This window comes from Erysipelatoclostridium sp. An173, assembly GCF_002160495.1.
Lineage (GTDB): Bacteria > Bacillota_I > Bacilli_A > Erysipelotrichales > Coprobacillaceae > Thomasclavelia > Thomasclavelia merdavium.
Map to the genome: position 1 here is coordinate 1 of NZ_NFKR01000009.1, position 57,671 is coordinate 57,671.

Below are 57,671 nucleotides of genomic sequence, written 5' to 3' on the forward strand. Positions count from 1 at the left end.
ATTCTATTGTAAAAAGGAAAAACAAAAATAAAAGAAAAATCGTCATCACACTGGTGTGATGACGACATCAAACAAGTAACACTATTCGATTTTTAAAGTGAAATATTCAACATGAGCTTTAGAAATACCACGAACATCAACAATTTCTTGAGCATAATGATATTCAGGATTATTTGCTAAAAAAGCTAAGATATCAATTTCAATTTGAGATATTTGATACTCCTTTATCAAATCATCAAATAAACTATTATAATATTTCAATATGTATGAATAAATAGTTAGACTAAATGTTTTCATTCTTTCACCTCGAATAGTTTAATTTTAAACTATTATATAATAAACAGTTTATTTTATCAACAATTAAACAAAAAGAAAAACTATCCAATTATCTGGATAGTTTAACGTCGATCTTCTTCGTATTTTGTAATTTCACCAGTTGTGGCATCAACATCTATATCATATTCAGTGTTATCTTTAATTATTTCAATTTCATATTTTAAAACACCGTCATCATTATCTAATTCACATCTAACAAATTCACCACTACCACCAATCCGATCTGTAGCTATCTTCTTAGCCTCGTCTTCGGTAATAGTTGTTTGATTAGTTTGATTATTAGTTGTGTTTTGATTAGCTACATAATCATCATCTTTTTCTTTTTTAACAATATCACCACTTTCACCATCTATTTCTAAATCATATTTTTCACTATCAGTTACAATTTCAAACTCATAATATGTTCTTCCATCATCACGATCTTCGCTTGATTTAATAACTTCACCATCTACTTCTTCTAAAGCTATTTTTTGGGCTTCTTCCATCGTCATAACATCACCACTACCGCTATTACTACATCCTACTAATACTAATCCTAATAAAACTAAACTTGCTAATTTTTTCATATCATTCACTACTCCTTATAAATGTTATTGTAAATTCAGTATATTCATTTATCGTACTGGCAACTTCTAATGAATACCCATAACTGCTACAAACTCTTTTAGCAATTGCCAGTCCTAATCCAAAATTGTTATTATTTTGGGCTCTTGATTCATCTGCCCGATAAAAACGATCAAATATATATTCAATTTTATCAGCATCTATTCCAATGCCGTAATCTTTTACTTTTAATTTTAATGAATCATAAGATATTTCAATTTTTTTAGAATCATCTCGTGCATATTTAATCGCATTATCTATCAAAATGATTAATAATTGTTTCAAATGCTCTGGTTGCATCCAAACTTGATCAGTTGAATTTATTGTAATTACATACTCAAATTCTGGATGCATTTCTTTAAAATTATTTACAATTTCTTCAACAATTGGTCCTACTTCAATTGGATTATCACATTGAATCTTCATCTCTCTTGTTAAATGTAATAATTCATTACATAATTGCGCTAAACGTTCAACTTCACTATGAGCAACCTCTAAACCATTATTTAGAATTTCCGGGTCATCTTTACCCCAGCGCTGCAACATTTCAATGTTTCCTTTAATAATTGCAAGTGGTGTTTTTAATTCGTGTGATGCATCACTTACAAATTGATCTTGTTGTTTTAATGCTTGATGTGCTAAACTAATTGTCTCATTAAATTCTCGTCCTAACATTGCTAGTTCATCATTTCCTTCAATTTTTAGACGATGTTCAAAACCATCGCTTTTTATTTTTTGAATATTATTAGTAAATTGTTCTACCGTTTTTAAAAAACGCTTGCTAATTACAACTCCACAAATAATACTTGTGACTAATGCTACAACCAACAAAATTAGTAAAAGAACTATTACTACCCCTGCAATAGGAATTGCTAGATCTTCATCCATCGCATAGATACGGCCGACAATCAACAAATAATAAACCATATAAAGTACAAGAATTAAACTAAACAAAACAATTACACTCATAATAATTAATGATGTTGAACTAATTAATTGAAATCGAAATGACTTTTTTTTCATCCCAAACGATACCCTACTCCACGAACTGTTTCGATTGGAATACCTTTCATTTTATTACGCAAATACCGAATATATACTTCAACAACATTAGTCGAAACATCACCATCATAACCCCAAACCTGATCAAGAATATCATTACGACTGACCACTTTACCACCATTTTTTACTAATAGAGCTAACAAATCAAATTCAGTAGTCGTTAGAGTTACTTCACGTTCTTGATAAAAAGCCTGCCGCTTATCAATAATCATTTTTATTTGTCCATAAACATACTCATTAACTTTATTTTGCATATTTACTCGTCTTAATAAAGCATTAATTCTTGCCAACAATTCTTCCATTGCAAATGGTTTAGCTAAATAATCATCTGCTCCTACTTGCAAACCATTTACTTTATCCATTACTTCATCACGTGCTGTCAACATAATTACTGGTGTTTGTTTTTTTTCACGTAATTGGCGACATAGCTCTATTCCGTTTATCCTTGGCAACATCAAGTCTAAAAGTATTAATTCATAATCATTCTCTAATGATTTTTTTAATCCATCTTCACCATCAAAAGCCTGATCACATTGATAGCCGCTATGCGTTAATTCTAACTTTAATAAATTAGACATATTTTTTTCATCTTCTACTATTAGTATAGCCATTTTTATCACTCCTTATATTCATAACCGATAATTTCACTAGTTTTTGCACTAACTTTTACATCTATTACTTCTAAATTCTGGTCACGAATTGCAATTTCATATATTATTTCTAAGTTATCATATTCAATTTCAGAGGATATTATTGATCCAGGAAAATGATTTAAAGCGATCATGTGTGCTTCACTTTTAGAACAGTTAATATTGTTTAAAGTTGTATTCAAAATATATATTCCTGAAAAAACAATTAGAACTATTAACAAAACAGCTATAATAACTACTTGTTTTTTATACCTTAACAATTTTTCCATCTCATTTCCTCCTTTACATCTATATCATAACTTAATTTTAATTGTTTTTGCTTAAAAACACATAATAATTAAATGAGAATTTTCTCATAAACATACATCTTTTCCCTTTAATATCTTAATTTTATCACTTAATCACTAATACTATCAAACTAAACGATTTCTTCATTAAAAACTTGTCATATTTTGCAATATCTACTATAATTATTTCCATGAAAAAAATAAGATACTTTTTACCGATGATTATTTGGATGATTTTTATTTTTATAATGTCGAATACTAACGGTAACGACTCTTCATCACAAAGCAATTTTTTTGCTAATATAATTTTACAATTTATAAATATCGATAAAGAAACATTAACATTTCTAATCCGTAAACTAGCTCATATGAGTGAATATGCTATCCTAGCATTATTTACATATTACGCACTAATTAAAATTGCTTTTAATAAAAGAATTATATTCCAAATAACATTTTTAATTTCTTTTTTATATGCTTGTAGCGATGAATTTCACCAATTGTTTATTAGTGGCAGAAGTGGTCAATTCACTGATATTATAATTGATAGTACTGGCTGTTTAATTATGCTACTGTTTCTTTATTTATGGCAAAAAAGAAAAAATGAATCTAATGATTATTAGGTTCATTTTCTTTTTCCCACTTTTCAACTTTATCTTTTAACTTTTCTAAAGCCTCTTTAATTACAGTCAAACTATCTTCATCATCCTTTTCTTTATCTTCAAAACGCTCATTTAATACTGCCTGCCAGGCTGCATTTGATGATAAAATATCACCAATTACATTAAACCAGGCTCCTAATGCCGCTTGTTCATTTACTGAAAACTCATTAGTAAAAAAAAAACCAAGAATAACAGCTATCCCTGTAAAACTCAACGAATCAATACTTGGAAGATACATGTCTTACCTCCTTATATTATTATACGCTTTTATAAAAATGCTATTAGGCACCCATAAAAAAAACAAAAAAAAACATGAGCCCTAAAGAAACTCTCAAGCTCATGTCTTCATATTATTTAATTAGATATTTTTAAATTCCAAATAGTAAATCTACATATGTTGGAATTGGCCAATAGTCAGCATCTACTAATGTTTCAACTGTATCTACAGTTTCACGTAATTCATTCATTGCTTTAAATACATTATCACGCCATGCAACTGCTTGTTCAAATATTTCTACATCCATATTTTGAGCATCAGCAATATCTTTATCTAAAACATCGATTTGTTGTTTCATTGTTTTAATTAATCCTGCTAATTTATTTGCATCATCAACTAAGAAACCAACATCAATACCCGCTTCTTTTCCAGAAATAACTTCTGAAGATACTTTACTCAAATAATCACAAACTGCAGGATAGATTTGTGTTTTAGCCATCTTTAACGCTGTTAATCCTTCTACTTGGATTGTTTTAACATAGTTTTCAAGTAAAATTTCATAACGAGAACCTAATTCAACACGGCTATAAACACCTAAGCGATCAAGCATTTCTAAATTCTTTTCTTCTTTTAAACATTTTAAAGCATCTACAGTATTTTTATTATTTAATAAACCACGTCTAGCTGCTTCTTCTTCCCATTCAGCTGAATATCCATCACCATTAAAGATAATTCTTTTATGTTCAGAAATAAATTCTTTAACAACTTCATCAAATGTTTTTCCAGCTTCTAATTCATCTGCCATTTTTTCCATTTCATCAGCTAAAATAGCATTTAAAATAGTATTTGGCCCGGCAATTGATTGACTAGAACCAACTGCTCTAAATTCAAATTTATTTCCAGTAAATGCAAATGGTGAAGTACGGTTACGATCAGTATTATCTTTAGAGAATGTTGGAACAACTGAAACCCCAGTTGCAAAACGTCCAGTATCAATTTTACTAATCTTTTTACCATCACAAATTTCTTCAATTAATGCATTTAAATCTTCTCCTAAAAACATTGAAATAATTGCTGGTGGCGCTTCATTAGCACCTAAACGATGATCATTACCAGCACTTGCAATACTCATTCTTAATAAATCAGCATATTCATCAACCGCTTTAATAGTACATGCAAGTGATGCAATAAATGGTTTATTTTCAACTGGATTACTACCTGGATCAAATAAATTAATACCAGTATTTGTCATAACAGACCAGTTATTATGTTTACCAGAACCATTTACACCAGCAAAAGGTTTTTCATGTAATAAACAACGTAAACCATGAGCCTTAGCAACATCCTGCATGATCTGCATTAACAAATGGTTGTTGTCACTAGTAATATTTACTTTTGTATATACACAAGCAACTTCGTGTTGAGCAGGAGCAACTTCATTGTGTTTAGTCTTTGATGGAATACCATATTTCCACAATTCACGATCCAAATCTTTCATGAAAGCAGAAACTTTACGTTTAAGACTTCCAAAATAGTGATCTTCTAATTCTTGACCTTTAGGTGCCATTGCACCAAATAAAGTTCTACCTGTTAATTTTAAGTCCATTCTTTCTTGATAATATTTATCTTCTACCAAGAAATATTCTTGTTCAGCACCAACAGAAGCTGACACTTTTGTTACTCCATCTACACCAATTAATGGTAATAAACGGCATGCCGCTTTAGATAAAGCATCACATGATCTAAGTAATGGTGTCTTTTTATCTAGTGCTTCACCTGTATATGAACAAAACAAAGTAGGAATATATAGTGTTCCATCTTTAACAAACGCAGGTGATGTACAATCCCATGCAGTATATCCACGAGCTTCAAATGTTGCTCTTAAGCCACCAGATGGGAATGATGAAGCATCAGGTTCACCTTTTCTTAAAGTTTTACCACTAAATTGTAAAACTGCTTTAGATCCTTCTGGTTCTAAAAATGCATCATGTTTTTCAGCTGTTAAACCTGTCATTGGCATAAACCAGTGTGAAAAATGAGTAGCTCCATGTTCCAATGCCCAAATCTTCATTGCGTTCGCAATTACTGTAGCACATTCTTTAGATAATTCTTCACCTTTATCTAAAGATTCATGAAAAGCTTTGTAAATAGATTTAGGAATACGTTCTTTCATTGTATCATCAGTGAAAGCTAAAATTCCGTAATCTTCTAATAACTTATTCATATCTTCCATTCTAAGTTCCCCCTTGTAGTTTACCAATACAACCATATATATATAATATATGCCTTGTATGCCGTTATTATACAGTTAGTTGTTTCTAGTGTCAACATTAAAATAATATTTTTTTATTATTCTGATAATATTTATTCATCAACAAAAAAAGTAATCATAGCGATTACTTTTTTATTATATTAACTTTTTGTTTCCTGCTTTCTAGCAGCTTGTGCTTCTTCCTTCAATCTTCTTTTACGTTTCTTTTCATATGAATGATGAGTTGCCGCATATTCTTTATTTTGAACATGAATACGTTTATTAACTCTAACAACTTCTTCAATAAATTTCATACGATCTCTAGGTGTAACAACAATTCTTTTTTTATTTCCTGTATAAATTTCTAAAGCACGAGGGCTAGTAATGATTTTAGTCATCTTTGGAACCGGATCACAAATTGTTTCACAAGTAAGAAGATTAATTTCTTTATCTTTGCCAAGACGACGATTAATAATTAAGTTTTTACGTTCTATTGTATATTTATAAGGACGAAATAAATTGAAATAAACTACTATCGCTATACCAAAAATAGCTACAATAATTGCACTCATTAAATTACCAAAGATAAATTCTACAACCACATATATTATATAAAATATTTCAAAATATAAAATTGCCGGATTTAACGCCCGTTTAAATTCTATTTTTTTCATAATAACCTCTCTTCTAAAAAATATTTACTATAATATTATATCGTACCTAAAACATTATAGCAATTATAAATTATCCCAAACCCATAACTTATAGCTGCTATATTATTAAATAAAAGAAAGACGGAAACTCCGTCTTTCCTTTCAAACATATTATTTTTATTCTGCAGCTTGTTTGTTTTGGAATCTTTCGTATGCAATTAAGAATGGTGCATAGATTACGATAGATACAACCAAAGCAATTGCTTGAGAAACTGCACCCATTACATTGGCACCTGTAGTTAAGAAACCATGTAAGATAGGTGGAGTTGTCCAAGGAGTATTGATAACTGCTTTTGGACAGAAGCCAATAACTGTTAAAATATAACCAACAACGATAGTTGCAATTGGAGCCAATACGAATGGAATACCTAAGATTGGGTTTAATACCATTGGGATACCAAATGTAACAGTTTCGTTAATGTTGAATAATGCTGGAACTGAAGAGATACCTGCGATTGTACGGTTATCTTCACGTTTACCGAATACTAAGATTGAGATAACTAAACCGATTGTAACCCCAGAACCACCGAATTCACCGAACATTTGTAACCAAGCCATTGCGAAAATTCCTAATTCATCGCTATAAGCATCGTTAGTTTTTGAGAAAGTTTCAATATTTTTAAGCATAATTGGAGTAAATAAAGCTTCTTTTACAGCTGATAACATGTTGTTACCATGGATACCAACTAACCAGAATAACATGATTAATAAATAAATAACGATAACACCTGGAACTGTAGCACCAATTGAACCTAAAGGACCTTGAATATAAGTAGAGATCAAGTCATTCAAGTATTGACCAGTTGCCATTTCAGCTAAGCGTCCAATAACTGCAATAATGATTAAAGTAATACATGCAGGAATTAATACTTCGAATGCACGAGCAACACCAGGTGGAACTGATTCAGGCATTTTTAATTTCAATTTATCAACTTTACGTAATGCACAGAAGATTTCAACTGAAACAACACCAATAATCATACCTGTAAATAGACCAGTTGCACCTAAGGTATTTCCACTTAGACCAGCGAACACTGTCATTGCACCTGAATCATTTAATACTACTTTTGCTGCTTTATCAGCACCTTCTACTAATGCATAGTTACCAAAACTATTTTGAGTTACTGCTAACCAGCAAGCAAGTCCTAATAAACCTGCGAAGTATCCAGTTTCACCATTTGATTCACCAATTTCTTGAGCGATACCAAAAGTGATACCAACTGTGATACATGAAATTGTAGCAAATTGAATTGCTGAGAATGCTGGGTTAATAAAATCAAGAGCCATGATTGGTTCCCAGAACATACCTAACCCAGAATCTGCGTTAACTAATACGTTGCACCATAATACCCCTATCGCACCGGCAATAGTTAAAGGCATGAAAGTTTGGAACGCATTTTTAATTGCAGATAAATACTTGTTTTGTCCACACCACGCACCAACACGTCCAAGGACATCTGCCATTTTGTCCATATATTTTTTCCTCCCTTAAAATATCTATTGACAATATAAGTATAAAATTTAATTGCCAAAAAGTCAATGCTTTTTGCAATTAAAAGTACCATACTTTTAAAAATAAAACCGGTATCGACTAAAAAAACATTGGTATATTGAGGGTTTTTAACCGTATATTTTTTTGAAAAAAAATTAAAAACGCTTACATAAATGTAGCGTTTTACGTAGCAACTGTAACAGTTTGTAACTCAAAATCATTATAATGGAACCTTGAAAATGAATACTCGAAAATTACGCCAGTACTTAAGTACGCTATCTGTTCAACTTCAAAATACGGATCCGTTTCCTTTAGTCCTAAATATTGTTGTTCTAAAGGTGATGATAAATGCCCACGAACTTTTTTATGAGCGCTTTGGATTTTTAGTTTTAAATCTTTTTCAATATATCGATAAATTGATGATTTTAAATGTTCCAGTTTTAAATTAGGAATTACTGATATTGGCATATAAATAATTTCCAAAGCATAGGGTCGATTGTCTAGCTTTCTAAATCTTATAATATGATAAACAAACGAACCTTCTTCAATTTGTAATTTTTTCGATATATGCTCATCGCTTGGAATAACTTCAAAAACAATTACCTCTGTTTCAATTTTTTTAATTCCTTCATAACGTTGTGTCAATCCTTTAGTAAAAAGATTAGCTTTATTAGGCGAATCAGAAGACGGATCATAATCCTTAACAAAAGTTCCAGCCCCTCGTCTTCTAATTATCAATCCCTCTTTAACCAAAATATCCAGAGCTTTTTTCATTGTTTCTTTATTACAATGATATGTCACACATAATACATATTCATATGGGAGTTTTTGTCCATAGGTGTATTTGCCACCTTTTATCTTGGATCTAATATCATCTGCAATTTCGATGTATTTTACCATGATACCCCTCCTAGCTGCTCTCTAATTTAAAAATACCATACTTTTAATAAATTTGCACGGACTTTTTAATTATTTAACATCTAGATAAATCAATCAATAAAAAAACATTAAGAACTTGCATTTTTTAAACAAAACAAAAAAGCCCATTAGGGCTTTTTATAGATAACTATTATTTAGAATCAATAACTTTAATTGCTGCTTTTAATACATTTTCACCATTCATCATTCCATAATCGCGCATTTCGATTACTTCTACAGGTGTAGTTGTTTTTGTTTTTAATCCTTTTAATTCATGACGAACTTGTGGGCCTAACATTATAACATCCCATTCATCCAATTGAGTAGCTGCATCTGTAATTGGTAAAGCAATGATTTTAGCATCAATACCATCAGCTTCAGCAGCTTTTTCCATTCTTTGTACTAGCATGCTTGTAGACATTCCAGCATTACATACCAATAAAATTTTGTACATAAAAAAATTACTCCTTTCACATCTAATTATTTAGTTTTCTATGTACTTATATTATAACACTTTCATATATTATTTCTATCAATTTTATTAAATATTTTTGACGCGTGTTACTAATATTTCTTATATTTATTTAATTATAATTTCCTTTACAATTGTATTATCAAATTCTTTAATAATAAATTTATCATCTTCATAAATACCATAACTATTCCTTCCCTCTTTAGGCAAAGAAATTGATGATGGATTTATAATATAAATCCCATTTTCGCACTTAGCTACTGGTCTATGAATATGACCATAAACAAAAATATCACCTTCATTTAAATTAGGTAAATTTTCTTCATTAAATAAATGACCATGACTTAAAAAGAAATGATGTCCATCAACATCAATTGTTGCATAATCTGCCATCATCGGGAAATCAAGAACCATCTGATCAACTTCTGCGTCACAATTTCCTCTAACAGCAATAATTGTATTCTTTAAATCATTCAAAACAGGTATAACCTTCTTAGGTGCATATTCTTTCGGTAAATCATTACGAGGCCCGTGATATAATAAATCGCCTAATAAAATTAACTTATCAGGCTTTTCATTATAATAAGCTTCTAGTGCTTTATTTAAATAATAATATGATCCATGTATATCGGATATAAACATTAATTTCATTTTAATTCCCCTCCACCGGATAACGTACTATAGTTTTTAAATCTTCAGGTGCTACTTTTTTAGGATTATTTAAATATATTTCATGATGAAATCCACTTAATTTTAAATTAGCTACCGTAATATACTCCATTAACTTTTTAGTAGAATTTATTTCTGTGTTATAGGGACCAATATGTAACATCTGTAAACATTCCCCTTCTTCGAATTCCTTTAAATAAATATCCAAAGAAAAAAAACTCTCTGTTTTACTAAACAATTTTGCTTTAGCCTCCTCAAGCATCTCATTTGTTAATATATCAGGTTGAGGCATCAATAATGTATACTTAATCATTTTTTTACGTGTTACATCAAAATGACTGTTATCATACGTATCCCAAATTCCTTCAAGTTTAGCACCACTAAATCGAATATTTTCCATTAAATAATATTCTTTTAAAATTTTATTTAAGCTAAACATCAGTTCTGACTTAAGTTTAAATTCTGCAACGGTAGGATTTCCAACCCCATCAACAGCAATGTATTTCATTTTAGGCACCATTAATCGGCTTATTTTTTTAGTCGTAGCTCGATACAATTGTGAATATTTCTTTTTAATATCATATTTATCCATCGCATCATCCCCTATCTTTAAACTATTATATAACTTTTGCCTAAAATTACCACTTAAAAATCGTAAAGTTTCAATTCACAAAAATACTAGCTTCTATAAAAGAAGCTAGTATTCATATCATCCGGTTAGTTACTACCTCTACGTTATTAAAGCCTGCTATCCAAACTTATTTTCCATTTTAAGCACGTTTAATTGTTTTAATCACAATTGGCTCATTTGGGCAATCTTGAAAATTTCTTGACGCATTAGCAATTTTATCAACTACTTCCAATCCATCAGTAATTTTACCAAATGCTGCATATTCACCATCTAAATGTGGTGCTGCTTCGTGCATAATAAAAAATTGTGATGATGCCGAATCTGGTATCATTGTTCGTGCCATTGATAGTACTCCACGAGTATGTAACAAATCATTTTTCACGCCATTACTGCTAAACTCGCCTTTAATACTTGGTGCTTCATGATGGTTAAAACTTGCATCATATCCACCTCCTTGAATCATAAATCCAGGAATAACGCGGTGAAAAATTAATCCTGCATAAAAATCTTGATCAATTAAATCTAAAAAATTCTTTACAGTTATTGGTGCAACTTCAGGATATAATTCTCCTTTCATTACATCTCCATTTTCCATTTCAATTACAATATTTACAGTTTCCATTTTATTCTCCTTTATCAACAATTCTCGCTTCAATTAATTCACTTTGCATTTTCTTATCTTTTCTTTTCTTATTTAAAAATAATAAAACAAGAATAATAAGTGCCAATACTATTAATACCCAAATAATCGTATCAACCAATTTAAATTGATATGCTGTCGCTACGATCAAACACAAATTTATAACTTCAAACGTTCCTGATAACTTATGTTTTCCATTCACCAGAAAGTTTAACGCTAAAGCTGTACAAACAAACATGCTAATTACCAAAACAACTTCCACAGTCAACGCCTCCTTTTTTCATATCATATCATGCTTACACTTAATAAAACAACTTCTATTTAAAATATCTTAAACATATCCAATTATCACAAATATAATTTTTACTTATTAATTTTATCACAACTAATTAAATCATAATTTTTTTAATACTTATGTAATTTTTGATAAAAAGATAGAAATTTAAGAATAATATATTTGCTAATCTATCCTTCATTTATGAAATACATTTTTTACTGCAAAAAGGGGCACTTTGTTGCCCTTATCCATCATTTATTTTTACTTTTTAAATTATTTAATTATTTATGATACGGCTCATTTTTCATAATTTTAAATGCTCGATAAATTTGCTCTACCAAAACCAAACGCATTAATTGATGCGGAAAAGTCATTTTTGAAAAACTTAAGCGTAAATCAGCTCGATCTAATATTTCTTCACCATGGCCTAAAGAACCACCAATAACAAAATCAATCGTACTTTTTCCTGAAATCATTGCACTTTCCATATTGTTAGCTAACTCAACTGAATCTAACTGTTTTCCATCAACATCCAATAAAATAACATAATCATCTTGTTTGATTTTATCTAACATCCTTCGTCCTTCTTTAGCCTTTATAATTGCCTCCTCAGACAAAGAACAGTTATTAGGAATACTTTCATCGCTAACTTCATATACTTCAACTTTACAATATGCTTGCAATCTTTTTAAATATTCTTTTATTCCTGCTACTAAATACTTTTCTTTTAATTTTCCAACACAAATAATTTTAATCTTCACGTTTGCCTCCACTAACTACATCAACTTGACTAGCTACTTTAATATTTTCAAAATCAACACCATTTTCGATAAAAATCTGATGATAGGTAGCCAAAGCTTTTTCTTTTGTATTGGCTTCTTCACTTAAATGTGCTAAAACAATTTCCTTAGTTTTATCCCCAATCATCTCAACCATCAATCGAGCACTGTATTCATTGTTTAAATGCCCAGTGTCACTTTGTATTCTTTGTTTTAAAAAAAATGGTCGTTTAGTTGCCATTAACATCTCAATATCATGATTACTTTCAATAATATAATAATTTAGATTGTAAAGATACTGACGATTTTTTTGCGATACATAACCAGTATCAGTCATATATAAAATATTTTCTTTACTCCCTTCAATTACAAAAGCCAATGGGCTTGTTGCATCATGAGAAATACTTAAGGGCAATATTTTATATCCACTTAACTGTATTTCTTGATATGGCTTTAAAATATGGCTATCGTCAACATCTTTTATACACCCTTTTCCACAAAAACAGATTTTAGTGTCAAAAATACCAATATTTTTATTATGGTCATAATGATCATGAGTTAATAAAACAACATTAATATTGCTTTCATCAAAACCCAGACTTTTTAATTTGAATAACAATTGTTTCCTAGTGATACCACAATCTATCAAAATGCCAACCCCATGGTCAAAAATAAAAGTACTATTTCCCTTTGAACCGCTTGCTAATACATGAAATTCCATTTTTCCTCCTCTTTATTTACAATATTATACAAATAAACATAAATAAAAACAATTATTTTAATCTCATCAAAATGCAAATTTAATTTTAACGTAAATTATTTCTATAAATAAAAAAAGTATCATCATTACTATCATTTGTGATAAAATATTAAATAAAGGGGGATTTATTATGCCTAGAATAATTACAATTGCCAGAGAATACGGTTCTGGGGGTCGCTTAATTGCACAAAAAGTAGCCGAAAAAGTTGGTTTATTCTACTACGATAATGAAGTAATTGATTTAGCGGCAAAAGAAATGGGAATGGATGTTGATGCAATTCGTAAAGTTTCTGAACAAAAATCTTCAAGCTTTATGTATACAATGTCGTCAGCAGCGTTCAGCTTACCTTTAAATGACCAAGTTTTTGTTATGCAATCTAAAATCATACGCCATCTAGCTAATCATGATTCATGTATCATTGTTAACGGATGTGCCGACTATATTTTAGAAGATTATGATGATGTTTTAACCATCTTTATTCACGCCCCATTAGAGTCAAGAATCCATCGTGTTAAAGAAGTATATAAAGAACAACATGATGATTATAAAAAATATGTCATGAAGCGCGATAAAGGACGTAGTAATTATTATAACTACTATACCACTAAAAAATGGGGTCATTTAAAAAACTTTGATTTAACAATCAATAGTGATTTAGGTATCGAACGAGTTGCCCAAATTATCGCTGATATTTATCTTCAAGATAAAAAATAAACAACAAATATGCTTTTCTATGCTTATTTAAAACCAATTTAAATAAGCTGAAAATACTCTTGCTGCTGTTTCTCCTGCTTTCCCATTGCAGATCTAATGATTGCCTTTGCCCGAGAAGCAGCAGCTAGGGATTAATAGCTATAATTTTATTTACATAATATTTCAAGTCTTATTTTTAAATAAGATTTTTTATTTTACACAAAAAAAGAGGCCGAAGCCTCAATCGATTATTTTAAACCGTATTTCTTATTGAATTTTTCTACTCGTCCATCAGCACTAGCAAATCTTTGTTTACCAGTATAGAAAGGATGACAATTAGAGCAAGTATCAACACGTACTTCGTCTAATACTGATCCTGATTCAAATTCGTTTCCACAAGAAGTACAAACGACTTTTACTTTTTTGTAATTTGGATGAATTCCTTTTTTCATTTTCTCAATCTCCTTCCGCCTTATAGTCCTTTGACTACAAAGTAAGTTGCCATAGTATAATAACATTAAAATATTAAGATTTCAAGACATTTTTTCTAATTTATCAATTAATCTTCAACTTGTCGTCTTGTAATGACCGCACCAAGCGAAATTAATTTATGATCAATATTTTCATAGCCACGATCAATGTGATAAACATTACCAATTTCTGTAACACCATCTGCCAATAATGCAGCAACAATCAATGCCGCCCCACATCTTAAATCAGTTGCATAAACTCGATTACCATGCAATTTAGTTGGCCCATTGACATAACACATCGCTTCTTCTTGATCAATTTTCGCTCCCATTGAATTTAACTGATAACAATGTCCAAATCTTTCTGGATAAATAGTTTCTACCACCTGAGAAACTCCTTGACATTGCGTCAACAATGCTGTTAATGGCTGTTGTAAATCAGTTGCAAAACCTGGATACACTTGAGTACGAATATCCACTGGTTTTAAGTTTTCTATACCACCATGAACAATTATACTATCACCAATTATATCCATTTTTACGCCGACTTCTTTCAGTTTTGAAGTAACCGCCTCTAAATGTTGTGGGATAACATTTTGAACAATCACTTTTTCTCCAGCCGCAGCTGCTATAATTAAAAATGTTCCAGCTTCGATACGATCAGGAATAATTTCATGATAGCATCCGTCAAGTTTTTCTACCCCTTCAATAGTAATCGTATCAGTACCAGCACCACGAATTTTAGCTCCCATTTTAGTAAGCAAGTTGACTACATCGATAATTTCTGGTTCTTTAGCTGCATTTTCAATTGTTGTTTTTCCTTCAGCTTTAACCGCTGCTAATAAAATATTAATAGTTGCTCCTACTGAAGCAAAGTCTAAATAGATTTTATTTCCTACTAAACGTTCTGCCTCAATTGTATAAGTTCCATTTTCACAATAATTAACAGTCGCCCCTAAAGCTTCAAATCCTTTGATATGTAAATCAATTGGACGAGGCCCTAAAAAACACCCACCAGGCATTTTCATAGTAACTTTTTTACATTTCCCAAGTAATGCCCCCATTAAATAATAAGAAGCTCTAAGTTTATCAACAGCTTCGCTTACTAATGGTTTATTTATTAAATTTGATGGATCAACAACAAGCTCTCCATCACCCTTTATAACTTCACAATTCAATTCTTTCAATAATACTCCTAATGCATCTACATCAGAAATATTGGGTACACCATATATAGTCACAGGACTATCCGCTAAGACAATCGCAGGAATTAAAGCTACGGTAGCATTTTTCGCACCACTTATAACCACTGTTCCATTTAATTTATGTCCGCCTTCAATAGCAATTACCTCACTCATTTTAGTCCTCCTTTATTTTTTTCTACGTTACTACTATATATTAAATTATAGGCAAAAACAACCTAAATTTAAAATTTAATTTCACAAATGATTTTAGTCAAATCTAACTTATCACCAAAATAAAACAAATGAGTTTATACTATTTTAAAACCAAACTTTATAACCGTCAATATAAGTTTAAAACTATCCTAAATGAATTATAATATGATATTATATAATTAGAAAAAACTTCCCACCCCATCATTGTTTTATTTAAAAAATAGCCATCAAAGACGTAAAAAGGAGGTTTTCATTATGCCAGCAATTGACTGGAACTATCTTTCTTTTCTTAGCGCCCTAGTTTTATTTATAATCTATTTTAAAAACCGTAATAATTATGAATGGTTTTTTACTTGTGATTATTTATTTTCTCTCACTTTAGTCATTGTAACATTAGTTAATAGATATTCTAAAACAACAAATTTCTATATAACAATTCTTAGTCTGCTTATATTAACAGCTGCTTTAATCATTCAAATTCGTGGTCGACATCTATATCGAAAATATAATAATTTAATTGACTATGAAAAAAGAAATGCACGAAGAAAAAAAGCCTTTAAGATAATAAGCATTATCATAATCATCATGTTTATAATAACCATTTTTGATAAAATTCAAAAAGCTCTCTTTTAAATCTTGGCTCGGCCAAGATTTTTATTTACAAAAAAAGAATCCCACAATTAAGTGAGATTCCCAAATTTAAATATCTTCTATTATGCTTTACCAATGCATCCAAAGATTTCCATTTTTTCTTTAACACATTGTTGAATAGCTGCAGCACCTGGTGCTAATAATTTACGAGGGTCAAATCCTTTACCTTCTAAATCTTTTCCAGCTTCAATGTATTTTCTTGTTGCTTCTTGGAAATATAATTGACATTCAGTATTTACATTGATTTTAGAAACACCTAAGTTGATTGCTTTTTTAATCATATCTTCAGGAATTCCAGTTCCACCATGTAATACTAATGGCAATTTTCCAGTTTCTTGTTGGATAGCATCTAATGCATTAAAGTCTAAACCTTCCCAATTTTCTGGATATTTACCATGAATATTTCCAATACCAGCTGCTAAGAAATCTACTCCTAAATCAGCGATCATTTTACATTCTTTTGGATCGGCTACTTCACCTTTTCCGACAACACCGTCTTCTTCACCACCGATAGATCCTACTTCTGCTTCTACAGAAACACCTTTTGCATGGCATAATTCAACGATTTCTTTAGTTTTTTCAATGTTTTCTTCAATTCCATAATGAGAACCATCAAACATGATTGAAGAGAAACCAGCATCTAAAGCAGCTTTAGCTCCTTCATAGCTACCATGGTCTAAGTGTAAAGCTACAGGTACAGTAATTCCTAATGAATCAACCATTGCTGATACCATAGCTGCTACTGTTTTATAACCAGTCATATATTTAGCAGCACCTTCAGATACTCCTAAAATTACTGGCGCTTTTAATTCTTCTGCAGTTAAAAGAATAGATTTTGTCCATTCAAGATTATTAATGTTAAATTGACCAACTGCATAATGTCCTTCTTTTGCTTTATTTAACATTTCTGTTGCTGAAACTAATCCCATAATAAATTCTCCTTTTCTTTTTTCTGTTATAATAATACTATTATTTCCTCTAAATTTCCATAAAAACAATGAGTTTTTTTTAGTTAAAAAAAGAAAATGACACTTAATCAAGTCATTACCGATAGAAAACAGCCATACAAAACAGATACCAGTGGGAAATATATCGTTTTATGGTAAATACATCGTGTCATTTTCTTTAGATACAGGAGAGATAGTACTAAAACATATATTTGGAGAACAATTAGAATAGCAATCACTCCTAACAGCCTTTTAAAGCTGGTCAAAATATTTTGACAGTTTTATTATATTATATTTTATTATTATGTCAATAATATTTTATCATTAACATTTACATAAAAAGGTGCGCTCCCACATAACACACCTTCTAATCTCTTAAAACCGTTTTATCTATAAAATTATCTTTAGAAAAATAACACAGCGTTATTCCTAAAGCCATTGATAAATTTAATGAGTCTATTTTATCTGTATGTGGTATAAAGATTGATTGGCCATAATTCAAATATTCATCAGGTAAGCCACTGCTTTCATTACCAAATACTAATGAATATTTTTTTTCAGGTATTCTAAAACGATGGATATTTTCAGCTCCCTTTAACATCAAAGGATAAATATTTCGATCAGGATATTTAGCTAAATATTCATCAAAACTATCATAATAAGCAAAATTAATATTAAATACTGCCCCCATCGAAGAACGAATTACTCGAGGAGAAAACACATCAACCCCTGGACGGATAATCGCTAAATCATTGTAACCAAAACCAAGCATAGTTCTAATAATTGTTCCCATATTACCCATATCACCAGGATTTACCAATACCACATGATTTCCATCATTTAATACACTTGGATATTTTTTTATAATTGCTATTGCAAAACAATTATCTTTTTTAGACAACTTATTAATTGTTTTATCACTCTCAACTACTTCAATATGATGCTTTTGACAAAGTTCACTAATCAAAGCTACTCCTTGGTTTAAATGTGAATTACTCTTTAGATATACTCTGATTACTTGTTCAGGTTTGCTTTTTAATAATTCAATCGTCTCAAAAACTCCTAATGTATATGTATAATCAAAATCTTTTTGATATGTTTTAATTTTCATCTGATAAACCTTTCAATAAATTAATTTGTTTCTTTAGATCAGCTTGCAATGAAATAAAATGATCTTTATCATAATCCACTCCTTGATCTATCAATTCAAATAAATCATTATATTTATCATACGCTAATTCTAATAAAGAGATTTGAATTTCTAAATCTATTTCATTATTTGCATCCTGCACAGTTCGATTTATATCTTTATATTTATCTTTAAAAACTTGATCCAAATCCACTTTTTCCTTTTTCTTTTTAAACAATCCCATTATTTAAAACCTCCTTTTAATCTTTAGTTTCTAGTAACTTACAATATGATATTACTGGTTTAGGATAATCTGGATGTTTACCAACAAACTTTTCCATCCAAATCATATCATGCCATTTATTAAATTTATAACCACATTTACTAAAATAAGCAACCTGACGATAGCCATTTTTTTTATGAAAAGAAATACTATCTTGATTATCACTACTAATACAAGCATTCATATTAATGATATTTTGCTTTTTAGTGATTTTTTCTAATTCTCGATAAAGAGCACTACCAATTCCTTGACCACAATAGTTAACATCAACATAAATCGAAGTTTCTACTGCCCAATCATATGCAGCCCTTTGTTTAAAAGCTGACGTATATGCATATCCTACAATTTGATTACCATCTTTAGCTACCAAATATGGATACTTAGCCACTGTCGTTTTTATTCTTTGTTCAAACTCCAAAAGAGTTGGCACTTTATATTCAAAAGAAATTGCCGTTTTTTCTACGTAGGGCCGATATATTTCTAATAAACGCGCAGCATCTGTTAATTTAACAGTTTCAATAACAATCATATTTATCTCCTTATCTTTTGACATTATAACACGGTCAATAATATTTAAGCAAAAATATTTAGTTTAATTACTAATCAAGTTAACAACTAAAATTTCACTATGCCTAGAAGTACGCATTGCATAGCCCCAGGTTCCCATCCCAGATGTTACAATAGCATTAAAATTTCCATCAGTTTCCATTCCATAATTTAAATCATTAACATTAATTAAATTATAAAAATATTCTAGTGGAAAAATTTGACCCGCATGGCTGTGACCTGATAATTCTAAATCAATCCCTTGTTCCTTACTAATATCGTATTCATGAGGCTGATGATCTAATAAAACTAACGGCTTATCTTTATCTAAATTACTCGTTAAATTTTCAAGAGCTACACGACTTTTCACTGAATAATCTTGCCTGCCAATTAAATATATATCATCAAGTTGTACAACCTGATCAAGTAAGACCTGAACACCAATTTTTTCTAGATTATCAACAACATTAAACTCTTTTAACGAACTACCACCTTGAAAACCAATTTCATGATTCCCCTCAACATAATAAACCGAAAAATCAGCTGCTAATTTAGAAAAAACTTCCAGTGAATAATCAAATTCTTCTTGTGTTGTTCCTTCATCATAAATATCCCCAAGCAAAACAATTGCATCAGGATTAATTTCATTAGCTTCATCATTGATCTTATCCAAATCATCCTTACCAATAGCCGTACCTAAATGAACATCAGAAACTACCATCAATCTTTTATCTTCAAAATTTTTATTTATTTCAACATCATAAGTAGTAACAACTATGTTTTTAGCATTATAAATACCATAACCACTTAAAATAATACTAATAACCAAAGCAATTATCCCACGACGATAAATCAATTTAAAATAACGATTTAATTTAGTTTTAAATAATATTAAATTAATAATATCAAAAACAATAAAACAAAAACACGTATTTACTAGAAAGCCAAATACATTCATACTAATCTGACATAAAAAAATCAATACTACAATAATTAAAAAAGTAATTAATTTAGCTTCCTTAACAGGTCGAAAAACTAAATGGGTATGATATGTCAAATAAATAGTCATTATGGCAACTAAAGCCATTTCCATTAATGTAAACCAACTCATAAGCCATCTCCTTCGATAAAACATTATACCACAGATTAGAATTATGTTATAATACTTTGCGAGGTGAAACAAATGCACAAATTAGCTTGTCCAAAATGCCATCAGGCACTAATCCAAGAAGGAAACTCATATAAATGTATCAATAATCATTGTTACGATATCGCAAAATCTAAATATATCAATCTATTATTAAACCCTGATAAAGCTTCTAATAATCCCGGCGACAGTAAAGAAAGCTTACAAGCTAGAAAAGCTTATTTAACTAAAGGATATTATGATATTATATTAAATAATGTTATTAGTCTTATTAACAAATATCAAAACAATCAACAATTAGAAATATTAGATTTAGGTTGTGGTGAAGGTTATTATACTAATGGTTTAAAGAACGCTTTTAAAAATGATAATATTTATGGTTTAGATATTTCTAAAGAAGCTATTAATATGGCTACAAAATATACTAAAGATATCTATTGGATTGTCGGTAATAGCAAAAATATCCCAATCTTAGATCACTCACTTGATTTTATTACCGCTCTATTTACTGTAGTTAATCAAAAGGAACTAGAAAGAACTTTAAAACCTGGTGGTTATATTATTCATGTAACTGCTAACCCTAATCATTTAATTGAAATCAAGGAACTGATTTATGATGAAATCAAAGTCAAAAGTGATAAATATATTCGTTTAGATTTTAAAAACGTTGAATCTTTTGATTTAGTTAAAACTATTGAAATCCCAAATCGTGAAGATGCTTTAAATCTATTGAAAATGACACCACATTATTACCATATCAAAAAAGAACGCCGTAGCGTTCTAGATACTCTTGATAAATTAAATGTCACAATTGATGTTAAAGTAACAGTTTATCAAGTATAACTGTAAAACTTTGTTTTACTAATAATAAATATATTAATATTTGTATTAACAAAACGATTGGAATACCCCATTTAAAAAGGGGTGTTTTAGTTTTATGTCTAAAAACATACATTGCAATAAGCGCTCCTACTCCACCACCAGCTATCGTTACAGCAAAAAGTGTTTTTTCAGATATTCGCCAATAATGATGTTTTGCTTTATATTTATCAGCTCCATATAAAATAAATGCAATAACATTAACAATAAGTAAATATATATAAATATGTCTATCCATCATAATACCTCATTTAGACAAAAAGATTGAGAAAATCTCAATCTTTTACTTTGAATAAAAAAACCTAACCATCTTAACAACATTCATTCGACTTTTTTCAAAAATAATCCGGGCTGGAATTCTTTTTAACTCACCACAATCTAAAAAGATAATCACCAGACCCTTTTTAGTTTCTTCATATCCAACAATAGTGACCCAATGCCACAAATCATCACGAACCGCTCGACGCCGATGAGTTAAAATCAATAATCCTAATGGATGACCATCATCAATACTGGCACAAACAATTTTGCTTGCATCAACCACTCGAGGACGACGAATGATTTGATAACTACAATCATTTAATAATTTACTAAGGCGACGGGCATAAAGATAAACATAAGGAAAACCTCGTTTACCAGGTTCCATTACCTTAAACATTTCATTCATATAATCAAGATACTCTCGCTTATCAAATTCCGTTTCCTTTTTAGTATAATATATGAAAATATCTGTAGCACTAACACTGGCACAACCTGCTTTTCTAGCCCATGAATCAATAAACCAGTCTTGATTCCCACCATGACCTATTAATTGTTTATTTTCATATACTTTAGGATAATCTAAAATCATCCCGTCCACCTCCTTTGTGCTTATTTAGCTTCTATTACCGCTTTTCTTACAGCTGGTACAACTCTTTTATCAAAAGCATCAGGAATTATATAATCTTCTTTTAACTGATCTTCAGGAATAATATTAGCAATCGCTTTAGCACAAGCTATTTTCATTTCTTCAGTAATATTATCAACTCGTCCATCCAAAGCCCCTCTAAAAATACCTGGGAAAACTAAAACGTTATTGATTTGATTTGGATAATCACTACGTCCTGTTGCTACTACCCGAGCCCCTGCTTCTAACGCTAATGATGGTTCAATTTCTGGTTGTGGGTTAGCCATGGCAAAAATTATCGCATCATTGTTCATTGTTTTAACCATTTCAGGTGTTAATACATTAGCTGCTGATACTCCAATAAATACATCACTACCTTTAATAGCATCTACTAAAGTACCATGCATTTTATCTAAATTAGTTACTTTAGCAATTTCTTCTTGAGCGTTATTCATCCAGCTTTCACCAGTACATACAATCCCTAAACGATCTACCATAGTAATGTTTTTAACGTCTAGTTGTAATAATAATTTACAAATACTAATTCCTGCACTTCCAGCACCATTAATAACCACTTTAACTTCACTCATGTTTTTCTTAACTAATTTTAAAGCATTAATCAATCCAGCACTAACTGCTATTGCTGTACCATGCTGGTCATCATGGAATACTGGAATATCTAATTCTGCTTTTAAACGTTCTTCAATTTCAAAACAACGTGGTGCACTAATATCTTCTAAATTAATACCCCCAAAACCAGGTGCAATATATTTTACTGCTTTAATAATTTCTTCTGTGTCTTGAGTATCTAAACAAATTGGATATGCATCAATATTGGCAAATTCTTTAAATAATACCGCTTTACCTTCCATAACTGGCATCGCTGCTTTAGGTCCAATATTTCCAAGTCCTAATACTGCACTTCCATCAGTTACAACTGCAATACTATTGCCTTTACCTGTTAATTCATAAGCCTTATCTTCATCTTCTTTAATAAGAGTGCAAGGTCTTGCTACTCCTGGTGTATAAGCTAAAGCCATATCATCCATACTACTAACTTTTACTTTTGAAACTACTTCTAACTTACCTTTATTACTACGATGTAATTCTACTGCTTTATCATAAATATCCATCTTTACTAACCTTCCTTTTTATAATTTGTATACAAAGTCATTATAATACAAATAGTTGACTATTTGTTGTAAAAATAAAATTATTTTATCAACAAAAAAACTAATCTTGTAAAATGGTTAATTAACCATCTTATAAGACTAGCTTATTTTAATATGTTATATCACTAACAGCCCCACAACCACTACAACGATAACCGACAACAACAACTTCATCATAAGCTTCACTATCTTGAACCCATATTGGTCGAATATTAATTGTATATCCAGCATTTTGACTACAATTTTCACTATGACCATTTTCATATCCGCATTCATTACATATCGCCACTTCGACTTCTTCATAATGTCCAGTTGCTTCAACGTGACGTACTTCAGTTATTTCTTGCCAGCTATGATGGTGAGTATTGGAATTATTATTAGATTGCTGATCATTAGAATTAGATGGTCGTTGATTAGTAGAACGCTCATTTTCAGTTTCATCATCTTCTAAAGATTCTGGGCTTGTTGCATTTTCGATTGTTTCTTCACTAACATCTGTTACTGTTCCATCACTTTTACTCACTAACTGATTATTATCACTATAAACAAAATTACCAGCATCAGCTAAAGTAATAGCTTCTTCTAAAGTGATGACATTTATTTTTTTATTAACAACAATTTCTTCAACTTCATCTTCATTAGCAGTGCTGCTTTCTTTTAAATATTCTGCCAGTTTTTTAGTTTTAGCTCCTATAGTATATTTTATTTGATAACTACCCGGAGTTGCTAAATCAACCTTCGAACCATCAACATTTATATACTTAATAATTTCACTATTACATTGAATATTATAAAAATAATTAATACCTGTAGCATTTTGAACAATATAACGATCGCTAATCCCAGTAACCAGTCCTTTTAAATCACTTTCATCATGTGTTTTTTTAATATTATTATAAATTTTATCTTCCTGTTTTTGATATACTGGTTTATCAGTCTTAAAAGTATATAAACAACCACCAATTACCGCAATTGTAATGAAACCTAAAAATACCGATGTGACTATTTGTTGTTTTTTAGTTGACCACAAAAATTTTTTTAATTTCTTTTTTATTGCCATAACGATTACCCCTTAATTTAATCTTAGCCCATCAGTTAAAAACAGTCAATTTATTTTATATCAATAATCATAATTTTTATTAGTTTTTATAGTGATTTTAAAGATTTATGATATAACTAATAACATTATTTATATCACTAAAACATCACATATGATTATATAAACCAAAAAATCTAGTACCAATGTACTAGATTTTTTATAGTATTTGATTTTAAGTTAGGAAAAAAGCCCTTGGGACGGGGCTTTTTAAATATCTGTATTCTATACGGGAAAACGAATACTATTATAGATATTTGGGACAAAAATATAATAACATATAATTAATAAAAATATTTTCAAATATTGAAAATCTATTTTCATTGTATGAAAATTTTATTAGACTGCAACTAAATAACCACCAAATTCAAAATAATCAATTTCTTCATCTTCCGATTTAAAAACAATCTTGACATATTCATCATCAATATATCGATATATTTTAGCAATCACCCCCGGTGCCATTTCTTTTTTAAAAAAAACACTCACTTCACTAAAATACTTATTATCAAATACTTCCATTGCAATAGCATCTAAGGCCCATTCAATATAACGACTATTATTCATATGCTGGTTAACATCCACATCACTATATAAAACCTGACGTTTCATTACATATGTAAGTTCTAAGTCTTTTTTTATTTCATGATAACTTTCGATAGTATATTGATACGGTTTTAATTCCGGCATCACAATACCCACTTTTTCCGGCTTAATAATTCTCCGATTTTTTAAATCAATCAATGTCCATAAAGAATACATAGCAGCAATTTCATCACCACATTCATCATTTACCCAGTAATTACGAATGAATTGAATTCTTTTCCGATCAGCTGCTCGAGTATGCAATACAATTTTCTCATCTACTTTAATCGGTCTTTTTAAAACCATCGTTTCTTTTGACAGAACAAAACCATAATGATCTCCTAATTCAGGATTCCAAATTCCAACTTTAATCGCATTTTGAGTCGCTAAATCTGATAATTTAGAAAATAAAGCTGAGATACGATAATTTCCCTTATAATCTGCTTCCTGACATTCGACCGTTAAGTTTAAGCTTGAAACAACATTTTGCATACGACCACCCTTTTCAATTAATACTATATATAATTGTATCTATATTTATTAGAAAAACAAGTTATTATTTACTAATATTACATTAATGTTTTTTTACCATATCTATCACCAATGAAGTGTTTTTTATAAAAAATAGTAATTATAGAGTTATTTTTTTAATCATTTTTCCATTTTTATGTGTTTTTTTGCTATTTTTAATAAATTTTATATAGGCTTATTACTAATTTTCTAGTATAATAATATTATTGAAAGAAGGAGTATAATTAATGGATAATATTTTTGCTGTTTTACCTATTTTGGTATTCTTGGCACTACTATGGTTTACTTATACTAATATCTCATACGCAGTTACTTTGTATCGGGCCAAGAAAAATGATCATACATTATCTTTGTGTCTAAGTGATACTGGTAAATACTTTTATATAGCGTTATTGATCTTATATTTGATTTTATTTGTAACTTGCGTTTCTTTAATGGTGTTAGCTATTCTTAATGATATCAATGATCTTTATGCACCATTAAATATTTTAACAATCGGAACAATTATTTTCTGTTATTTGTTTCAACAAATTATCTTTGTTGGACAACGTCAAATGATGATTGGACGCGTAAAACTTGATTACCGTCGTATCAAAAGAGTTACTTATCCTAAAGAAACAAAATTACGTTTTATTTATGGACAAAAATCATATGAAACAAATATACGCTTTGTTGATGATTTTAAATTAAAAAAAGCATTACAAAAAACACGTTAAGGGATACATTAAGTATCCCTTTTATAATTCTTTTGGCGTTCATGCCATTTTCTTTTTTTAATAACATCTTTTTGTTCACCAGCTAAATAACAGCGGTATAACTCCGAACGTTTCTTTACTTCCTGATTGATCTTTTTAAAACCAAATCTTTCAATTAAAGTTTTTTTACCAGAGAATAAATTCACGCCTAAACCTAATTGATCACCATCAATTTTTGCTCCTAACGCTGCTAACATCGTTGGATATAAATCAATAACTGAAAATTTTCTATTTTTACAATATTCACTTGAAATCGGACTATTAATAATACAATTATAAGGTGTTCTAATATAGTCATGATCTAAATGTTTAAAAAACTTTTCAGACATACTATTATGATCACCAGTAATTACAATCGTTGTATTTTCATACCAGCTTTGTTTTTTACACCAATTAATAAATTCATTAACCTGCTTAGATTGACAAGCAATTACATTAGCATATTGATTATCATATTTATGCTCACAACAATCACAAACATATCCATCTGGTGTATGAGTATCAATAGTTTCAATTACAAAATTAAATGGTTTATCACCAGCTGCTAATTTAGTTATATCTTCTTTAGCAAATTTGAATAGTTTTTGATCTTCATAACCCCAAAAAACAAAATAATCACTGCTAATTCGTTTCTCTTTAATCGCAGTATTATAATCAGATATAATATAATTACCATGCTGCTTATAAAAATTCGATGTACAGGCAAAGTTACTATCAGAACCCATTATTACTTCATTAACATACCCATTCTTTTCTAGTACTTCTCCAATAGTATAAACACCACTTAAAAAACTAGAATCGTTATCATATGATTTAGCAGTAATCGGCAATAATAATGGTATTCCGGATTCTTGTGCTACCATTGATGCAATAGTCCATTGAGTACCCTCTAATGTATAACTTCCACCTAGTTTATCTTGATGTGAGAAATTAATGTTATTGTTTGCTAAAACCTCTAATTCTGGCATATAAGATTCTTTTTGAGCACCGCCAGATTCTTTAGACATATATGATGTTTCTACTGATTCTAAATATAAATGAATTAAATTTCTTTTTTTATCAGGAAATGTAATATTTACATATCTAGGATCAACATAGTATTTCTCATATAAATCACTCTTTTTGACCATATCAAACACATAGCTAATAATTTGATAATTATAAATCGCATAAAATAAAGCTAAAACAACAGCAAAAATCCCAATCGTAATTAGATTTTCATGAAGATATAAATTTAATCCTTCAATCGGCAAACGAAAAAGTGTCCAGCCAATAGCAAAAGTTATTACAAGGCTGCCAGGAACAGTATGAATAAACCAATCTGCATAAATTCCATCATCAGTACCATCCATCGGGACTTTAGCATGAAAAATCATTTGATTTAATGTTTTAACCGAAAAAGTAAGATTTCCCCATCTTATCGAAGCAATAATCAATACCGCTAAAAATAGCAATATTGCTCCTACTGTCTCTTCAACAGTAACTAATTCTAATAATCTTTTTAACATTTATACCAGTCCTCTGCATTATTTCTACCCATTGTAACATAGCAATATGACGAAAACAAAATATATGTGTAAGATAACACACTTTAACATAATTCATACTATTCGCGAAATATTAACTGAATATAAACAAAAAGGCACTTTCGTGCCAATAAACGTCTATAATATTATCTAAATCATCATCAATAATTTCATCCTCATCCATATTATTGACCAATTACTTTCTTTAATTTTTTTTCAAAATCACGACGTGATAACATTACTACCGCTCCACAACCTAAACATTTTATTTTAATATCAGCACCCATTCTAATAATTTGCCATTGCATTGATTTTTTGCAAGGATGCGGCTTTTTCATTTCTACTATATCATTTAATTTATATTCCATTTTTTCCACCATTCCTTAAATAAAATGCTTCAATCGTATTTTTCATTAACATTGTAATCGTCATTGGTCCAATTCCACCAGGAACCGGTGTTATACCTTGAACAATATCTTTAACATCTTCAAAATCAACATCGCCACATAACCTATTATTTTCATCACGATTAATACCAACATCTAAGACAACAGCGCCATCTTTAACATATTCATGATTAAAATATTTAGCTTTGCCCACAGCTGCTATTAACACATCTGCTCGTTTACATACTTCTTTTAAGTTTTTAGTTTTACTATGAGCTATTGTTACCGTAGCGTTGTGATGTAAACAAAGTAAACTCACAGGTTTGCCTACAATATTACTTCGTCCAACAACAACAACTTCTTTACCGTCTAGATTATAATTAATTTCTTCTAACAAAACCATCATTCCTTTTGGCGTACAAGGAACTAAACTATGCTTTCCTAAAAATAATTTAGATATGTTGATTGGATGAAAACCATCAACATCTTTATCAGGATCAATAGCTTCAATAACTCGTTGTTCATCAATATGATCCGGTAATGGTAATTGGATTAAAATTCCATCAACACTATCATCACAATTTAATTTTTCAATTTCCAACAACAATTCATCTTCACTAAAAGAACTATCATGTTTATACATTAACGAATCAATTCCGATATATTTACAAGCGCGTTCTTTATTTCTTACATAAGTTTGACTAGCTTGATTATCCCCTATTAAAATAACTGCTAATTTAGGAACCCGTGAATATGTTTCCTTGATCTTGACTACTTCATCTTTTAATTTTTCTTTAATATTTGCTGAAATTTCTTTCCCATCAATAATCATATGAATAACCCCCTTTGATTATTACTCACCATTATACCAAAATAACTACTAGTTGCAAGTATCGAGATATTCTTTATATTCTTTTAAAATATGTTCCAATTGTTCAAAAGTATCAATTTTTGATAATTCATTTTTTACACGTGCTGAAGATTTAAGACCTTTAATATACCATGGAGCATGTCCTCTCATTTGAAACATCGCAATTTTTTCTGGTTCAATTTCCATTAAACGACGCCCATGAGCCAAACACTGGGCAATCTTTTCTTGATAAGTTGGTTCTGGTAAAACTTCACCAGTTTTCAACGATTCTACTATTTGTTTAATCAGCCAAGGGTTCCCTAAAGCAGCTCTTCCTACCATGATTGCATCAACATTAGTTTGTGCAAACATTCTTTTTGCATCTTCAACACTGCGAATATCACCATTTCCAATTACAGGAATATTCACCGCTTCTTTTACTTGTCTAATAATATCCCAATCTGCTTTACCTTCATACATTTGTGACCGAGTTCTACCATGAATCGCAATCGCACTAGCTCCAGCTTTTTCGATTAATTTTGCTACTTCAACCGCATTAATATGATCATGATCAAATCCACTTCTTATTTTAACAGTAACTGGTTTAGAGACATTTTCAACGATTCCTTTTACAATTTCATATATTTTATCTGGATATAATAACAGTTTACTTCCAGCATCTGCCTTTAATACTTTATTAACTGGGCAACCCATATTAATATCAATAATATCACAATTAGAATGTTCATCAATAAATTTAGCAGCTTGAACCATTGTTGCTACCTCACCACCAAATAATTGAATACTTACAGGATGTTCATTTTCATCAATTTGTAACATCTCAATTGTTTTAGTATTCCCATAACATAATGCTTTATCACTGACCATTTCAGAATAAACTAATCCTGCACCAAACTCTTTAATAATACGTCGAAAAGCCATATTTGTAATTCCAGCCATTGGTGCCATAACGACAGGATTTTCGATTTCTATATTTCCTATTTTAAACATTTCTCCACCTCAACGGTTATCTTAACAATATTTGAAAGAAAAATAAATATAAATGTATAAAATATTTATCTTTAACCATAATATCAATAGGTAACTTACTTTCCCCGCTATTTTCCTCCCCAAAAATAGATGTAAGTTATCTAGTTAGTTATATTCCTAAATATGTTGGTTTTCAACAATTAAAAAGAAAGGCTTCCCCCGCCTTTCTTTTTATTATTGTTTTTTACATACAAGACCACTATTTTCCTGTTGTTTTATTGTTTCATCTAATGAAACATAAACAATCTTTTTACTTTCATCAGTTGATGTAAGAACACCCGCTGCAAGTAGTTCATCAAAATCTGCTTTATCATAATCAATTTCTACATTCATTGTAATTATAGTCCCATTAACATCCCAAGATGCACTAGCTCCTTGCAATGAATTATAATCGACATTAATTGATTTCAATTGAGATAGCCAATAATCAATTGAATATTGATCACTTACATAATTAGTTACATCATAAACAACTTCTGCTTTCATAACATTTACTTTATCATTAGTTGCCTCAATAGTTGTCGTATTAGTAGTTATTTCATCAAGATTCCCTTGGCAGATAACTAAACTTTCGTCTTCGTCATCTGATTTACTATCATCTTTGTCATTATCTTCTTCTTGATTAGATACAACTTCTTTATTATTAGCTTTATCTTCATCATTATTATTGTTCATTAAAAAAAAGCCAATTCCACCAGCACAAATTACAACAACAATAGCTGCAATTATTAATTTCATTTTATTATTAGGCTTTTTATTAGGTTCAATTTCGACTTTAGCGCCACAATTAGCGCAAAACAAGTCATTTTCAGATACCTCAAAACCACACTTTTTACATTTCATCATCAATACTCCTTTTACAAAAAGAGAAAGACCGTGCTTTCTCTTTTATATTATTATATTTTTTATTGTTCTTTACATGTAAGTCCTGCATTTTCTTGTTCTTTAATTGTTTGTTCAAGTGAAATATATGTTATCTCATCTTCCCCACCACTTGTAGTAATTACACCAGCATCTGCTAATTGATCAAAATCTGCTTTAGTATAATCAATTTCAACGTTTAAAGTAATGATAGTATCATCAACATCCCATTTAGCAGTTACACCATCTAACGAGTCATAATCAACGTTAATAGATTTTAGCTGTGATTCCCAATATTCAATAGGAAATGTATCTGTTACATAACCAGTAACATCATATACAACTTCTGCTCTCATAATTTCTACTTGATCGTCACTAGATTCAATCGTTGTTGTATTAGTAGTCAATTCATCGATATTCCCTTTACAAACAGTAGTAGTTTTTTCACTGCCACCACATCCAGTAATCATAGTAGCAAATAAAAATACAAAAAATAACTTTTTCATTCTTTTCCCTCATTTCTTATGTGTTATATTATACTTTAATAATAACATTTTTTTACATTAAATAATATACTTTTACCATTATTTAACGATTTTTTAACGCAAATAATCACAGATTTATTTGATTTATAATACAAAAAAGAAGGCACTTGCCTTCTTTTAAATCTTATTTAACAGTTCTTTTAATTCATTTTCACTAAAATCATATTTTGCATTACAAAATTGACAACATAACTGCGCCCCATGATCTTCATCAATCATTGCTTGTAATTCATCTTTACCAACTGCAATTAATGCTGATGCCATTTTTTCTTTAGAACAATCACATTCAAAGAATAAATCCTGATGTTCTGTTATTTCAACATCACTAAACAATAATTTTAATATTTCTTCCGGTGTTTTTCCCTCATTAATTAATTTAGAAACAGGTGGACAGTTTTTCACCGCTTCTTCAATATATGCTATATCTTCTTCAGTTGCTTCTGGTAATAACTGAATAATAAAACCACCTGATGATAAAATTTCATTAGTATCATTAACTAAAACACCAACTGATACTACAGAAGGAGTTTGTTCACTTACAGCAAAATAATAACTAAAGTCATCACCAATTTCACCAGTTTGTAAAGGGACTGAGCCAGTAAAAGGTTCCTTTAATCCCATATCTCTAATAACTTGTAACGTTCCTTGATTTCCGACTGCTACTCCTACTGCAAGTTTTCCAGTATCATTATAAGTATAATGAACTTCTGGATTAGCAACAAATCCTTTAATTTTGCCATCACCTTTAGTAACACACATCATTGTTCCAATTGGTCCACCACCGTTGATAACAACTGTCATTTTTTCTTCATTTTTATTCATTTTGGCCATCATTAAAGTTGCTGACATCATCCTTCCCATAGCAGCAGAAGCTGTTGGCCAAAAATTATGATGTTTTCTAGCTTCTTCAAGCAAATTTGTTGTTTGACAAGCAAACACACGACAATTTTTGCTATTAACAATTCCTCTAACTAAATAATCTTTCATATTGTCTCCTTATAAAAATATCGCAACCGATGATAAAATCATCGGTATTAACATACATAAAATAATAAAATATATAAATATTTTTTTACGTCTGTTCATTAATTATTACCTCTTTTTAATATGAAAAAAAGCGACTAGCGCTTTTATTTCATATCATCTAATAAATCATCTACGTCATCAAATGAAGTTTGATTTGGTGAAGATGGTGTAACATTATCATCCACTTCAATATCATCACTACCATTATGACGATCTAACATTTTTCCTGTATTGAACAATGCTTCAATTTGTTCACCAGCTAAAGTTTCGTGTTCTAATAAAGCTTCAGCAATAATAGATAATTTATCTTTATTGGCTAAAATGATTTCTTTAGCTTTATCATAACATTCATCAATAATCTTACGAACTTGAACATCAATTTCATAAGCAATTTGTCCAGAATGTGAATTGTTATGTTGTGTATAATCACGACCTAAGAATACATTTCCTTGACCAGAATCATATTTAATAGGTCCTAATTCTGACATACCTAATTCAGTAACCATTAATCTAGCAATTCTTGTTGCTTGTTCAATATCGTTATGCGCACCAGAACTTACATCACCAAAGAAAATTTCTTCAGCTACACGTCCACCCATAAAACCAGCAATATTAGCTTCTAATTGTGTTTTAGTTTGGAAATAAGTTTCTTCTTTAGGTGTCATCAAGTTATATCCACCCGCTTGACCACGAGGAATAATAGTTACTTTTTGTACTTTATTAGCATCTTCTAATGTTAAACCAATTACCGCATGACCTGCTTCATGGTAAGCTACCAAACGACGTTCTTTTTCTGTATACTTACGTGATTTTTTAGCTGGTCCACCCATAACACGGTCAACCGCCTCATCAATATCCGCCATTGAAATGACTTTATGATTTTCACGTACTGCTAATAAAGCTGCTTCATTTAAAACATTTTCTAATTCAGCTCCAGAGAACCCTGGTGTTCTTTGAGCAATATTTTTAAAATCAACATCAGGTGCAAATTTTTTGTTACGAGCATGAACTTTTAAAATTTCAGCACGAGCATTTTTATCAGGATTTGCAACTTGAATTTGACGGTCAAAACGACCTGGACGTAACAGAGCTGGATCTAAAACATCAGCACGGTTAGTTGCCGCTAAAATGATAATTCCTTCATTTCCGCTAAATCCGTCCATTTCAACTAATAACTGGTTAAGGGTTTGTTCTCTTTCGTCATGTCCTCCACCCATTCCAGTTCCTCTTTGACGTCCAACGGCATCAATTTCATCGATAAAGATAATACATGGTGCCGTTTGTTTAGCTTTTTTAAACATGTCACGAACACGTCCAGCCCCAACACCGACAAACATTTCTACGAATTCAGAACCAGAAATTGAATAGAATGGTACACTAGCTTCACCAGATACAGCTCTTGCTAATAATGTTTTACCTGTTCCTGGTGGCCCTACTAATAAAACACCCTTAGGAATTCTTGCTCCCATTTGAGCAAATTTTTTCGGATTTTTCAAGAATTCAACCAATTCTTGTAATTCTTCTTTTTCCTCATCAGCTCCAGCTACATCACTGAAACGAGTTTTAGAATTTTTTTCTAACTTAGCACGAGAATTTCCAAAGTCAAATGCTTTAGCATTTCCACCACCTTGTCCCATCATCTTGAAGATTAAATACATACCTCCAAGTAATAAAACATAAGGTAAGATACTTAAAATTACTCGTAAAAACATTCCTTGATCATTAGCATCAACAACTGTAGTTTCAATATCCTTTTCACTCAATAATGAAGTTAATGATTGGATTTCAGTTTCAGTATTTGGAATCGTTGTTGTAAATTCAACAGTTTCTTTTTTACCATCTTTTTTAGTTTCATAAGAACCAGAAACATCTACAACTAAAGATGATGGTACAATTTCGACTTCTTTAACGTCCTCATTTTGAATAACTTCCACGAATTCATTATATTTAATTTCTTGATTGTTACCTTGATTCATAAAAGTAACAAAACCGCCAATCAAACATAACACTACAATCCACGGAAGAATCGATTTTATTAATCCATTCTTTTTACTCATATACTCTCCTTACTTATAGCATTCCTCTTTTAATATTCCAACATATGGTAATTGACGATATTTTTCATTAAAATCTAAACCATATCCAACTACAAATGCGTTAGGGATCTTAAACCCTGCATAATCAGCCTTCATGTTAAAAACACGTCCCTCTTCTTTATCTAACATGGTAACAATCTTAACACTATTGGCCTCACGCTTCAAGAGCATTTCTTTAACGTTGAATAATGTTTTACCTGTATCTAAAATATCTTCTACAATCAAGATATTTTTACCTCTAACATCTTCTTTTAAATCTTGTTTAACTACCAATGTTTTTGACTCAACACCATCATAGCTGCTAACAGACATATAGTCAAAACGAACATCACAATCTAAATATTTTGATAGTTCAGCTAAAAAAGGAATTGACCCCTTTAATAATCCTACCAGGATAACTTCTTTACCTTGGTAATCTTCATTAATTTGTTTTGCCAGTTCCTGGCATTTAGCACTAATTTCTTCGCCACTTATTAATATTTCTTTTATATCCTTATGCATCTTTTCCACTCCTAGTCATGTTCATAATTTTACCACATATAAATTAGGTTTTAAATATAAATACCTAATATTTTTTGCAAGATGAGGAACCAAAATAATCTCACCTTGGTTATTTTCTACAACTGGCCAAATTTTTCTTTGCTGTTTAGGTATTTTGTTATCAATAAATAACCGAGCTACTTTTTTGGTTCCTCCTGCAGTAACAATAACATCACCAGGAAGTACTGTTCTAATTACAATCGGAAATTCATGATCATCTACATAAATACCTTCATTTAAATGACCTTCTCCACTTAAATAAAAATACTGTTGATAATCAAATTGCAAATGATCATATTGAAAACGATAACCTTGTTCGCTATCTATGTTGGCAACACGTATATTATTATACTCTTTTATGAACCTAATATTAACGGGTAATGACATATCAATATTTGGCTTAGAACTTTTAATCTGTTTAATTATTTCCTTAATTAAGGTTTCACTAATTAATGGCGGATATACTTTTTCTTTTACAACTTCATAAATAAATTTTTCTAATAACTCATCAGGAATAGTTGTATAATCAATTTTTTCTTGTTGATGATAAACCATTAGATATTTTTGAATATCTTGATATTGGTTTAAATAATCCTGATTATGCTTATCGGCCCATTTTAATAGTTTATCCACCTTTTTATCATCATAATCTTTTAAAACAACATTTCTAACATAATCACGGGTAAATTCTGTTTCAAAATTAGTATAATCATCACGGTATGCAACATTATGTTCATGACAATAATTACGTAAAAATTCCTTTTTTACATTTAAACATGGTCTAATAACCTTTAAATTAAAGACATTACTAATTTCTTTGATTCCTAAATAACCACGAGTATTATTACGGCGTACTTGCATCACGATTGTTTCAATTACATCATCAAGATGATGCGCTAAAATAACTTCATTAGTTTGATACTTACTAGCTATTTCATAGTAAAAACGATATCTTAAAATCCTGGCTTGTTCTTGAAAATTTTCTTTTCCATAATTAGCTGGATCTATTTCTTTAACAAATAAAGGAATCTGATTCTTTTTACAATATTCACAAACATTTTTTTGATCTAAATCACTATCATGACGTAAATGATAATTAACATGACAGACTACTAAACGATACTTAGCAACTCGTAACATATCCAGTAACGCCATTGAATCACAACCACCAGATACCCCAACTATATATTTTTTTTCTTTAGATAATAAGCGCTTAAAACTATTCATTATTATACCTATTAAAACCATTATTAGAACATAAATAAAAACTACATTTTCCTTTTAAAAGCATAACAATTCCAAACCTTATAATTCAACTACTGGTGTTTCTTTTATTAGTCACCATATAATTTTATTCCTAAAAACAATTAAATATATGTAGTTAAATCAACTTTAGCTCGTCAGTACTTTTGAAATTCATTTATCCTTTAACAGTTCCATTTCCCTTTCAACTATTATTATACGAAATTGCATCATTTCCAATCTACCATGAAAACAAGCCAACAGCAACTGAAAAAAATAAAAAACAACACATTAATATTAAAATTTTATATCACATAACATCAATTGAGTCTATTGCTAAAGATACTTCGTTTAATATTGTTTTGATAAGTACAATTTCATTTGGCGCCAAAGATAAACTATCCATTACCGCTATACCTACAATCCCATAAATTCTATTGTCTCTTCGAATCGCTAAATACAGTGCTTTTGCTTCAGGTAAAGTACTTGTTAATGGACCAGCATTTTTATTATTAATCAAGACCCATTGAGCAACAGCTTTTTCTTTTGGCGATAAAAGAATATCTTCAATATTAGGAATTCGCTGCGGGTTATAAATATATGGAGTTATCAGTTTATCCTGTTTTACAGCGTAAAAAACAATAACTGTTTTTAATAATTTATGTAATTGATAACAAGTTTCTTCCATGATTTCTTTATAAGAATTAGTTAACTGCAACCTTTGACTTGTCTGTAAAAGAACGTCCATACTATAAGCACGTAATGAAGCTAATCTTTTTTCTCTTTTTAATTTAATCTGCAATACATTAATCATAAACGATACAAATACTAATACAAGCAGCATAAGAAAACTTTCTTTTGACGCTACTAGAAGTGACCCTTTAGGTTCAATAAAAAAGAAATTAATTATACATACGCTAATAACCGAACTAATAATGCTATAAATCGCATATGTTGTAAACCATCCTATAATACAAGATGATAAAACATAAAACAAAACAATACTAGTAATATCAAATTGCAAAAACATCGCTATAAATGAAATAGCAGTTGTAGATAACATACAAATAAAAGAAACAGCGATATCCTTAAATGAAAATTTAAATATTTTATCTAGATTTAATGGTTGTTTTTGAGCACTTGAATTGCTATCTGGAATAATATAGATCTCAAGATTAGGCGAAAGTTTTGTCAACGCATCTACTATCGTTGTCTTATTAAAAAAAGATGGTTTTCGATAGGAACGACCTAATACAAGTTTCGATATTCCGCCTGTTTTAGCATATTGACTTATTTGGTATGCAACGTCATCTCCATAAGTTGAAACGATATTAGCTCTAAGATGGCGAGCTAACGTTAAATTTGATTGCAGCTGGTTATAAGCTTTTTTTGACATATTTTTACTTGTGGTAGTCTCTACATATAGAGCTGTAAACTCTCCATGAAAAGCCTGTGCCATTTTAGAAGCCGTTCGTATTACTTTTTGATTAGTTGGAGACGTTCCTAGACAAACTAAAATGTGTTCTTTTAAAAACGGCTTATTATCATTTGTTGCATATAAATTAATCCTGTCCGCACATCTTCTCAAAGCGATTTCTCTTAAAGAAATTAAATTATCTTTGATAAAAAAATTATTAAGAGCCCTTTTAGCTTGATTAGGCTGATATATTTTTCCTTCTTTTAATCGTTCAATTAAATCATCTACTTCAATATCGATTAGTTTTACATCATAAGCCTCATCAAATATGTGGTCAGGAATTCTCTCATTGACTTTTATACGAGTAATACTAGCAACAATATCATGAAGACTTTCAAGATGCTGGACATTTAAAGTCGTATACACATCAATACCTGCCCTTAATAGTTCTTCAATATCACTATATCTTTTTTTATGTCTTGACTCTGGAGCATTAGTATGTGCGAGTTCATCTACCAATATTAGTTGTGGATGTCTTTTTAATGCCGCATCCAAATCAAACTCAATAAATTTATGACCTTTATAAACAATTTCTTTATTTTCAATTTTTTCTAATCCATAAATCAAATCTGTCGTTTCTTTTCGATTATGTGGTTCAATGTATCCAATTACCACATCTATGCCTTCAACCGATTTTTGTTGAGCGCTATTTAACATAGCATAGGTTTTCCCAACGCCAGCACAATAACCAAAAAAAATTGTTAAACGACCTGTTTTATTCATCATAACCACACATTCCTTTCCGCCTGCGGCTGCAAGGCACACATCGTCATGAATAATTCCTTGCTTGTGCAGATCTTTTATTCTATATTCTTACTGAAGGAGTCTTACACTACAAAGCACGGCGAGGTGAGTTGTAGATTTCTGCAGCTCGTTCAGTTTAAAACAGTATCATACTGAACTTTTCAAGCACACATGAGTATCGACATCCTAGTCTGTAGATTAATCATTGACTTGAGTTAATCTTTTAGTGCTGTTCAGCCAGTCACTGAGCTCCTTCTCTATAATCTGAAAGGAGCTTTTATTTATGGAAATTGTTTACCCTAGAGCCTGTGGCGTTGATGTGCACAAATCCTTCATTGTTGCAGTTATCTGCATCTCTGAATCCATCAAGCCCAGATACATTAAAAAAAGATTCTCAACCTTCAATAACCAGTTGATTCAATTTAGAGACTGGCTTATCGAAAACAACTGTCACAATGTATGCATGGAATCCACTGGCAAGTACTATATTCCTGTATACAATGCATTGGAAGGTCACATCCCCAATGTCGTTGTTGCCAATCCTAAATGGGTCAAGGCTATCAAAGGTGAGAAGGATGACAATAAGGATGCCAAATGGATTGCCGATCTCTTTAAGTTCGGCATCGTCAGATCCAGCTATATCCCTGAAAAGGATATTCGTATCCTCAGGGAATTTACCCGCTATCAGTATAAGCTTGTCAATATCCGTTCTTCTGAGAAGAATCGTTTCCAGAACGCTTTAACTGTTGGAAACTGCAAACTTGATCTTGTTTTTACTGATGTCTTTGGTAAATCTGCTTCCTCTATTGTCGATACCATTTTATCAGATGAACCCTATACAAGTGAAGATATTCTTTCCAAAGTTCATGGAAGGTGCAAAGCTTCTTCAGACGATATTCTTTCAGCCGTTGAAGGAACCAATCTGAATCAGTATCAAAAAGCGAGAATCAAAATTGTTCAGAAGCATATGGAATATGTTGATTCACTTCTTGACGAAGTTCAGCACCACATTGACATGATGGTCGAATCCTATGAGAACTATATTCAGCTTTTAATGACAATTCCAGGTGTCAACAGAAAATCTGCTATTATCATCATTTCTGAACTTGGCATTGATGTATCTCAATGGTCTAGTGCTCGCAAGCTGGCTGCATGGGCTGGACTGGCTCCAGGACATAATGAATCAGCCGGAAAAAAGAAATCTGTCAAGATTTCAAAAGCCGGCATCTACCTCAAGCCATGTCTTGTACAGGTTGCACATGCCGCTGTCAAAGATAAAACCTGTAGCTACTATGCAGAAAAGTTTGTCAGAATTTCCAAACGACGTGGCAAGAAACGTGCTATCATAGCGATTGCTAGAAAGATCCTTGTGGCCATCTACCATATACTCAAGACAGATGAAGTCTTCAATCCATCAGATATGGCAGATGTTGAAACAACGAAAGAACAACGCATCGCTTATATCACAAACAATTTCAGAAATGCCTTCAATCAGCTCAGCCGAACTGGTTTGAGCGAAGAAGAAATCTTAAGCATTATCATCAAGAAATCTAACAACTCACCTCAAACAGAATAGCCTTTCATTTGGGGAAAGGGGCATTATGCACTTTTTTGGTAAAATCCATATTTCCATTTCTATTTTTTATTCAGATTAATTTCCTCCTCATCTATCTTCATTAATCAGGCATAAACATTTTATTAAAAATATTGCTTTCTCAAAATTATTTCTAAAAAAATATTTTATAAATTTTTTTAAACCAATTAAATCTTTATTCTTAGTATGATCATTGTAATTACTATCATTATCTTTTTATGCCTATTTAAGACGATAAACCATTAAAAGTTCAAATCTACAAAAATAAATGTTTTCATACTTTATACTTTTTTAAGTTCGTAAAAATTTGGTTTAAACCTCCTTCATTAATACCTTTAACCATATTATACTTATGATATTTATTCAAAGATAGTTAGATTTATAATTTTAATTTGGTTTTAATTTTGCATTAATCACTTTTAATCCCTTTTTTATTTTGCAAATGATAAAATTCAAGTGTCTTAGAAATAGACTAACGAGATATAAAAGATAGGAGGAAAAATTATATGATGGACTTACTCATGATATCAGTATTGATTATATCTTTCTTATCTATGGTGCTGTTTGTTAACTGGGTTGATAAACAGATTAAGAAATAGAGGTGAAGAACATATATGTGGTTATTAGTTTTGATTATTATAGCACTAGCTGGCTATCTTGTTTACGCTTTAATAAATCCTGAAAAATTTTAGTAAACAATTAAATTAGTAAACAATTAAATATTTTTATAAAAGAGAGTGATTTCTATGAAAAAAAATTTTATTAATGAAGAAGAAGTAGAGGCAATGAAATCTTTGCCACTTTTAATTAAAAAATTGAATAGTGCAGGAAATTACAAACAGGCATTTAAAAACGTTTATGATGCGATGTCTAAATATCCTGACAACCCTGTACCTCATAATTTATTAGGGATACTTTTAGAAAAAAGCGATGATCACAATTTGGCAATGAAGCATTTTCGCATAGCCTGGATACTTGATCCCACTTATGAACCAGCAAATCAAAATCTTTTAAATTTTGGTGATTTCTATTCAAAAAAGCATTTTGCTTATAGTGAAGAAGATTGTCCAAAAGAAAAAAAAGAAAGTTATACAATCATTTATGATGATAAGCATATAGGTCATGTAGTAAAAAAAAATGATTATTATAATTTAGATTAACGGGGGATTGTTTATGATACAAATACTATGTACATTACTTATCTTTATGATAATCATCTTTCCAATTGGAAATTATGTTTATCATATTTCAACAAAGAAAAAAACTTTCGCCGATCCTGTTTTCGATAGAGTTGATAATTTTCTATATAAATTATTAAGAATCGAAACATCAAATATGGGATGGAAAAAATATGCATTAACTTTATTATTAGTAAATGCTTGTTTAATTTTTGTTGGATATCTTATTTTAAGAGTTCAATCTATCGGACTTTTTAACCCAAACAATATTGGGAATATGGAAGAATCATTATCGTTTAATACAATTATTTCTTTCATGACAAATACAAATTTACAACATTATTCTGGTGAATCCGGTTTATCATACCTATCACAGATGCTTGTAATTATTATGATGATGTTCACTTCAGCGGCATCTGGTTATGCAGCTTGTGTAGCTATGGTTAGAGGGCTTTTAGGAAGACAGATGGGTAATTTTTACGTTGATTTCATTAGAATTATTACTCGTTTTTTAATGCCATTAGCTATTTTTGTTGGAATTTTATTAGTTTGGCAAGGAGTTCCACAAACTTTAAATTCAAATATTACTGTAACTACAATTGAAGGTAAATTGCAAGATATTGCTTTAGGACCAATTGCAGCACTTGAATCTATTAAACACTTGGGAACAAACGGTGGTGGTTTTTTAGGCGCTAACTCTGCTACACCATTAGAAAATCCAACAATAATATCAAATATATTAGAACTATTTTCAATGATGATATTACCTGCTTCATGCGTATTTGCTTTTGGTCATATGGTTTATGACAAAAAACAAGAAAAAAAATTAGCTAATTTAAATTTAATGCAATTAGATGACAACAAGAAAAACAAACGAGTATGGCTTGGTAAAGAAGGTAGAACTATTTTTGTAGCGATGTCAGTTCTATTTATTATCGGTTTAACAATTTGTTTATTCAGTGAAAAACAGGGTAATCCAGCTGTTGAAGCAGCAGGTATTACACAAACAATTGGAAACATGGAAGGTAAAGAAGTTCGTTTTGGTATTGATCAATCTGCATTATTCACTACTGTAACAACCTCTTTTACAACCGGTACAGTAAACAATATGCATGATACTTTAACCCCATTAGGTGGTTTAGTTCCACTATTACACATGATGTTAAATGTGGTATTTGGTGGTGTCGGTGTTGGTTTAATGAATATGCTTGTTTACGCTATTCTAGCGGTATTCATTTGTGGTTTAATGATTGGTAGAACTCCTGAATATTTAGGAAAGAAAATCGAAGGAAAAGAAATGAAGCTGGCCGCACTATGTATTATTATTCATCCTTTATTAATTTTAGCATTTAGTGCTTTGGCAGTATCAGTAAATGCTGGACTTGAAGGTATTACTAATCCTGGTTTCCATGGGTTAACCCAGGTTCTTTATGAATTTTCTTCATCAGCAGCTAATAATGGTTCTGGATTTGAAGGATTGGCAGACAATACGTTATTTTGGAATTTAACTTGTGGTATTGTAATGTTTTTAGCTAGATATTTACCAATCATCATTCAACTTGGTATAGCAGGAAGTTTGATGAAAAAAATAGATGTTAATGAATCAACTGGTACATTAAAAACAAATACAATGACATTTGCCGTTATTTTAATATTTGTAGTTTATATTTTTGCAGCATTGACATTTTTGCCAGCCTTAGCATTAGGTCCTATTGCTGAATTATTAACATTGTAGGGGGAACAAAAATGAGTAAAAAAACGAAAACAAAGTTTATTACACATGATATATTAGTTACTTCGATAAAGGGAGCTTTTATAAAACTAAATCCTAAATACATGATCAAAAATCCAGTTATGTTCGTGGTAGAAATAGGATTTGTTGTTTGTATGATATTAATATTTTTTCCTCACCTATTCAATGATGTTGGAAATAATTTAAGTTTATATAACGCAATAGTTGCGTTGATACTATTTATAACATTATTATTTGCTAATTTTGCTGAATCTGTAGCAGAAGGAAGAGGTAAAGCACAGGCAGAAACATTAAAAAAGACAAAAAAAGATACTAAAGCAAGATTGATATCAGAAGATGGAACAGAAAAAATTATTCCAAGCAGTGAATTAAAAAAAGGTGATATCGTTCTTGTTAAAACTGGAGAATTAATTCCTAATGATGGTGAAATCATTGAAGGAATTGCCAGTGTTGACGAATCTGCAATCACTGGAGAATCTGCTCCAGTAACTAAAGAAAGTGGTGGCGACTTTGCCTCTGTAACTGGAGGAACTACTGTTGTTTCGGATTGGATCAAAGTAGAGATTACTTCCGAACCTGGTAACTCATTTCTAGATAAAATGATTTCTTTAGTCGAAGGAGCTTCTAGACAAAAAACTCCTAACGAAATAGCATTAAATACTTTATTAGTATCATTAACTATAATATTTTTAATAGTAATTATTACATTGTACCCAATTGCATCATATTTGGATGTAAAAATCCCTATTTCCACATTGATTGCTCTTACAGTATGTCTAATTCCTACGACAATCGGAGCTTTATTAAGTGCAATTGGAATTGCTGGGATGGATCGTGTCACTCGATTCAATGTCATTGCAATGTCTGGTAAAGCAGTAGAAGCTTGTGGTGACGTAGATACAATGATATTGGATAAAACTGGAACCATTACCTTTGGTAATCGTTTAGCTAGTGATTTTGTAAATGTTGATGAAGTTTCTAAAAAACAATTAATTGATTATGCATGTATTGCATCATTAAAAGATGATACTCCCGAAGGAAAGTCAACTGTTGATTTAGCTCATAATATGGGATCAAATATTCTTTTAGAAGACTATGAAGATGCTGAATTTATTGAATTTACTGCTTCAAGTAAAATGAGTGGAGTAAATTTGAAGGACGGTACTAAAATTCGTAAAGGAGCCGGCGAAGCTATTATTCAATTTGTAAAAGAAAATGGTGGAACTATTCCAAAGGATTTATCAAATAAAATCGAAAGTATTTCTAAACTTGGAGGAACTCCACTTGTTGTATGTGTAAATGAAAAAATTTATGGTGTAATCTATTTAAAAGATACAGTTAAACCAGGATTACCAGAAAGATTTGAACGATTGAGAAAAATTGGGATCAAAACCATTATGTGTACTGGAGATAATCCCTTAACAGCAACAACAATTGCTGCCGAAGCTGGTGTTGATGGTTATATTGCTGAATGTAAGCCAGAAGATAAAATCGAAGCAATAAAAAAAGAACAAGCACAAGGAAAAATTGTTGCAATGACTGGTGATGGAACAAATGATGCCCCAGCATTAGCTCAAGCCAATGTCGGAATCGCAATGAATAGCGGTACCACTGCTGCCAAAGAAGCAGCAAATATGGTGGATCTAGATTCTGATCCAACTAAAATTTTGGAAGTTGTTGAAATAGGAAAACAATTATTAATTACCCGTGGATCGCTAACTACGTTTTCTATCGCAAATGACATTGCTAAATATTTTGCGATTATTCCAGCTATTTTTACAGCTTCAATACCACAAATAAGTGCTTTAAATGTTATGGGATTAGCTTCTCCATCGAGTGCTATTTTATCAGCACTAATATTCAATGCAATTATTATCCCTTGCTTAATCCCTCTTGCTATGAGAGGTGTTAAGTATAAACCAATGAGTGCTTCAAAGATGCTTGGAAGAAATATGATGATATATGGTCTTGGTGGTGTTATTTGTCCATTTATTGGTATTAAATTAATTGATATGCTAATTTCCCCATTACTTGTTTTATTGGGATTATAGGAGGTCAATCATGAAAAAATATCTTAAATCTTTTAAAAAAGCATTAATAGTCTCTTTAGCGATGTTCTTTATCTGCGGATTTGCATATCCGATGGTACTAACAGGAATTGCCCAGGTCATTTTTCCAGATCAAGCAAACGGAAGTCTTGTAGAAGTAGATAATAAAGTAATTGGTTCTGAGCTGGTTGGACAAGATTTCACAGATGAAAGATTATTTCACTGTCGACCATCCGCATATGATTATAACACATATACAAAAGAGGAAGCAAAAAATGATGAATATACTGGACCAGCTTCTGGAAGCAATAACTATGCTCCTAGCAATCCAGAGCTAGAAAAAAGAATCAATGAAGATATTGAAAAATTTTTAGAAGAAAATCCAACAATATCTAAAGATGATATTCCTTCTGATATCATTACAGCTTCTGGATCAGGACTAGATCCACATATATCAGTAGACGCAGCGAATGTACAAATTGACAGAGTAGCTAACAATACCGGAATTTCTAAAAAGAAAATACTGAATTTAATCAAAGAAAATACTGAAGAGAAATTTTTAGGAATTTTTGGTGAAGAAAAAGTAAATGTATTGAAACTTAATCTATCTTTGATAAAAGAACTTAAAAAATAAATATTGGAAAAATCGATTTTAATAAAAATCGATTTTTCCAATATTTATAGTTTTATATATTTTATAGTTGTTTTATAGATGTTATAATAATCAGAAAAGGAGATAATAATATATATGAATAATGCAAAAATACTTGTTATAGAAGACGAAAGTGCAATTAGAAATCTAATCTCTACTGCACTACAAACTAATGGATACAAAAACGATGTAGCACCTAATGGTTCTACTGCACTATTATCATTATCTACACAACAATATGACCTAGTTCTTTTAGATTTGGGCCTTCCAGATACTGATGGAATTGAGATAATAAAAAAGTACCGTACTTTTTCCACAACACCTATCATTGTTATTAGTGCTAGAAGTAATGATAACGACAAAATAATAGCTCTAGATGAAGGGGCAGACGATTATTTGACAAAACCATTCAACGTTGAAGAACTATTAGCAAGGGTACGTTCAACTATTAGAAGAATACAATATTCTGAAACAAAAAAAACAGAAGAAGTGCGGTATTTTATTAATGGACAATTAAAAATTGATTATGTCTCTCAAACGGTATACGTATCAGATGAGGAAATCCATTTGATGCCTATTGAATACAGTTTGTTATGTCTATTAGCAAAAAATGTTGGCAGAGTTTTAACCCACCGATATATTTTAGATAAAGTTTGGGTTAACTCAATCGAATCCGACCTATCATCATTAAGAGTTTATTTAACTTCACTTAGAAAAAAAATTGAAAAGAAAAGCAATGAAAAATATATTCAAACTCATATAGGTGTTGGTTATAAGATGGTATTAATTAAGCCAACAGATGCGGAAGTGAAAAATCATGAATAAGAAAAAAAATATAATCGTAGTCTGCTTATCTGCTTCAAAATCAAATACTAAAGTAATAAAGACAGCTTTTCAATTAGCAGAAAATGAAAAAGCCAAATTAATGGGTGTTTATATATTTAATCAAAAATATAAGTTAACCAATCACGAACAACAACAATTAGAAAAAAATTTAGAATTTGCTGAACAATCTGGTGCAGAAATTGAAATTATATATGCAGATGATATAGCTAATCAAATCATTAGAATAGCGAATCTTTACAAAGCAAAAAAAATAGTCATCGGAAAAAATAATAAAGATAGAAAAATATTTACTCATTTTAGTCCTTTATATATTCAAATTTTAAACCAAGCTGAAGATATAGATATCCATATAGTTCCTGTTGATGCTAAAACAAAAATACCAAAAATTGAAAAAAATAAAAGAACTACATTGCAAGAATTCATGCTTTCTGCCTTCATTCTTCTAGTAAGTACAGTAATCGGATATTTCTTTTTTAAAATAGGTTTCCACGATTCTAATATCATTATGATTTATATTTTAGGAGTTTTCTTGATTGCAGTAATTACTTCAAGTAGAATTTGTAGTATTATGTCATCAATCATCAGCGTTATTCTATTTAACTTTTGTTTCACATTTCCAACTATGAGTCTGTCCGTTCATGATTCGTCATACTTGATGACTTTTTTTGTCATGATTATTGTTGCTTTTTTCTCCAGTACCTTAACAAGTCGTATTAAACAAAAAGCAACCCAGTATTCTGACATAGCATATATCTCAAAAATACTATTAGAAACAAATCAAACTTTACAAGAGCTTTCTTCAGAAAATGCTATTATTAATAGTGGATGTACAATATTATCAAAGTTATTAAATAGAGATATAATTTATTATCCTGTTAATAATAATGAATTACATGAACCAACTTTTATCCCTGCAAAAAAGAAGTCTTCAATTGAAAAATATTTAACTTCTAATGAAAAAGGAGTAGTTCAGTGGGTGGCAATTCATAATAAACATGCCGGGGCAACAACACGGTATCTTCCAAATTCAAAATGTCTTTATTATGCAATTCGTAATAATAAGATTACTTACGGGGTTATAGGAATTAATTTAGATAATGATCGGCTCACCTCAATTGAAAATAGAATTTTATTGGCTATTTTAGGAGAAATGACTTTATCATTAAATAATATAAGAAGTATAAAAGAAAAAAATGAAGCAATTTTACGTGTTAAAAACGAACAGCTTAGAGCCGATCTTTTACGATCAATTTCTCATGATTTGAGAACTCCTTTAACCTCAATTTACGGAAATGCTGATATTTTATTAAATGATAATAATATGCTGAGCGATGAAAAAAAGAAAGTTTTATATGGAGATATATATGATGATGCATTGTGGTTATTTAATTTAGTTGAAAATCTTTTGTCAATTACAAAAATCGAAGATGGAAAAATGAAATTACGGATTGAGCCTCAGATGTTAGAGGAAGTAATTGAAACCGCATTAAAACATGTCAGTCGAAACAAAAAATACTATCAAATCCTAATAAACTTGAAAAATGAATATTTAATGGCCGATATGGATGCAAGATTAATTATTCAGGTTTTAATCAATATCATTGATAATGCTATCAAATATACCCCTGTTGGTTCTTTGATTGAAATTATTGCATATCAAAAAGAAAAAACCGTATTTGTTGAAATCAGGGATAATGGCGACGGAATTCCAGATGAAGAAAAAACAAACGTCTTTGATAAATTTTATAGTTTAAATAAAACAGTCATCGACAGTAAAAAGAGTATTGGGTTAGGATTATCATTATGTAAATCAATTATCGAAGCCCACGGTGGTACTATTTTCGTAACTGATAATCATCCTAAAGGAAGTATATTTACCTTCACCTTACCTGCCACTGAGATAACTATTGATAAAAACATTTTATAATTTTCTCTAAATAGCGATATTCACCATAATTAGTAAACAAAATATCTGTCTAGTTCTATCGTATTCCTTATATGTTTTTCCAATTTATTGTATTTGGTTATTCAAATTGCGATAAATATTTTGAAGTTTTATAAGTGTATATAGTAACTTGAACTCTATAAATTTCTAATTCCAACCTCCTTGATAACGAAATAAAAAGTACTTACCGTACTTTTTATTTCACGTCATTTTCAATAATTTTAATTACAATTATACTAATATCATCTAAATTATTTTCATTTAAAACCTGATCCATTAAGTAAGTAGCTATTTCTTGAGGATGCTTATTTTCTAATAATGCTATATTATCAGATATAATTTTTTCAAAATTACTCCCAGCACCATCACTAGACATAATAATTAAATCATTATTAAATAATGGCATTTCATAACTAACCATTTTTAACTTAGATACTACTCCCACTGGTAAAGTATGAGATGTAATTTTTTCTACCACGCTACCTCTAATATGATAACTTGGATTAGCGCCATATTTAATCATTTTCATTCTAGCATTTGCAAGATTAATATTACATAAATCTAATGTTGTAAAAACATCATTACGATTTTTTATTTTTAATAACGAATTAACCGAATCAATAGTATCTTTCAAACCAATGCCATTTAATATCAGCTTTGATAAAACTTCCAACGTTAGCTTACTTTCACTAGCAGCTACTTTACCTTGACCCATACCATCACTTAAAGCTAAATAATGCATATTATTTTGATGAAATACACTAAAAGAATCGCCACAATACATTGGTTCTAAAGAATATTGCTGGATCCCATATTGTAAAGAATAATTTTGCTGATGTTTTAAAATTAAAGATGTGTAACCTAGATAATGCATAGTATCTTTAATCGATACCACCTCTAGTTTTTCATTTAAATATCCTTCAATAATTGGAATCAATTCTTCAACAACTTCTTCTTTACTAATATCCATCAACCCAATTTCTAAAGTATAGCAATGCATCGATATTTGATGACGATATAAATATGTAATATTAAATTGATAGCCTAATAAATGTTCTTTTAAACTATCATCACTTAATGGTGTTTGTTCTAATGAACTACTAAAATTATTAAAAACATCACTTAACAATGAAAATTCATAAAATAAATCTTTTTTTAAATGAAAGTTTTCCTGATTAATTCTTTTGATCTTATCATAACTTTCTTTATATTCATTAACAGCGCTTATAAACCGGTCAGGATTAATGCAATTTTGTTCAATATATTTTAAATCATCTTCACTATAACTACTTTTAAATCCCTTATTGATCAGCTTACCTAATCTACTTACATTTCCATCACGATAAAAACATAAATCCCTGCTAGGACAACGGCTGCAAACATCTTCATAGACATATCCCACAAACTCACCAATATTTACATCACGATTAGCTTCTTGAAAAATATCAGTTAATTGTTTAAACAAAGAGGCGAATGTATTGGCTTTTTGAATCAGTTTATTGCGACTAGTTACATTTTTATACTCCTCGCTTAGTACTTTTGGCTTTTTCTTAAAGCTTGGAATAAATAGAAACAACGCTGCACTGACAACAATAACAAAGCTATGATAAAAATAATCATAGGTAATAAAAAACGGCAATATTAAATGACTTAACAAATACTCTGTTGAACATATTAACTTATTTTCCGGTTTATACATAAAGAATATACTAAAGGGAAGGATTAATGATAATATCTCATCTTTTAATAAAGAATTCATAAACATCAAGACAATTGATATATATAAAATTGTGGGCATTGTATTATTTATACCTAGATAATAAACACTAAGTAATAAATAAAATCTTAATAATATCATTGTATAAACTTGATTAACTTCAATTAAAGAAGTAATAGCTAACATTATCATTACTGATAAAATCATCATTCTTTTGTTTGTATAAACCTCTATCGTATTATGGACAAAGAGAGGGATTACTTCTAGGTAAAGCAAGCTATGTAAGATAGTAAAGGATAATATAACTAACATTTCAATATAACTATACTGATATATATATAGAAAAATTAAACTTACCAAAGCAATTATCAGGGCTAAATATTTACTTTTGATAAATTTTAGATACATCATCACTTGCATTAAAACGACACTAGTAAGGGAGACTATCAATAACATGTAATTATCGTTTGTCAAATATGATATTAGGGCTATTGCTATCATATATGCAATTATACTAGGATATCCACACGCAAAAGATATTACTAGCATGGGCAGGACAAAACAAAGTGATGTATCGTATATTTTTACTAAACCTAGAAGGAGGGTCAGTCCAAAGATTGATAGATACGTCAATTTATTACTCTTTATTTTTTCTTTTGCCTTCGATACTGTCAAATCCATTTCATTCACCTCATAAACAAGATTATAAAGAGTGGTTGTTAAATAATTTGTCATTTTTTTAATTATCAATAAAATATATTTATATTGTTGTTATGAAAAAGAATGATAAGATGTTATACTATATTTATTATAAGTAAAGGTGGTTAAAAAAATGAATTTTGATGATGTAAAAGCAAAATATCGACGAAAAAATAAAATTCTATTTTCACGTGAAAGTCTTTGCTTACAAGAACTGATAGCTTTAATTTGTAAACAAAAACATCGAACAATTGTTATGTGGATATTACAGTGGGCTAATCAAACCGCCGATATTTTAAACAAGCGTTACCCTGATGAAGAAAGATTTAATAATGCTATTGTTCAATCAACTAGATGGGCAATGGGTAAAATAAAAATGTCTATTGCTAAAAAAGCAATTTTAGACTGTCATAAGGTTGCTAAAGAAATCGATGATCCTATCGATATTGCTTTATGTCATGCAATCGGGCAAGCTTGTTCTAGTGTTCATGTTGAAACCCATGCTATTGGTTTTGTATTTTATGATTTAACCGCATTAGTTTTAGAATTAGGAATTGATAATTTTGAAGCTGCTGCTAGTAATAAAATCGAACAATATATAAATACATTAAAATTATGGGAAAGTGAAATTGATAATTACTCAGGTCCTTAGGCCTCATTTTTACTTAATGATAATAAAATAAATAAAGAATTATTTATCGCTAACAAAAAAGCTGATAAATAATTCTTTTTCTTTATTTTTATTGATTTTTTATTTCTTGTAACTCTTTTTCTCTAGCTAGTTTTGCATATTGAGAAACTTGCCGTAATCCGGCGTTTAATAAAACTAGAACTGTTACAATTGCAATAAATGTCAATACCCATTGAACTAAATAAATTTCACTTCCAAATGTTATTGGCATATCCCAAATTGCATGTAAAACAATCGCCAACAATAAGAATTTTAAGAACTGACCATTTAAAATATGGTTGCTATTTAATTGCTCTTCTTTTTTAGCTACGATCAAACCAACGCCAGCAATCGCTGTCCAAGTAATATGGCATCCAAATGATAAAATTGAACGTAACCATAAAATATCCAACATTACACTTGCTTGGCCACCACTACCAACAAAAGCATTAAATGCATAACCAGCAGTTTCAAATACCGCAAAGCCAGCCCCAACACAGGCACCAATAAGCATACCATTTAAAATATATTTAGTATTTTTACGTGATACATAAAAAACTACTACTGCAATTTTTCCTACTTCTTCAACAATTCCAACTAAAATTGCACCTAAGTAATCTAATTGTTCAACTCTAATTATTTCATATAAAATCAATGTACAGATAAGTGATAAAGCACCACCAACAAAAAACATCGTAATAACGTCAAAAATACTAATATTTCTAGGGACATTCACTTCCCAGAAAAATATTAATGCTGAAAATGGAACCATTAAGGCACCAATAAAAATCGCCCCTGGAATAGCATTAGTATTATAAAAATTATTGACCATTACAAACAAAGCAATAAAGACAATTAAAAACATAATAAACACTCGAGAATATAGCCATGGTTTAGGCCAGCTAGAAACCATTTGTGATTCTCTTGGAGTTGTATACTTAGTACCACTGATAAACATTTCTTCGCGTTCTTCAACAGTGTGTTTTTTAAATACCTCTGAAAACAACTCTTTCAATTTAATTTCTACTTTTCCTTGCTCTCCTGTCATGCTATTAATTGTAGAAGTAAAATTGTCTAACCCTTTTTTTAAAATATTCTCCCCATTGTTATTTGGATAGTTGTTTAATCTTGCTCCACAACCAGAGCAAAATGCAACATTGCCAGTATATGGCTTTCCACATCTAAAGCAATATTGAACCTTTTTTTCTTCAACTACATTTTCATGTCCACAATATCTGCAAAACCGAGCGTTTGGGTCAATTGGTTGACCGCAATTTTGACATCTCTTTTCCATAAATCCGCCTCTTTTACCTAAAATTTATTTTATTATAGCACATTTATGTATTATTTTACAAAAAAACACCAGTTTTTAACTGATGTTATAATATTATAATTCTAATTTAAAACTAATATCCCCTAATATTCGAGAACTGTCATATTGTTTAAAATCAAATCTCTTCAACAAACGAATTGAACGATAATTATCATCGTATACATGGGCAAAAACAAATTGAAAATGATATTCATCTTTCAAAATCTGTAATATTTTCTTTAATGTCTCAGTCGCATAACCATGATCCCAGTATAAACTATCAAACGTATATCCAATTGTAACACAAGAAGAATCCATTACATCTAAATAGAAATCTCCTATCATTTCATTAGTTTCTTTTAAAATTATTGCTAACTGATAACTGCCAATATCACCATTAAAAGGATGTTCAAGACAATACTCTATTCTTTTCACTGCTTTTTTATATGGATAACGCCACCATGATTGATAAAAAGCTACTTCTTTTTTATTTCGATATTCACTCATTCTTTTAGCATCATCTAATTGTAATTCCCGTATCAATAACCGTTGTGTTTCTACCGCTTCCATCAAGTCACTCCATTCTTTTTTATCATACACCAACATTTTAACTAATACAATTAGTTTATACTGTTTATTAGACAACTTATAAATAATTAAAGAAATATCTGTTAATCAATCTTTTTATCAAATTTCATCTAATTAATAAAAAAGAGATTTCTTATTTGCTGATAGATTGCACAATTCTCGAAATCTCTTTTTAACTACTAGATTACTTTATTTTAGTTTTAATTGTATTTATCATATGCTTAATTGCAATAACTGGATGTTTATAGATCATTCTAGGTCCCGCATATTTCATGACCATTTTAATTTGTTGACGATAAACAGGACCATAACAATGAATAGGACAACTTGAACAAAATGTTTTTTCTTCTTTACGAGGGCAATGATCAATTCGCTTATAAGCATATTCTTTTAGTGTTGAAAGATCTTCACCATGTCCTTTTTCATATATTTCAATCATTATTGTAATTAACTTTTTTTCTTGTTCTATTGTCATTTAACTTTGTCTTCCACTTTCTATTTTAATAATACGATTACAAATTTTTAATGATGATGGTCGATGACTAACCATTATAATCGTCTTTCCAGCACTGTTATTACTTAAAGCTTTTAAAACCAAAGCTTCATTTAAACTATCTAAATTACTTGTTGGTTCATCTAACAAAATTAATGGTGTATCATGTAAAAACGCTCTAGCTAAGGCTAATCTTTGTAACTGTCCTCCAGAAAGTGATTGATAAAGACTACCAATCATCGTATCATAACCGTCTTTTAAAGTTATAATAAATTCATGTAAGTTGGCTTTTTTACATGCTTCAATTACTTCCTGATCACTAGCCTCTTTTCCTAATTTAATGTTATTTTTAATACTATCATTAAAAATATAAGTATCTTGAGTTACATAGCTCATTAACTTAGTTAATGTTTCACTATTCCACTCTTTAATATTGTGATGATCAATCAAAATTTCACCCGCACTTGGATCATAAAAACGCATTATAAGTTTTAATAATGTCGTTTTACCACTACCGCTTTTTCCTTCAATCCCAATGATTTCGCCAGGCTTAATAGTTAAATTAATATTATCTAAGATTTTTTCATCTTGATAACTAAACGATAAATTTTTAATTTCAATATCACCTAAGCCCCCTTTATAACCGTCTACTACTTCTTCAACTTGTGGTTTTTCTTCTAATAAATCTAAAACACGATTACCACTTGCAAAAGTAATAACTAAATTATGCGCTAATGAAGATAGTGCTAAAACCGGTCCAAAAGACGACATTAAAGCAATCGTGCTTAAAATAACAGCATCAAAAGTAATCATATTTTGACTATATAAATAATAAGCTAATATTAACATCAGTAAAGAGAAGATACTTACACAAATATCACTAAGCATTTTAAAATTACCTTCTAATTTTTTCAAATCCTCATTTTGATAATTAAGCATCTCACTTTTACGATCAATGTCTTCTAAACGTTTTTTACCACGAGAGAATTGATCAACAATTCGTAAACCATGAATTGATTCTAAAACATAACTAGTATATTTCCCATAATCATTACGATACTCTAATCCTTTATCTCCAGAAGCCTTTCCAACAATCATTGGTATAACAATTCCAATAACTACATAGGCGACTAAACCTAATAAAGCTAATAAAATATGAAAACTACCAAGATAAAAAATCATTATTAAAGAAACAATCAAAGCAATCATAACTGGCGATATTGTATGAGCGTAAAATACCTCTAATAACTCAACATCACTAGTAATCATCGCTACTAAATTACCATGGTCTTTACCATCTAACTTAGCCGGCGCTAATTTTCTTAGTTTAGCAAAAACAATATCTCTAATCATTGCTAGTAATTTAAAAGCAATAAAATGATTACACCATTGTTCACCATAACGTAGAAAACCTCTTGAAATACCACAAATAACCAGCAGGTAAAATAAACTAGTAAACGCCTGATGATTAATTATTTTAATAATTATCTGCCCAGCAATAACAGTTAAAAAGATTGCTGCTAAGTATCCCAACACTCCTAAAAATATTGCTAATAACATTATTAATAGCATTGATTTTACTAAGGCAATCAAGCTAATTACAACTTTTAAATTACTACGCCTTTTCACTTGTTTTACCTCCATAATTTTCAATTTCCTGTTGGGTCTTAACTAACTGATGATATTCCTGATTTTCTTGCATCAATTGGTCATGACTACCATTTCCAATTAATTTACCGTGACTAAAAACATAATTACATTTACAATTAACAACATTGGCAAGACGATGACTGATTAAAATAACTATTTTATCTTTTTTCATTGCTTCAATAACCTGCATAATAATTTCTTCACTTTCAATATCAATATTTGAAGTTGCTTCATCAAATATATAAACACCACTATCATGCAATAGGGCCCGAGCAATACTTAAACGCTGCTTTTGACCACCAGATAAATTATTTCCTCTTTCTTCAATTTCACTATCTAATCCATCTAGCTCTTTGAAATAATTTAAAAGATTTACTTTCTCTAATACTGCCATCAATTGTTCATCACTGGCATAACAGTTGCCATCTAATAAATTAGAACGCACTGTTCCCGCAAAAATATATGGATTGTGTTCAACTAATGTTATCTGCTTCATCAAATCATGATGATTAATTTCCTTTACTTGTAGACCATTATAAGTTAAACTACCTTGGTAATGATCAAAATACCCTAGTAATAGTTTTGCAATCGTACTTTTACCACTACCTGAACTTCCCACTACTCCATAAATTCCTGGTTCATTTATTTTTAAATTGATATTTTCAAGTACATTATCTTGCTTGTATGCAAAAGTTAAATTAGAAAGTTCAATCTCATTAATTTTTCCAAGTGCCAATGTTTTATTATCAATAACTGGTGTATCTAATAATTTAAAGATTTTTTCACTAGCCGCATTTCCATTCATAGCAATATGGAAAAATGAACCTAATAGTCTAAGCGGAATAAAAAATTCAGCTGATAACATGATCATCATAAACGTTTGTCCTAAATCAATTTTGTTATCATAATAACTAAGCAATGAAAAAATTATTCCTAAAGCAGCTCCACCATAAGCTACTAAATCCATAATACTAATCGAATTTAATTGCATTACTAATACCTTCATCGTAATACTACGAAAACGCTGAGCTTCTTCATTCATTTCCTGATGCTTGCTAGCATCGCCACAATAACCTTTAAGTGTTGTTAAACCACTAACATTATCTAAAAATCTTTCTGCTAAGTTTCCATATAAACCCCAATATTTGCTTAATAGTCTTTTAGCAAACTTTTGAACTAAAACAATTGATAACGGGATCAAAGGAACACAAATAAATAAAACCAAGGCTGCTTTAAAATCAACCTGACACAATACTATAAATAAAGTTATCGGTGCTAACATACTATAAAAAAACTGTGGTAGATATTTACCAAAATATGTTTCTAACTGTTCAACACCCTCACTCATCAATTGTGTTAATGAGGCCATACTTAATACTTCACTATAATGATTATTAAGTGCTAAGATCTTTTTATATACAGCAACTCGTAATTTTCCTTTAATATTTTTAGCAGCTTTAAAAGAATACATTGTAGCCTGTCTACCAAAATATCCTTTAACAAAAATCAATATAATAATTATAATTACCTGGATTGCAAGATTATTTATTTTTTGGTCAATAAATAGCTCATTAATCATATTTGCCATAATAGCAA

At 30.0% G+C, this 57,671-nt stretch carries 60 protein-coding genes (1 of these 60 running past the window's edge); 14 read left to right on the plus strand and 46 right to left on the minus strand.

Annotated elements, in window-relative coordinates; translation table 11 throughout:
• Nucleotides 1-81: 81 nt before the first annotated feature.
• The 5 genes from B5F09_RS05530 to B5F09_RS05550 form a co-directional block, all read right to left on the minus strand.
• Nucleotides 82-297: a MarR family transcriptional regulator gene (locus B5F09_RS05530; RefSeq protein ID WP_087372401.1), complete on the minus strand. Its 216-nt coding sequence runs from the start codon at nucleotides 295-297 to the stop codon at nucleotides 82-84.
• A gap of 101 nt (nucleotides 298-398) precedes the next feature.
• The gene (locus B5F09_RS05535) at nucleotides 399-902 is read right to left on the minus strand and encodes a PepSY domain-containing protein (protein ID WP_087372404.1); all 504 of its coding nucleotides are present in this window, start codon (nucleotides 900-902) and stop codon (nucleotides 399-401) included.
• A gap of 1 nt (nucleotide 903) precedes the next feature.
• Nucleotides 904-1,962, minus strand: coding sequence for a cell wall metabolism sensor histidine kinase WalK (locus tag B5F09_RS05540; protein ID WP_087372407.1), 1,059 nt, complete (start codon nucleotides 1,960-1,962; stop codon nucleotides 904-906).
• Complete coding sequence (locus B5F09_RS05545) at nucleotides 1,959-2,612, minus strand: response regulator transcription factor (RefSeq protein ID WP_087372410.1); 654 nt, start codon at nucleotides 2,610-2,612, stop codon at nucleotides 1,959-1,961. The genes B5F09_RS05540 and B5F09_RS05545 overlap by 4 nt, the downstream gene beginning before the upstream one ends.
• A gap of 5 nt (nucleotides 2,613-2,617) precedes the next feature.
• Nucleotides 2,618-2,920 carry a PepSY domain-containing protein gene (locus tag B5F09_RS05550; RefSeq protein WP_087372413.1) on the minus strand — a complete coding sequence of 101 codons (303 nt, stop codon included), beginning with the start codon at nucleotides 2,918-2,920 and terminating at the stop codon, nucleotides 2,618-2,620.
• A 236-nt stretch (nucleotides 2,921-3,156) separates the two neighbouring features.
• On the opposite strand from B5F09_RS05550, the gene B5F09_RS05555 reads away from it, so the two are divergent.
• Nucleotides 3,157-3,561 carry a VanZ family protein gene (locus tag B5F09_RS05555; RefSeq protein WP_255375592.1) on the plus strand — a complete coding sequence of 135 codons (405 nt, stop codon included), beginning with the start codon at nucleotides 3,157-3,159 and terminating at the stop codon, nucleotides 3,559-3,561.
• On the opposite strand, the gene B5F09_RS05560 is transcribed toward B5F09_RS05555, so the two are convergent.
• The 12 genes from B5F09_RS05560 to B5F09_RS05615 form a co-directional block, all read right to left on the minus strand.
• Nucleotides 3,548-3,838: a hypothetical protein gene (locus B5F09_RS05560; RefSeq protein ID WP_087372419.1), complete on the minus strand. Its 291-nt coding sequence runs from the start codon at nucleotides 3,836-3,838 to the stop codon at nucleotides 3,548-3,550. The two genes, B5F09_RS05555 and B5F09_RS05560, sit on opposite strands and share 14 nt — an antisense overlap.
• Before the next feature lie 130 nt (nucleotides 3,839-3,968).
• Nucleotides 3,969-6,050 (minus strand): glutamine synthetase III, encoded by a 2,082-nt coding sequence (locus tag B5F09_RS05565; protein ID WP_087372422.1) that lies wholly within the window; start codon nucleotides 6,048-6,050, stop codon nucleotides 3,969-3,971.
• Nucleotides 6,051-6,229: 179 nt separating this feature from the next.
• Nucleotides 6,230-6,742 (minus strand): PH domain-containing protein, encoded by a 513-nt coding sequence (locus tag B5F09_RS05570; RefSeq protein ID WP_087298588.1) that lies wholly within the window; start codon nucleotides 6,740-6,742, stop codon nucleotides 6,230-6,232.
• Nucleotides 6,743-6,898: 156 nt separating this feature from the next.
• On the minus strand, nucleotides 6,899-8,254 hold the full coding sequence (locus B5F09_RS05575) for a PTS sugar transporter subunit IIC (RefSeq protein WP_087372425.1): 1,356 nt from the start codon (nucleotides 8,252-8,254) through the stop codon (nucleotides 6,899-6,901).
• Nucleotides 8,255-8,456: 202 nt separating this feature from the next.
• A complete protein-coding gene (locus B5F09_RS05580; RefSeq protein WP_087298590.1) occupies nucleotides 8,457-9,173 on the minus strand; it encodes a GntR family transcriptional regulator in 717 nt (238 codons plus the stop codon).
• A gap of 169 nt (nucleotides 9,174-9,342) precedes the next feature.
• Nucleotides 9,343-9,645, minus strand: a complete 303-nt coding sequence (locus B5F09_RS05585) for a PTS sugar transporter subunit IIB (protein WP_087372427.1) — start codon at nucleotides 9,643-9,645, stop codon at nucleotides 9,343-9,345.
• 126 nt (nucleotides 9,646-9,771) lie between these two features.
• Nucleotides 9,772-10,314 carry a phosphodiesterase gene (yfcE, locus tag B5F09_RS05590; protein ID WP_087298592.1) on the minus strand — a complete coding sequence of 181 codons (543 nt, stop codon included), beginning with the start codon at nucleotides 10,312-10,314 and terminating at the stop codon, nucleotides 9,772-9,774.
• A 1-nt stretch (nucleotide 10,315) separates the two neighbouring features.
• Nucleotides 10,316-10,924, minus strand: a complete 609-nt coding sequence (locus B5F09_RS05595) for a GyrI-like domain-containing protein (RefSeq protein ID WP_087372430.1) — start codon at nucleotides 10,922-10,924, stop codon at nucleotides 10,316-10,318.
• A gap of 178 nt (nucleotides 10,925-11,102) precedes the next feature.
• A complete protein-coding gene (locus tag B5F09_RS05600) occupies nucleotides 11,103-11,585 on the minus strand; it encodes a peptidylprolyl isomerase (protein WP_087372433.1) in 483 nt (160 codons plus the stop codon).
• A 1-nt stretch (nucleotide 11,586) separates the two neighbouring features.
• Nucleotides 11,587-11,865, minus strand: coding sequence for a hypothetical protein (locus B5F09_RS05605; RefSeq protein ID WP_087298595.1), 279 nt, complete (start codon nucleotides 11,863-11,865; stop codon nucleotides 11,587-11,589).
• 296 nt (nucleotides 11,866-12,161) lie between these two features.
• A complete protein-coding gene (rlmH, locus tag B5F09_RS05610; RefSeq protein WP_087372437.1) occupies nucleotides 12,162-12,641 on the minus strand; it encodes a 23S rRNA (pseudouridine(1915)-N(3))-methyltransferase RlmH in 480 nt (159 codons plus the stop codon).
• Nucleotides 12,631-13,380, minus strand: a complete 750-nt coding sequence (locus B5F09_RS05615) for an MBL fold metallo-hydrolase (RefSeq protein ID WP_087372440.1) — start codon at nucleotides 13,378-13,380, stop codon at nucleotides 12,631-12,633. Before B5F09_RS05615 ends, rlmH begins: the two co-directional genes overlap by 11 nt.
• A gap of 169 nt (nucleotides 13,381-13,549) precedes the next feature.
• On the opposite strand from B5F09_RS05615, the gene B5F09_RS05620 reads away from it, so the two are divergent.
• Nucleotides 13,550-14,134, plus strand: coding sequence for an AAA family ATPase (locus tag B5F09_RS05620; RefSeq protein WP_087298598.1), 585 nt, complete (start codon nucleotides 13,550-13,552; stop codon nucleotides 14,132-14,134).
• Nucleotides 14,135-14,361: 227 nt separating this feature from the next.
• On the opposite strand, the gene rpmE is transcribed toward B5F09_RS05620, so the two are convergent.
• Together rpmE and B5F09_RS05630 are read right to left on the minus strand one after the other, a co-directional pair.
• A complete protein-coding gene (rpmE, locus tag B5F09_RS05625; RefSeq protein WP_087298599.1) occupies nucleotides 14,362-14,565 on the minus strand; it encodes a 50S ribosomal protein L31 in 204 nt (67 codons plus the stop codon).
• A gap of 107 nt (nucleotides 14,566-14,672) precedes the next feature.
• Nucleotides 14,673-15,941 (minus strand): UDP-N-acetylglucosamine 1-carboxyvinyltransferase, encoded by a 1,269-nt coding sequence (locus tag B5F09_RS05630; RefSeq protein WP_087298600.1) that lies wholly within the window; start codon nucleotides 15,939-15,941, stop codon nucleotides 14,673-14,675.
• Between the two features lie 294 nt (nucleotides 15,942-16,235).
• On the opposite strand from B5F09_RS05630, the gene B5F09_RS05635 reads away from it, so the two are divergent.
• Entirely contained in the window at nucleotides 16,236-16,613 is a 378-nt protein-coding gene (locus tag B5F09_RS05635; protein WP_087372443.1) for a hypothetical protein, read from the plus strand.
• An 80-nt stretch (nucleotides 16,614-16,693) separates the two neighbouring features.
• Here the strand turns inward: B5F09_RS05635 and fba are convergent, their stop codons facing one another.
• From fba to B5F09_RS05660, 5 genes are all read right to left on the minus strand, one after another.
• Nucleotides 16,694-17,560, minus strand: coding sequence for a class II fructose-1,6-bisphosphate aldolase (fba, locus tag B5F09_RS05640; RefSeq protein ID WP_087298601.1), 867 nt, complete (start codon nucleotides 17,558-17,560; stop codon nucleotides 16,694-16,696).
• A 385-nt stretch (nucleotides 17,561-17,945) separates the two neighbouring features.
• The gene (locus B5F09_RS05645) at nucleotides 17,946-18,689 is read right to left on the minus strand and encodes a TrmH family RNA methyltransferase (RefSeq protein WP_087372448.1); all 744 of its coding nucleotides are present in this window, start codon (nucleotides 18,687-18,689) and stop codon (nucleotides 17,946-17,948) included.
• Nucleotides 18,679-18,951, minus strand: coding sequence for a hypothetical protein (locus tag B5F09_RS05650; RefSeq protein WP_087298603.1), 273 nt, complete (start codon nucleotides 18,949-18,951; stop codon nucleotides 18,679-18,681). The genes B5F09_RS05645 and B5F09_RS05650 overlap by 11 nt, the downstream gene beginning before the upstream one ends.
• A gap of 16 nt (nucleotides 18,952-18,967) precedes the next feature.
• Entirely contained in the window at nucleotides 18,968-19,519 is a 552-nt protein-coding gene (locus B5F09_RS05655; RefSeq protein WP_087372451.1) for a GNAT family N-acetyltransferase, read from the minus strand.
• Between the two features lie 63 nt (nucleotides 19,520-19,582).
• A complete protein-coding gene (locus B5F09_RS05660; RefSeq protein WP_087372455.1) occupies nucleotides 19,583-20,647 on the minus strand; it encodes a metallophosphoesterase in 1,065 nt (354 codons plus the stop codon).
• A 72-nt stretch (nucleotides 20,648-20,719) separates the two neighbouring features.
• Here B5F09_RS05660 and B5F09_RS05665 point away from each other — a divergent pair, with 72 nt between their 5' ends.
• The gene (locus tag B5F09_RS05665) at nucleotides 20,720-21,526 is read left to right on the plus strand and encodes a methyltransferase domain-containing protein (protein ID WP_087372457.1); all 807 of its coding nucleotides are present in this window, start codon (nucleotides 20,720-20,722) and stop codon (nucleotides 21,524-21,526) included.
• On the opposite strand, the gene B5F09_RS05670 is transcribed toward B5F09_RS05665, so the two are convergent.
• From B5F09_RS05670 to B5F09_RS05690, 5 genes are all read right to left on the minus strand, one after another.
• Nucleotides 21,501-21,800 carry a DUF1294 domain-containing protein gene (locus B5F09_RS05670; RefSeq protein ID WP_087372460.1) on the minus strand — a complete coding sequence of 100 codons (300 nt, stop codon included), beginning with the start codon at nucleotides 21,798-21,800 and terminating at the stop codon, nucleotides 21,501-21,503. The genes B5F09_RS05665 and B5F09_RS05670 overlap by 26 nt on opposite strands.
• A 45-nt stretch (nucleotides 21,801-21,845) precedes the next feature.
• Complete coding sequence (locus tag B5F09_RS05675; protein ID WP_087372463.1) at nucleotides 21,846-22,412, minus strand: hypothetical protein; 567 nt, start codon at nucleotides 22,410-22,412, stop codon at nucleotides 21,846-21,848.
• A 20-nt stretch (nucleotides 22,413-22,432) separates the two neighbouring features.
• The gene (locus B5F09_RS05680) at nucleotides 22,433-23,581 is read right to left on the minus strand and encodes an NADP-dependent malic enzyme (RefSeq protein ID WP_087372466.1); all 1,149 of its coding nucleotides are present in this window, start codon (nucleotides 23,579-23,581) and stop codon (nucleotides 22,433-22,435) included.
• Nucleotides 23,582-23,729: 148 nt separating this feature from the next.
• Nucleotides 23,730-24,680: a hypothetical protein gene (locus B5F09_RS05685; RefSeq protein WP_087372469.1), complete on the minus strand. Its 951-nt coding sequence runs from the start codon at nucleotides 24,678-24,680 to the stop codon at nucleotides 23,730-23,732.
• A gap of 375 nt (nucleotides 24,681-25,055) precedes the next feature.
• Nucleotides 25,056-25,793, minus strand: coding sequence for an acyl-[acyl-carrier-protein] thioesterase (locus tag B5F09_RS05690; protein WP_087372471.1), 738 nt, complete (start codon nucleotides 25,791-25,793; stop codon nucleotides 25,056-25,058).
• Nucleotides 25,794-26,059: 266 nt separating this feature from the next.
• Between B5F09_RS05690 and B5F09_RS05695 the strand changes: the two genes are divergently transcribed.
• Entirely contained in the window at nucleotides 26,060-26,548 is a 489-nt protein-coding gene (locus B5F09_RS05695) for a hypothetical protein (protein WP_087372474.1), read from the plus strand.
• Nucleotides 26,549-26,556: 8 nt separating this feature from the next.
• On the opposite strand, the gene B5F09_RS05700 is transcribed toward B5F09_RS05695, so the two are convergent.
• The 11 genes from B5F09_RS05700 to B5F09_RS05745 all read right to left on the minus strand — a co-directional run bounded on the left by B5F09_RS05700 (nucleotide 26,557) and on the right by B5F09_RS05745 (nucleotide 38,912).
• Nucleotides 26,557-28,095, minus strand: coding sequence for an LTA synthase family protein (locus B5F09_RS05700; RefSeq protein ID WP_087372477.1), 1,539 nt, complete (start codon nucleotides 28,093-28,095; stop codon nucleotides 26,557-26,559).
• Nucleotides 28,096-28,298: 203 nt separating this feature from the next.
• On the minus strand, nucleotides 28,299-28,493 hold the full coding sequence (locus B5F09_RS05705) for a DUF951 domain-containing protein (RefSeq protein WP_204215235.1): 195 nt from the start codon (nucleotides 28,491-28,493) through the stop codon (nucleotides 28,299-28,301).
• Complete coding sequence (gene folD / locus B5F09_RS05710; RefSeq protein ID WP_087372480.1) at nucleotides 28,471-29,331, minus strand: bifunctional methylenetetrahydrofolate dehydrogenase/methenyltetrahydrofolate cyclohydrolase FolD; 861 nt, start codon at nucleotides 29,329-29,331, stop codon at nucleotides 28,471-28,473. Before folD ends, B5F09_RS05705 begins: the two co-directional genes overlap by 23 nt.
• Nucleotides 29,332-29,379: 48 nt before the next feature.
• Nucleotides 29,380-30,360, minus strand: coding sequence for a tRNA dihydrouridine synthase DusB (dusB, locus tag B5F09_RS05715; protein WP_087298616.1), 981 nt, complete (start codon nucleotides 30,358-30,360; stop codon nucleotides 29,380-29,382).
• A gap of 213 nt (nucleotides 30,361-30,573) precedes the next feature.
• Nucleotides 30,574-31,242, minus strand: a complete 669-nt coding sequence (locus tag B5F09_RS05720; protein WP_239404263.1) for a DUF1307 domain-containing protein — start codon at nucleotides 31,240-31,242, stop codon at nucleotides 30,574-30,576.
• A gap of 62 nt (nucleotides 31,243-31,304) precedes the next feature.
• A complete protein-coding gene (locus B5F09_RS05725) occupies nucleotides 31,305-31,766 on the minus strand; it encodes a DUF1307 domain-containing protein (RefSeq protein WP_087298617.1) in 462 nt (153 codons plus the stop codon).
• Between the two features lie 156 nt (nucleotides 31,767-31,922).
• The gene (gene hslO / locus B5F09_RS05730) at nucleotides 31,923-32,792 is read right to left on the minus strand and encodes an Hsp33 family molecular chaperone HslO (RefSeq protein ID WP_087372484.1); all 870 of its coding nucleotides are present in this window, start codon (nucleotides 32,790-32,792) and stop codon (nucleotides 31,923-31,925) included.
• Between the two features lie 143 nt (nucleotides 32,793-32,935).
• A complete protein-coding gene (ftsH, locus tag B5F09_RS05735) occupies nucleotides 32,936-34,888 on the minus strand; it encodes an ATP-dependent zinc metalloprotease FtsH (protein ID WP_087298619.1) in 1,953 nt (650 codons plus the stop codon).
• Between the two features lie 9 nt (nucleotides 34,889-34,897).
• Nucleotides 34,898-35,428: a hypoxanthine phosphoribosyltransferase gene (hpt, locus tag B5F09_RS15170; RefSeq protein ID WP_239404264.1), complete on the minus strand. Its 531-nt coding sequence runs from the start codon at nucleotides 35,426-35,428 to the stop codon at nucleotides 34,898-34,900.
• Nucleotides 35,429-35,449: 21 nt separating this feature from the next.
• Nucleotides 35,450-36,694 (minus strand): tRNA lysidine(34) synthetase TilS, encoded by a 1,245-nt coding sequence (gene tilS / locus B5F09_RS05740; protein WP_239404265.1) that lies wholly within the window; start codon nucleotides 36,692-36,694, stop codon nucleotides 35,450-35,452.
• Between the two features lie 325 nt (nucleotides 36,695-37,019).
• Complete coding sequence (locus B5F09_RS05745; RefSeq protein ID WP_239404266.1) at nucleotides 37,020-38,912, minus strand: DUF4118 domain-containing protein; 1,893 nt, start codon at nucleotides 38,910-38,912, stop codon at nucleotides 37,020-37,022.
• Between the two features lie 301 nt (nucleotides 38,913-39,213).
• Here B5F09_RS05745 and B5F09_RS05750 point away from each other — a divergent pair, with 301 nt between their 5' ends.
• The 8 genes from B5F09_RS05750 to B5F09_RS05785 all read left to right on the plus strand — a co-directional run bounded on the left by B5F09_RS05750 (nucleotide 39,214) and on the right by B5F09_RS05785 (nucleotide 48,928).
• The gene (locus B5F09_RS05750; protein WP_087372487.1) at nucleotides 39,214-40,506 is read left to right on the plus strand and encodes an IS110 family transposase; all 1,293 of its coding nucleotides are present in this window, start codon (nucleotides 39,214-39,216) and stop codon (nucleotides 40,504-40,506) included.
• A 632-nt stretch (nucleotides 40,507-41,138) separates the two neighbouring features.
• On the plus strand, nucleotides 41,139-41,216 hold the full coding sequence (gene kdpF, locus B5F09_RS15410) for a K(+)-transporting ATPase subunit F (protein WP_087372597.1): 78 nt from the start codon (nucleotides 41,139-41,141) through the stop codon (nucleotides 41,214-41,216).
• 54 nt (nucleotides 41,217-41,270) lie between these two features.
• Nucleotides 41,271-41,684: a hypothetical protein gene (locus tag B5F09_RS05760; RefSeq protein ID WP_087372491.1), complete on the plus strand. Its 414-nt coding sequence runs from the start codon at nucleotides 41,271-41,273 to the stop codon at nucleotides 41,682-41,684.
• Nucleotides 41,685-41,697: 13 nt separating this feature from the next.
• Entirely contained in the window at nucleotides 41,698-43,437 is a 1,740-nt protein-coding gene (locus B5F09_RS05765; RefSeq protein WP_087372494.1) for a potassium-transporting ATPase subunit KdpA, read from the plus strand.
• Nucleotides 43,438-43,448: 11 nt separating this feature from the next.
• Entirely contained in the window at nucleotides 43,449-45,506 is a 2,058-nt protein-coding gene (gene kdpB / locus B5F09_RS05770; protein WP_087372496.1) for a potassium-transporting ATPase subunit KdpB, read from the plus strand.
• A gap of 10 nt (nucleotides 45,507-45,516) precedes the next feature.
• The gene (gene kdpC, locus B5F09_RS05775; RefSeq protein ID WP_087372499.1) at nucleotides 45,517-46,137 is read left to right on the plus strand and encodes a potassium-transporting ATPase subunit KdpC; all 621 of its coding nucleotides are present in this window, start codon (nucleotides 45,517-45,519) and stop codon (nucleotides 46,135-46,137) included.
• Nucleotides 46,138-46,251: 114 nt separating this feature from the next.
• Nucleotides 46,252-46,980, plus strand: a complete 729-nt coding sequence (locus tag B5F09_RS05780; RefSeq protein WP_087372502.1) for a response regulator transcription factor — start codon at nucleotides 46,252-46,254, stop codon at nucleotides 46,978-46,980.
• A complete protein-coding gene (locus tag B5F09_RS05785) occupies nucleotides 46,973-48,928 on the plus strand; it encodes a DUF4118 domain-containing protein (RefSeq protein ID WP_204215237.1) in 1,956 nt (651 codons plus the stop codon). The genes B5F09_RS05780 and B5F09_RS05785 overlap by 8 nt, the downstream gene beginning before the upstream one ends.
• A 214-nt stretch (nucleotides 48,929-49,142) precedes the next feature.
• Here the strand turns inward: B5F09_RS05785 and B5F09_RS05790 are convergent, their stop codons facing one another.
• Nucleotides 49,143-51,344, minus strand: coding sequence for a PP2C family serine/threonine-protein phosphatase (locus B5F09_RS05790; protein WP_087372509.1), 2,202 nt, complete (start codon nucleotides 51,342-51,344; stop codon nucleotides 49,143-49,145).
• Between the two features lie 151 nt (nucleotides 51,345-51,495).
• Here B5F09_RS05790 and B5F09_RS05795 point away from each other — a divergent pair, with 151 nt between their 5' ends.
• Nucleotides 51,496-52,014, plus strand: coding sequence for a putative immunity protein (locus B5F09_RS05795; protein WP_087372512.1), 519 nt, complete (start codon nucleotides 51,496-51,498; stop codon nucleotides 52,012-52,014).
• 88 nt (nucleotides 52,015-52,102) lie between these two features.
• Here the strand turns inward: B5F09_RS05795 and B5F09_RS05800 are convergent, their stop codons facing one another.
• From B5F09_RS05800 to B5F09_RS05820, 5 genes are all read right to left on the minus strand, one after another.
• A complete protein-coding gene (locus tag B5F09_RS05800; RefSeq protein WP_087298622.1) occupies nucleotides 52,103-53,326 on the minus strand; it encodes a PrsW family glutamic-type intramembrane protease in 1,224 nt (407 codons plus the stop codon).
• 93 nt (nucleotides 53,327-53,419) lie between these two features.
• Nucleotides 53,420-53,914 carry a GNAT family N-acetyltransferase gene (locus B5F09_RS05805; RefSeq protein WP_087298623.1) on the minus strand — a complete coding sequence of 165 codons (495 nt, stop codon included), beginning with the start codon at nucleotides 53,912-53,914 and terminating at the stop codon, nucleotides 53,420-53,422.
• Nucleotides 53,915-54,116: 202 nt separating this feature from the next.
• A complete protein-coding gene (locus tag B5F09_RS05810) occupies nucleotides 54,117-54,407 on the minus strand; it encodes a nitrous oxide-stimulated promoter family protein (protein ID WP_087372514.1) in 291 nt (96 codons plus the stop codon).
• Nucleotides 54,408-56,054 carry an amino acid ABC transporter ATP-binding/permease protein gene (locus B5F09_RS05815; protein WP_087372517.1) on the minus strand — a complete coding sequence of 549 codons (1,647 nt, stop codon included), beginning with the start codon at nucleotides 56,052-56,054 and terminating at the stop codon, nucleotides 54,408-54,410.
• Nucleotides 56,041-57,671, minus strand: partial view of an ABC transporter ATP-binding protein/permease gene (locus B5F09_RS05820; RefSeq protein ID WP_087372520.1) — the 3' portion only. The gene runs 103 nt beyond the window's last position; the window shows 1,631 of its 1,734 coding nt (coding positions 104-1,734); its start codon lies beyond the right edge, outside the window — the gene reads right to left on this strand; it ends in the stop codon at nucleotides 56,041-56,043. The genes B5F09_RS05815 and B5F09_RS05820 overlap by 14 nt, the downstream gene beginning before the upstream one ends.

What these genes read in the sequence shown, in the direction of transcription:
- B5F09_RS05600 (WP_087372433.1), bottom strand. Translation starts at nt 11,585, where the DNA reads ATGGAAACTGTAAATATTGTAATTGAAATGGAAAATGGAGATGTAATG.
- B5F09_RS05635 (WP_087372443.1), top strand. Translation starts at nt 16,236, where the DNA reads ATGCCAGCAATTGACTGGAACTATCTTTCTTTTCTTAGCGCCCTAGTT.
- B5F09_RS05760 (WP_087372491.1), top strand. Translation starts at nt 41,271, where the DNA reads ATGAAAAAAAATTTTATTAATGAAGAAGAAGTAGAGGCAATGAAATCT.
- B5F09_RS05630 (WP_087298600.1), bottom strand. Translation starts at nt 15,941, where the DNA reads ATGAGTGAGGTAATTGCTATTGAAGGCGGACATAAATTAAATGGAACA.
- kdpB (WP_087372496.1), top strand. Translation starts at nt 43,449, where the DNA reads ATGAGTAAAAAAACGAAAACAAAGTTTATTACACATGATATATTAGTT.
- B5F09_RS05750 (WP_087372487.1), top strand. Translation starts at nt 39,214, where the DNA reads ATGGAAATTGTTTACCCTAGAGCCTGTGGCGTTGATGTGCACAAATCC.
- dusB (WP_087298616.1), bottom strand. Translation starts at nt 30,360, where the DNA reads ATGTTTAAAATAGGAAATATAGAAATCGAAAATCCTGTCGTTATGGCA.
- B5F09_RS05670 (WP_087372460.1), bottom strand. Translation starts at nt 21,800, where the DNA reads ATGGATAGACATATTTATATATATTTACTTATTGTTAATGTTATTGCA.
- B5F09_RS05575 (WP_087372425.1), bottom strand. Translation starts at nt 8,254, where the DNA reads ATGGACAAAATGGCAGATGTCCTTGGACGTGTTGGTGCGTGGTGTGGA.
- rpmE (WP_087298599.1), bottom strand. Translation starts at nt 14,565, where the DNA reads ATGAAAAAAGGAATTCATCCAAATTACAAAAAAGTAAAAGTCGTTTGT.
- B5F09_RS05560 (WP_087372419.1), bottom strand. Translation starts at nt 3,838, where the DNA reads ATGTATCTTCCAAGTATTGATTCGTTGAGTTTTACAGGGATAGCTGTT.
- B5F09_RS05705 (WP_204215235.1), bottom strand. Translation starts at nt 28,493, where the DNA reads ATGGTGGAAAAAATGGAATATAAATTAAATGATATAGTAGAAATGAAA.
- B5F09_RS05675 (WP_087372463.1), bottom strand. Translation starts at nt 22,412, where the DNA reads ATGATTTTAGATTATCCTAAAGTATATGAAAATAAACAATTAATAGGT.
- B5F09_RS05615 (WP_087372440.1), bottom strand. Translation starts at nt 13,380, where the DNA reads ATGGAATTTCATGTATTAGCAAGCGGTTCAAAGGGAAATAGTACTTTT.
- B5F09_RS05700 (WP_087372477.1), bottom strand. Translation starts at nt 28,095, where the DNA reads ATGTTAAAAAGATTATTAGAATTAGTTACTGTTGAAGAGACAGTAGGA.
- folD (WP_087372480.1), bottom strand. Translation starts at nt 29,331, where the DNA reads ATGATTATTGATGGGAAAGAAATTTCAGCAAATATTAAAGAAAAATTA.
- B5F09_RS05685 (WP_087372469.1), bottom strand. Translation starts at nt 24,680, where the DNA reads ATGGCAATAAAAAAGAAATTAAAAAAATTTTTGTGGTCAACTAAAAAA.
- B5F09_RS05790 (WP_087372509.1), bottom strand. Translation starts at nt 51,344, where the DNA reads ATGGATTTGACAGTATCGAAGGCAAAAGAAAAAATAAAGAGTAATAAA.
- kdpF (WP_087372597.1), top strand. Translation starts at nt 41,139, where the DNA reads ATGTGGTTATTAGTTTTGATTATTATAGCACTAGCTGGCTATCTTGTT.
- B5F09_RS05535 (WP_087372404.1), bottom strand. Translation starts at nt 902, where the DNA reads ATGAAAAAATTAGCAAGTTTAGTTTTATTAGGATTAGTATTAGTAGGA.
- B5F09_RS05660 (WP_087372455.1), bottom strand. Translation starts at nt 20,647, where the DNA reads ATGAGTTGGTTTACATTAATGGAAATGGCTTTAGTTGCCATAATGACT.
- B5F09_RS05570 (WP_087298588.1), bottom strand. Translation starts at nt 6,742, where the DNA reads ATGAAAAAAATAGAATTTAAACGGGCGTTAAATCCGGCAATTTTATAT.
- B5F09_RS05595 (WP_087372430.1), bottom strand. Translation starts at nt 10,924, where the DNA reads ATGGATAAATATGATATTAAAAAGAAATATTCACAATTGTATCGAGCT.
- B5F09_RS05655 (WP_087372451.1), bottom strand. Translation starts at nt 19,519, where the DNA reads ATGATTGTTATTGAAACTGTTAAATTAACAGATGCTGCGCGTTTATTA.
- B5F09_RS05800 (WP_087298622.1), bottom strand. Translation starts at nt 53,326, where the DNA reads ATGGAAAAGAGATGTCAAAATTGCGGTCAACCAATTGACCCAAACGCT.
- B5F09_RS05690 (WP_087372471.1), bottom strand. Translation starts at nt 25,793, where the DNA reads ATGCAAAATGTTGTTTCAAGCTTAAACTTAACGGTCGAATGTCAGGAA.
- B5F09_RS05720 (WP_239404263.1), bottom strand. Translation starts at nt 31,242, where the DNA reads ATGAAATGTAAAAAGTGTGGTTTTGAGGTATCTGAAAATGACTTGTTT.
- ftsH (WP_087298619.1), bottom strand. Translation starts at nt 34,888, where the DNA reads ATGAGTAAAAAGAATGGATTAATAAAATCGATTCTTCCGTGGATTGTA.
- B5F09_RS05550 (WP_087372413.1), bottom strand. Translation starts at nt 2,920, where the DNA reads ATGGAAAAATTGTTAAGGTATAAAAAACAAGTAGTTATTATAGCTGTT.
- B5F09_RS05540 (WP_087372407.1), bottom strand. Translation starts at nt 1,962, where the DNA reads ATGAAAAAAAAGTCATTTCGATTTCAATTAATTAGTTCAACATCATTA.
- B5F09_RS05680 (WP_087372466.1), bottom strand. Translation starts at nt 23,581, where the DNA reads ATGGATATTTATGATAAAGCAGTAGAATTACATCGTAGTAATAAAGGT.
- B5F09_RS05645 (WP_087372448.1), bottom strand. Translation starts at nt 18,689, where the DNA reads ATGAAAATTAAAACATATCAAAAAGATTTTGATTATACATATACATTA.
- B5F09_RS05545 (WP_087372410.1), bottom strand. Translation starts at nt 2,612, where the DNA reads ATGGCTATACTAATAGTAGAAGATGAAAAAAATATGTCTAATTTATTA.
- B5F09_RS05725 (WP_087298617.1), bottom strand. Translation starts at nt 31,766, where the DNA reads ATGAAAAAGTTATTTTTTGTATTTTTATTTGCTACTATGATTACTGGA.
- B5F09_RS05565 (WP_087372422.1), bottom strand. Translation starts at nt 6,050, where the DNA reads ATGGAAGATATGAATAAGTTATTAGAAGATTACGGAATTTTAGCTTTC.
- B5F09_RS05695 (WP_087372474.1), top strand. Translation starts at nt 26,060, where the DNA reads ATGGATAATATTTTTGCTGTTTTACCTATTTTGGTATTCTTGGCACTA.
- B5F09_RS05650 (WP_087298603.1), bottom strand. Translation starts at nt 18,951, where the DNA reads ATGGGATTGTTTAAAAAGAAAAAGGAAAAAGTGGATTTGGATCAAGTT.
- fba (WP_087298601.1), bottom strand. Translation starts at nt 17,560, where the DNA reads ATGGGATTAGTTTCAGCAACAGAAATGTTAAATAAAGCAAAAGAAGGA.
- B5F09_RS05805 (WP_087298623.1), bottom strand. Translation starts at nt 53,914, where the DNA reads ATGGAAGCGGTAGAAACACAACGGTTATTGATACGGGAATTACAATTA.
- kdpC (WP_087372499.1), top strand. Translation starts at nt 45,517, where the DNA reads ATGAAAAAATATCTTAAATCTTTTAAAAAAGCATTAATAGTCTCTTTA.
- B5F09_RS05795 (WP_087372512.1), top strand. Translation starts at nt 51,496, where the DNA reads ATGAATTTTGATGATGTAAAAGCAAAATATCGACGAAAAAATAAAATT.
- B5F09_RS05765 (WP_087372494.1), top strand. Translation starts at nt 41,698, where the DNA reads ATGATACAAATACTATGTACATTACTTATCTTTATGATAATCATCTTT.
- B5F09_RS05530 (WP_087372401.1), bottom strand. Translation starts at nt 297, where the DNA reads ATGAAAACATTTAGTCTAACTATTTATTCATACATATTGAAATATTAT.
- B5F09_RS05785 (WP_204215237.1), top strand. Translation starts at nt 46,973, where the DNA reads ATGAATAAGAAAAAAAATATAATCGTAGTCTGCTTATCTGCTTCAAAA.
- B5F09_RS05580 (WP_087298590.1), bottom strand. Translation starts at nt 9,173, where the DNA reads ATGGTAAAATACATCGAAATTGCAGATGATATTAGATCCAAGATAAAA.
- yfcE (WP_087298592.1), bottom strand. Translation starts at nt 10,314, where the DNA reads ATGAAATTAATGTTTATATCCGATATACATGGATCATATTATTATTTA.
- B5F09_RS05780 (WP_087372502.1), top strand. Translation starts at nt 46,252, where the DNA reads ATGAATAATGCAAAAATACTTGTTATAGAAGACGAAAGTGCAATTAGA.
- B5F09_RS05585 (WP_087372427.1), bottom strand. Translation starts at nt 9,645, where the DNA reads ATGTACAAAATTTTATTGGTATGTAATGCTGGAATGTCTACAAGCATG.
- B5F09_RS05810 (WP_087372514.1), bottom strand. Translation starts at nt 54,407, where the DNA reads ATGACAATAGAACAAGAAAAAAAGTTAATTACAATAATGATTGAAATA.
- B5F09_RS05620 (WP_087298598.1), top strand. Translation starts at nt 13,550, where the DNA reads ATGCCTAGAATAATTACAATTGCCAGAGAATACGGTTCTGGGGGTCGC.
- B5F09_RS05555 (WP_255375592.1), top strand. Translation starts at nt 3,157, where the DNA reads ATGATTATTTGGATGATTTTTATTTTTATAATGTCGAATACTAACGGT.
- tilS (WP_239404265.1), bottom strand. Translation starts at nt 36,694, where the DNA reads ATGAATAGTTTTAAGCGCTTATTATCTAAAGAAAAAAAATATATAGTT.
- hpt (WP_239404264.1), bottom strand. Translation starts at nt 35,428, where the DNA reads ATGCATAAGGATATAAAAGAAATATTAATAAGTGGCGAAGAAATTAGT.
- B5F09_RS05665 (WP_087372457.1), top strand. Translation starts at nt 20,720, where the DNA reads ATGCACAAATTAGCTTGTCCAAAATGCCATCAGGCACTAATCCAAGAA.
- B5F09_RS05745 (WP_239404266.1), bottom strand. Translation starts at nt 38,912, where the DNA reads ATGATGAATAAAACAGGTCGTTTAACAATTTTTTTTGGTTATTGTGCT.
- hslO (WP_087372484.1), bottom strand. Translation starts at nt 32,792, where the DNA reads ATGAAAGATTATTTAGTTAGAGGAATTGTTAATAGCAAAAATTGTCGT.